The sequence below is a fragment of the Paenibacillus thailandensis genome (genome assembly GCF_042685365.1).
Taxonomy (GTDB): domain Bacteria; phylum Bacillota; class Bacilli; order Paenibacillales; family Paenibacillaceae; genus Paenibacillus_AP; species Paenibacillus_AP thailandensis.
In genome coordinates, this window is record NZ_JBHUMY010000001.1 from 356,920 (window position 1) to 413,387 (window position 56,468).

At 53.0% G+C, this 56,468-nt stretch carries 55 protein-coding genes and 2 pseudogenes (2 of these 57 only partly in view); 17 read left to right on the forward strand and 40 right to left on the reverse strand.

Annotation, left to right across the window (positions count from 1 at the left end; translation table 11 throughout):
• From ilvD to ACFSW5_RS01635, 3 genes are all read right to left on the reverse strand, one after another.
• Positions 1-735 carry the 5' end (the start) of a dihydroxy-acid dehydratase gene (ilvD, locus tag ACFSW5_RS01625; RefSeq protein ID WP_379269012.1) on the reverse strand. 957 nt of this gene lie to the left of the window's left edge, so 735 of the gene's 1,692 nt are visible here — the first part of the coding sequence; the start codon lies at positions 733-735; the stop codon falls past the left edge of the window.
• A gap of 22 nt (positions 736-757) precedes the next feature.
• Positions 758-1,423 (reverse strand): GntR family transcriptional regulator, encoded by a 666-nt coding sequence (locus tag ACFSW5_RS01630; protein ID WP_379269805.1) that lies wholly within the window; start codon positions 1,421-1,423, stop codon positions 758-760.
• 331 nt (positions 1,424-1,754) lie between these two features.
• Positions 1,755-3,011, reverse strand: a complete 1,257-nt coding sequence (locus ACFSW5_RS01635) for an MFS transporter (protein WP_379269807.1) — start codon at positions 3,009-3,011, stop codon at positions 1,755-1,757.
• Positions 3,012-3,190: 179 nt separating this feature from the next.
• Here ACFSW5_RS01635 and ACFSW5_RS01640 point away from each other — a divergent pair, with 179 nt between their 5' ends.
• Positions 3,191-3,769, forward strand: coding sequence for a TetR/AcrR family transcriptional regulator (locus ACFSW5_RS01640; protein WP_379269015.1), 579 nt, complete (start codon positions 3,191-3,193; stop codon positions 3,767-3,769).
• A gap of 70 nt (positions 3,770-3,839) precedes the next feature.
• On the opposite strand, the gene ACFSW5_RS01645 is transcribed toward ACFSW5_RS01640, so the two are convergent.
• Complete coding sequence (locus ACFSW5_RS01645; protein ID WP_379269017.1) at positions 3,840-4,736, reverse strand: RCC1 domain-containing protein; 897 nt, start codon at positions 4,734-4,736, stop codon at positions 3,840-3,842.
• A gap of 12 nt (positions 4,737-4,748) precedes the next feature.
• Positions 4,749-4,967, reverse strand: a pseudogene (locus ACFSW5_RS01650) (hypothetical protein); the annotation flags it as partial.
• Positions 4,968-5,079: 112 nt separating this feature from the next.
• Here ACFSW5_RS01650 and ACFSW5_RS01655 point away from each other — a divergent pair.
• Positions 5,080-6,165: a GerAB/ArcD/ProY family transporter gene (locus ACFSW5_RS01655; protein WP_379269019.1), complete on the forward strand. Its 1,086-nt coding sequence runs from the start codon at positions 5,080-5,082 to the stop codon at positions 6,163-6,165.
• Between the two features lie 117 nt (positions 6,166-6,282).
• Positions 6,283-6,519 carry an SHOCT domain-containing protein gene (locus tag ACFSW5_RS01660; protein WP_379269021.1) on the forward strand — a complete coding sequence of 79 codons (237 nt, stop codon included), beginning with the start codon at positions 6,283-6,285 and terminating at the stop codon, positions 6,517-6,519.
• Between the two features lie 256 nt (positions 6,520-6,775).
• On the opposite strand, the gene ACFSW5_RS01665 is transcribed toward ACFSW5_RS01660, so the two are convergent.
• From ACFSW5_RS01665 to moaA, 12 genes are all read right to left on the reverse strand, one after another.
• A complete protein-coding gene (locus tag ACFSW5_RS01665) occupies positions 6,776-7,909 on the reverse strand; it encodes an NtaA/DmoA family FMN-dependent monooxygenase (protein WP_379269024.1) in 1,134 nt (377 codons plus the stop codon).
• Between the two features lie 176 nt (positions 7,910-8,085).
• Entirely contained in the window at positions 8,086-9,195 is a 1,110-nt protein-coding gene (locus ACFSW5_RS01670) for a Gfo/Idh/MocA family protein (RefSeq protein WP_379269027.1), read from the reverse strand.
• Positions 9,196-9,313: 118 nt separating this feature from the next.
• Positions 9,314-9,739 (reverse strand): MarR family winged helix-turn-helix transcriptional regulator, encoded by a 426-nt coding sequence (locus ACFSW5_RS01675; protein ID WP_379269029.1) that lies wholly within the window; start codon positions 9,737-9,739, stop codon positions 9,314-9,316.
• Positions 9,740-10,054: 315 nt separating this feature from the next.
• Positions 10,055-10,624: a manganese catalase family protein gene (locus ACFSW5_RS01680; RefSeq protein WP_379269031.1), complete on the reverse strand. Its 570-nt coding sequence runs from the start codon at positions 10,622-10,624 to the stop codon at positions 10,055-10,057.
• A gap of 55 nt (positions 10,625-10,679) precedes the next feature.
• Positions 10,680-10,994, reverse strand: coding sequence for a spore coat protein CotJB (locus ACFSW5_RS01685; RefSeq protein ID WP_379269034.1), 315 nt, complete (start codon positions 10,992-10,994; stop codon positions 10,680-10,682).
• The gene (locus ACFSW5_RS01690) at positions 10,987-11,232 is read right to left on the reverse strand and encodes a spore coat associated protein CotJA (protein ID WP_379269036.1); all 246 of its coding nucleotides are present in this window, start codon (positions 11,230-11,232) and stop codon (positions 10,987-10,989) included. Before ACFSW5_RS01690 ends, ACFSW5_RS01685 begins: the two co-directional genes overlap by 8 nt.
• A 149-nt stretch (positions 11,233-11,381) precedes the next feature.
• The gene (ytvI, locus tag ACFSW5_RS01695; protein ID WP_379269039.1) at positions 11,382-12,413 is read right to left on the reverse strand and encodes a sporulation integral membrane protein YtvI; all 1,032 of its coding nucleotides are present in this window, start codon (positions 12,411-12,413) and stop codon (positions 11,382-11,384) included.
• Between the two features lie 71 nt (positions 12,414-12,484).
• On the reverse strand, positions 12,485-13,864 hold the full coding sequence (locus ACFSW5_RS01700; RefSeq protein ID WP_379269041.1) for a hemolysin family protein: 1,380 nt from the start codon (positions 13,862-13,864) through the stop codon (positions 12,485-12,487).
• A gap of 37 nt (positions 13,865-13,901) precedes the next feature.
• Positions 13,902-15,041: a radical SAM/CxCxxxxC motif protein YfkAB gene (gene yfkAB, locus ACFSW5_RS01705; protein ID WP_379269044.1), complete on the reverse strand. Its 1,140-nt coding sequence runs from the start codon at positions 15,039-15,041 to the stop codon at positions 13,902-13,904.
• Positions 15,042-15,259: 218 nt separating this feature from the next.
• Positions 15,260-16,378, reverse strand: coding sequence for an HD-GYP domain-containing protein (locus tag ACFSW5_RS01710; protein ID WP_379269047.1), 1,119 nt, complete (start codon positions 16,376-16,378; stop codon positions 15,260-15,262).
• A 138-nt stretch (positions 16,379-16,516) separates the two neighbouring features.
• Positions 16,517-17,950 carry a bifunctional metallophosphatase/5'-nucleotidase gene (locus tag ACFSW5_RS01715; protein ID WP_379269049.1) on the reverse strand — a complete coding sequence of 478 codons (1,434 nt, stop codon included), beginning with the start codon at positions 17,948-17,950 and terminating at the stop codon, positions 16,517-16,519.
• Between the two features lie 58 nt (positions 17,951-18,008).
• Positions 18,009-19,004, reverse strand: coding sequence for a GTP 3',8-cyclase MoaA (gene moaA, locus ACFSW5_RS01720; protein ID WP_379269051.1), 996 nt, complete (start codon positions 19,002-19,004; stop codon positions 18,009-18,011).
• A gap of 217 nt (positions 19,005-19,221) precedes the next feature.
• On the opposite strand from moaA, the gene ACFSW5_RS01725 reads away from it, so the two are divergent.
• From ACFSW5_RS01725 to ACFSW5_RS01740, 4 genes are all read left to right on the forward strand, one after another.
• The gene (locus tag ACFSW5_RS01725; protein ID WP_379269055.1) at positions 19,222-20,022 is read left to right on the forward strand and encodes a molybdenum cofactor biosynthesis protein; all 801 of its coding nucleotides are present in this window, start codon (positions 19,222-19,224) and stop codon (positions 20,020-20,022) included.
• A gap of 21 nt (positions 20,023-20,043) precedes the next feature.
• Complete coding sequence (locus ACFSW5_RS01730; protein WP_379269057.1) at positions 20,044-21,111, forward strand: ThiF family adenylyltransferase; 1,068 nt, start codon at positions 20,044-20,046, stop codon at positions 21,109-21,111.
• 103 nt (positions 21,112-21,214) lie between these two features.
• A complete protein-coding gene (locus ACFSW5_RS01735) occupies positions 21,215-22,282 on the forward strand; it encodes an HD-GYP domain-containing protein (RefSeq protein ID WP_379269060.1) in 1,068 nt (355 codons plus the stop codon).
• A 223-nt stretch (positions 22,283-22,505) separates the two neighbouring features.
• A complete protein-coding gene (locus ACFSW5_RS01740) occupies positions 22,506-22,985 on the forward strand; it encodes a hypothetical protein (protein ID WP_379269062.1) in 480 nt (159 codons plus the stop codon).
• A 62-nt stretch (positions 22,986-23,047) separates the two neighbouring features.
• On the opposite strand, the gene ACFSW5_RS01745 is transcribed toward ACFSW5_RS01740, so the two are convergent.
• The 4 genes from ACFSW5_RS01745 to ACFSW5_RS01760 all read right to left on the reverse strand — a co-directional run bounded on the left by ACFSW5_RS01745 (position 23,048) and on the right by ACFSW5_RS01760 (position 24,857).
• The gene (locus tag ACFSW5_RS01745) at positions 23,048-23,635 is read right to left on the reverse strand and encodes a DUF3238 domain-containing protein (RefSeq protein WP_379269064.1); all 588 of its coding nucleotides are present in this window, start codon (positions 23,633-23,635) and stop codon (positions 23,048-23,050) included.
• Positions 23,636-23,837: 202 nt separating this feature from the next.
• Complete coding sequence (locus ACFSW5_RS01750) at positions 23,838-24,083, reverse strand: helix-turn-helix domain-containing protein (protein ID WP_379269066.1); 246 nt, start codon at positions 24,081-24,083, stop codon at positions 23,838-23,840.
• The gene (locus tag ACFSW5_RS01755) at positions 24,073-24,255 is read right to left on the reverse strand and encodes a YvrJ family protein (protein ID WP_379269068.1); all 183 of its coding nucleotides are present in this window, start codon (positions 24,253-24,255) and stop codon (positions 24,073-24,075) included. Before ACFSW5_RS01755 ends, ACFSW5_RS01750 begins: the two co-directional genes overlap by 11 nt.
• Positions 24,252-24,857 (reverse strand): hypothetical protein, encoded by a 606-nt coding sequence (locus tag ACFSW5_RS01760; protein WP_379269070.1) that lies wholly within the window; start codon positions 24,855-24,857, stop codon positions 24,252-24,254. The genes ACFSW5_RS01755 and ACFSW5_RS01760 overlap by 4 nt, the downstream gene beginning before the upstream one ends.
• Before the next feature lie 330 nt (positions 24,858-25,187).
• On the opposite strand from ACFSW5_RS01760, the gene ACFSW5_RS01765 reads away from it, so the two are divergent.
• The 3 genes from ACFSW5_RS01765 to ACFSW5_RS01775 all read left to right on the forward strand — a co-directional run bounded on the left by ACFSW5_RS01765 (position 25,188) and on the right by ACFSW5_RS01775 (position 27,003).
• Positions 25,188-25,613 (forward strand): helix-turn-helix domain-containing protein, encoded by a 426-nt coding sequence (locus ACFSW5_RS01765; protein WP_379269072.1) that lies wholly within the window; start codon positions 25,188-25,190, stop codon positions 25,611-25,613.
• A gap of 12 nt (positions 25,614-25,625) precedes the next feature.
• Positions 25,626-26,087 carry an ImmA/IrrE family metallo-endopeptidase gene (locus tag ACFSW5_RS01770; protein ID WP_379269074.1) on the forward strand — a complete coding sequence of 154 codons (462 nt, stop codon included), beginning with the start codon at positions 25,626-25,628 and terminating at the stop codon, positions 26,085-26,087.
• Positions 26,088-26,190: 103 nt separating this feature from the next.
• Positions 26,191-27,003, forward strand: coding sequence for a hypothetical protein (locus tag ACFSW5_RS01775; RefSeq protein WP_379269077.1), 813 nt, complete (start codon positions 26,191-26,193; stop codon positions 27,001-27,003).
• Positions 27,004-27,299: 296 nt separating this feature from the next.
• Here ACFSW5_RS01775 and sufB read toward each other — a convergent pair whose 3' ends face one another.
• The 6 genes from sufB to ACFSW5_RS01805 all read right to left on the reverse strand — a co-directional run bounded on the left by sufB (position 27,300) and on the right by ACFSW5_RS01805 (position 33,154).
• Positions 27,300-28,697 carry a Fe-S cluster assembly protein SufB gene (gene sufB / locus ACFSW5_RS01780; protein ID WP_379269079.1) on the reverse strand — a complete coding sequence of 466 codons (1,398 nt, stop codon included), beginning with the start codon at positions 28,695-28,697 and terminating at the stop codon, positions 27,300-27,302.
• Positions 28,698-28,741: 44 nt separating this feature from the next.
• Complete coding sequence (sufU, locus tag ACFSW5_RS01785; RefSeq protein ID WP_379269083.1) at positions 28,742-29,167, reverse strand: Fe-S cluster assembly sulfur transfer protein SufU; 426 nt, start codon at positions 29,165-29,167, stop codon at positions 28,742-28,744.
• Positions 29,154-30,380: a cysteine desulfurase gene (locus ACFSW5_RS01790; RefSeq protein ID WP_379269085.1), complete on the reverse strand. Its 1,227-nt coding sequence runs from the start codon at positions 30,378-30,380 to the stop codon at positions 29,154-29,156. Before ACFSW5_RS01790 ends, sufU begins: the two co-directional genes overlap by 14 nt.
• Positions 30,380-31,681, reverse strand: coding sequence for a Fe-S cluster assembly protein SufD (gene sufD, locus ACFSW5_RS01795; protein WP_379269088.1), 1,302 nt, complete (start codon positions 31,679-31,681; stop codon positions 30,380-30,382). Before sufD ends, ACFSW5_RS01790 begins: the two co-directional genes overlap by 1 nt.
• Before the next feature lie 19 nt (positions 31,682-31,700).
• On the reverse strand, positions 31,701-32,480 hold the full coding sequence (sufC, locus tag ACFSW5_RS01800; protein ID WP_379269090.1) for a Fe-S cluster assembly ATPase SufC: 780 nt from the start codon (positions 32,478-32,480) through the stop codon (positions 31,701-31,703).
• 164 nt (positions 32,481-32,644) lie between these two features.
• A complete protein-coding gene (locus ACFSW5_RS01805; protein ID WP_379269092.1) occupies positions 32,645-33,154 on the reverse strand; it encodes a DUF1802 family protein in 510 nt (169 codons plus the stop codon).
• Positions 33,155-33,593: 439 nt separating this feature from the next.
• Here ACFSW5_RS01805 and mtnK point away from each other — a divergent pair, with 439 nt between their 5' ends.
• Both mtnK and mtnA read left to right on the forward strand, forming a co-directional pair.
• Positions 33,594-34,808, forward strand: a complete 1,215-nt coding sequence (gene mtnK, locus ACFSW5_RS01810; protein WP_379269095.1) for an S-methyl-5-thioribose kinase — start codon at positions 33,594-33,596, stop codon at positions 34,806-34,808.
• Between the two features lie 41 nt (positions 34,809-34,849).
• Positions 34,850-35,914, forward strand: coding sequence for an S-methyl-5-thioribose-1-phosphate isomerase (gene mtnA / locus ACFSW5_RS01815; protein WP_379269097.1), 1,065 nt, complete (start codon positions 34,850-34,852; stop codon positions 35,912-35,914).
• A gap of 157 nt (positions 35,915-36,071) precedes the next feature.
• Here the strand turns inward: mtnA and ACFSW5_RS01820 are convergent, their stop codons facing one another.
• Positions 36,072-36,401 carry a YunC family protein gene (locus ACFSW5_RS01820; RefSeq protein ID WP_379269099.1) on the reverse strand — a complete coding sequence of 110 codons (330 nt, stop codon included), beginning with the start codon at positions 36,399-36,401 and terminating at the stop codon, positions 36,072-36,074.
• A gap of 157 nt (positions 36,402-36,558) precedes the next feature.
• Between ACFSW5_RS01820 and ACFSW5_RS01825 the strand changes: the two genes are divergently transcribed.
• Positions 36,559-37,020, forward strand: a complete 462-nt coding sequence (locus tag ACFSW5_RS01825; protein ID WP_379269101.1) for a hypothetical protein — start codon at positions 36,559-36,561, stop codon at positions 37,018-37,020.
• A 124-nt stretch (positions 37,021-37,144) separates the two neighbouring features.
• Here the strand turns inward: ACFSW5_RS01825 and ACFSW5_RS01830 are convergent, their stop codons facing one another.
• From ACFSW5_RS01830 to ACFSW5_RS01845, 4 genes are all read right to left on the reverse strand, one after another.
• Positions 37,145-39,028 (reverse strand): putative bifunctional diguanylate cyclase/phosphodiesterase, encoded by a 1,884-nt coding sequence (locus ACFSW5_RS01830; protein ID WP_379269103.1) that lies wholly within the window; start codon positions 39,026-39,028, stop codon positions 37,145-37,147.
• Positions 39,029-39,323: 295 nt separating this feature from the next.
• A complete protein-coding gene (locus tag ACFSW5_RS01835; protein WP_379269809.1) occupies positions 39,324-39,698 on the reverse strand; it encodes a DUF423 domain-containing protein in 375 nt (124 codons plus the stop codon).
• A 95-nt stretch (positions 39,699-39,793) separates the two neighbouring features.
• Positions 39,794-42,886, reverse strand: a complete 3,093-nt coding sequence (locus ACFSW5_RS01840) for an AAA family ATPase (protein WP_379269106.1) — start codon at positions 42,884-42,886, stop codon at positions 39,794-39,796.
• Complete coding sequence (locus ACFSW5_RS01845; RefSeq protein WP_379269109.1) at positions 42,883-44,049, reverse strand: exonuclease SbcCD subunit D; 1,167 nt, start codon at positions 44,047-44,049, stop codon at positions 42,883-42,885. Before ACFSW5_RS01845 ends, ACFSW5_RS01840 begins: the two co-directional genes overlap by 4 nt.
• A gap of 237 nt (positions 44,050-44,286) precedes the next feature.
• On the opposite strand from ACFSW5_RS01845, the gene ACFSW5_RS01850 reads away from it, so the two are divergent.
• The 3 genes from ACFSW5_RS01850 (at position 44,287) to glsA (ending at position 48,009) form a co-directional block, all read left to right on the forward strand.
• Entirely contained in the window at positions 44,287-45,372 is a 1,086-nt protein-coding gene (locus ACFSW5_RS01850) for a GGDEF domain-containing protein (protein WP_379269112.1), read from the forward strand.
• 300 nt (positions 45,373-45,672) lie between these two features.
• Positions 45,673-46,824, forward strand: a complete 1,152-nt coding sequence (gene yhbH / locus ACFSW5_RS01855; RefSeq protein ID WP_379269811.1) for a sporulation protein YhbH — start codon at positions 45,673-45,675, stop codon at positions 46,822-46,824.
• A gap of 243 nt (positions 46,825-47,067) precedes the next feature.
• Complete coding sequence (gene glsA, locus ACFSW5_RS01860) at positions 47,068-48,009, forward strand: glutaminase A (RefSeq protein WP_379269114.1); 942 nt, start codon at positions 47,068-47,070, stop codon at positions 48,007-48,009.
• Positions 48,010-48,066: 57 nt separating this feature from the next.
• Here the strand turns inward: glsA and ACFSW5_RS01865 are convergent, their stop codons facing one another.
• The 8 genes and pseudogenes from ACFSW5_RS01865 to ACFSW5_RS01900 all read right to left on the reverse strand — a co-directional run bounded on the left by ACFSW5_RS01865 (position 48,067) and on the right by ACFSW5_RS01900 (position 55,303).
• Positions 48,067-48,492, reverse strand: a complete 426-nt coding sequence (locus ACFSW5_RS01865) for a GNAT family N-acetyltransferase (protein WP_379269117.1) — start codon at positions 48,490-48,492, stop codon at positions 48,067-48,069.
• Between the two features lie 260 nt (positions 48,493-48,752).
• A complete protein-coding gene (locus tag ACFSW5_RS01870; RefSeq protein ID WP_379269120.1) occupies positions 48,753-49,490 on the reverse strand; it encodes an HNH endonuclease in 738 nt (245 codons plus the stop codon).
• A gap of 113 nt (positions 49,491-49,603) precedes the next feature.
• On the reverse strand, positions 49,604-50,782 hold the full coding sequence (locus tag ACFSW5_RS01875) for a MalY/PatB family protein (RefSeq protein WP_379269124.1): 1,179 nt from the start codon (positions 50,780-50,782) through the stop codon (positions 49,604-49,606).
• Between the two features lie 87 nt (positions 50,783-50,869).
• Positions 50,870-51,385: a CYTH domain-containing protein gene (locus ACFSW5_RS01880; RefSeq protein ID WP_379269126.1), complete on the reverse strand. Its 516-nt coding sequence runs from the start codon at positions 51,383-51,385 to the stop codon at positions 50,870-50,872.
• A gap of 208 nt (positions 51,386-51,593) precedes the next feature.
• Positions 51,594-52,373 (reverse strand): Cof-type HAD-IIB family hydrolase, encoded by a 780-nt coding sequence (locus ACFSW5_RS01885; RefSeq protein WP_379269129.1) that lies wholly within the window; start codon positions 52,371-52,373, stop codon positions 51,594-51,596.
• Between the two features lie 214 nt (positions 52,374-52,587).
• Positions 52,588-53,790 (reverse strand): annotated as a pseudogene (locus ACFSW5_RS01890) (MFS transporter).
• A gap of 74 nt (positions 53,791-53,864) precedes the next feature.
• The gene (locus ACFSW5_RS01895) at positions 53,865-54,146 is read right to left on the reverse strand and encodes an ArsR/SmtB family transcription factor (RefSeq protein ID WP_379269132.1); all 282 of its coding nucleotides are present in this window, start codon (positions 54,144-54,146) and stop codon (positions 53,865-53,867) included.
• Positions 54,147-54,454: 308 nt separating this feature from the next.
• Positions 54,455-55,303, reverse strand: coding sequence for a GNAT family N-acetyltransferase (locus ACFSW5_RS01900; RefSeq protein ID WP_379269135.1), 849 nt, complete (start codon positions 55,301-55,303; stop codon positions 54,455-54,457).
• 688 nt (positions 55,304-55,991) lie between these two features.
• On the opposite strand from ACFSW5_RS01900, the gene ACFSW5_RS01905 reads away from it, so the two are divergent.
• Positions 55,992-56,468, forward strand: the beginning of a protein-coding gene (locus ACFSW5_RS01905; protein WP_379269137.1) for a substrate-binding domain-containing protein. Its footprint extends 531 nt past the window's final position; the window shows 477 of its 1,008 coding nt (coding positions 1-477); its start codon is at positions 55,992-55,994; its stop codon lies beyond the right edge, outside the window.

The following is a 56,468-nucleotide window of genomic DNA, read 5'->3' on the forward strand; positions in this document are numbered from 1 at the left end:
CGATATGACCTGTTTACCGGCCGCAATACATTCTGCCGCTTTATCAGGCGAAATGGCCGGCGTAGAGGAGGAACCGGGAAGGCTCATGCCCATTGCTTCTGCCGCTGCGGCCATTGTATTGGCGGTGTACATGCCGCCGCACGATCCGGGACCCGGGCAGACGCTGCATTCTACCTTATGAAGCTGTTCATCCGTCATTTTTCCGTCATGATATTGGCCGACCGCTTCGAAAGCCGTAACGATATCGACGTCTTTACCGTCGAGATTGCCGGGTTGAATCGTGCCTCCGTAAACGTAAACGGAAGGAATATTCATCCGTCCGATAGCCATCAGACAGGCAGGCGTGTTTTTGTCGCATCCGCCGATTGCCACAAGTCCGTCAAAGCGCTCGGCCCCTGCTACAATTTCAATAGAATCCGCAATGGCTTCCCTGCTTGGCAGCGAGAACAGCATGCCTTCATGCCCCATGGATATACCGTCTGATACTGTAATCGTATTAAAAACTAGCGGAGCGCCGCCATGGTTGCGCACCCCTTCCTTGGCTTGAAAGGCCAATTCATTGATATGCATATTGCACGGGGTTACCTCGCTCCAAGTACTGGCTACGCCAATCATCGGTTTTTTGAAATCCTCATCTGTAAAACCAACGGCCCGAAGCATCGCTCTGTTCGGTACCCGGTTGACACCCTCGCTGATGACCTTGCTGCGAATACGAAGATCTTTTCCGTTCGCCATCGTGTTCCTCACCCCTGTTTGTTTAAAGTAATTCGTGCAACTCCTGCATCGGGCGGATGAAATTTTGCTTCATCATTGCCCGAGCGAGACCGCTGTCGTTCTTCTCGAAAGCTGAAATAATCGAAGCGTGCTCATCGACTGAAGCTTGTGCCGCAGTAATCGGCTGCTTTAAGAACACGTATTTGAAGCGCCGGATATGAATCTGAAGCGATGAGCTGAATGTAGCGATATAAGGATTGTCCGAAAGTTCCACGATAAGGTTATGAAACTGTTCGTCCGCCTCCATCGCTTGATAAGCTTGACCGCTCTTAATGAAACTTGCAAAATCCAGATTAATTGCTCGCAGTTGTTCGATTTGCTCCGGAACAATAATTTTTGCGGTAACTTCAGCCGCTAAAGCCTGAAGAGCCGCCATCGTTGAATACATCTTGAAGATGTCGTCCTTCTCAATTTCCGTTACTTTTGTTTCTTTTCCAGGATGCGTGGAAACGAGCCCTTGTACTTCAAGCAGCTGAAACGCTTCTCGAATAGGCGTGCGGCTTACGCCAAGCGACTCCGCCAATTCAGCGTCAATAAGTTTTTCCCCGGGCTGCAGCGTACCGTCGATAATCCATCGTTGAATTTGCGAGAAGGCTCTTTCTTTTGCGGACATCCGTGCAGGCGAGACAAAATTTTTAGGTACTGGCATTGTTTTCACCCTTTTTTGTTTTCCTATATGCAATATATCGCATACTTATATTGAATGCAAGAAGCATTATCTGATTCAATAATTTGCCCCAAAAAATAAAGCCGCCATATTCTGAAATGATCCCCTCACTGTTAGACACGACTGACAATGGGGCCCATTCCATCCTATTGACCGGCTTGGCTTCTTTATTCAGCTATCGCTCCCCGTTAACTACTTTCTAGGTTGTGTTCCTGTGTAGCCATGCAGATACTGTAGTTCTTAGGCACTTTACGCCACAAAACTAACTCGTAGAACTAAGTATCTACTCTACTTGGTTCGCGATTGTAATTCTTCAACTTGGACGATTCGTGAAGATCCACAGCAACAGCGCTATTGCGCTTACGCCTGCTCCTAGCCAACATACCCCCGCCCAACCGGCATAGTCGTATAGACTTGTAGAAGCAATTGAACCAATGGCACTCCCGATGGAATAGAAAATCATATATGCTGCGGTAAGCCTGCTGCGAGCTTCAGGACGGACTCTCAAAATCATGCTTTGGTTCGTAACGTGTATGGCTTGAACCGCAAGGTCAAGAAGAATTATGCCGGCAACAAGAGCGGCAAGAGATTGCTTGGTATAACTGATCGGCAGCCACGAGACGACTAATAAGACGAGCGCTATTCCCGTTGTTTGTTGTCCCAGGCCACTGTCAGCCAAACGTCCGGCTCTAGTCGCCCCCAGTGCCCCGGCAACCCCAACGAGACCGAAAGCTCCAATCACCGAATGCGAGAGTGATAACGGAGGCATGCTGAGCGGCAAAACTAGCGAGGTCCAAAAAACGCTGAAGGCAGTAAAGATTAACAATCCGAACAAAGAGCGAATACGCAGAACGCGTTCCTCTCTATACAATACAAAGACCGATTGTAGCAGCTGGATATAGGTCAGCGATGCTTTGCGTTGTTCTTGCGGTAAAAACCGAAGAAGCATCAATGAAATAACAAGCAAGCATACTGCGGAGACAAGATAGACCGAACGCCAGCCCGCGAGATCGGTTAATACCCCTGCAGCAAATCTCGCAAGCAAAATGCCGATTATGATGCCGCTGGTTACGAGTCCAATGATCCGCCCCCGATCAGAAGGGGCGGCTAAGGTTGCGGCATAAGCCACGAGTGTTTGCGTAACAACGGCCATCATTCCTACGACCGCCAAGCCCGAGAACAATACACCAACTACCGGGGCGAGAGCGATGATGACGAGGGCGATTACGGACAAGAACATTTGCCCGGGGATCAGCCAGCGCCGATTCATCAAATCTCCGAGAGGGACAAGCAACAAGAGGCCTAACGCATAAAAACCTTGTGTGACTGTAATAACGATTCCCACGGACGAACGCTCAATATCAAATTCGCTTAAAATGGCGTCTAGAAGGGGGTGTGCGTAATACACATTTGCGACAGCCAGCCCGCATGCTATGGCGAACAATAACGCTAAGCCGCGTGATATTACAGCAGGCTGAGGCTGGCGAATGGAATCCGATCGCTGTTTTATTGCATCCACTGCAGCTTCCTTGCTGGATTTAACCTTTACCAACTTCTCATCACACTCCATCCCATCGTTTTGTGTACAGATCAGTATATTATACCGATTGGTAAAATAAAAGTATGAACTAAAAATACCCCTTGATTTTCGTGTAGTCAAGAGGTATTTTAAGTGCATTTGACAACTCAATTGCTTGGTAATATGATTTATATCATACCAATCAGTATAGTAAGGGGGGGGGAGAATCCATGGTTCGACTTCGGGAGTTTGATAAAGAGGAAGCCCTTCATGCCGCGATACGCGTGTTTTGGGAAAAAGGCTTTGAGGCAGCATCATTAAACGATCTGACGTCGGCAATGGGCATTCAGCGGCCTAGCCTTTATTTAGCTTTTGGGGATAAAGAACAACTCTTTGAGCACGCCTTACGCAAGTACACGCAATGGCATGCCTCCAACGTTAGGTCGAAACTTAACAGTAAATCTTCTGTCAGGGATGCTTTCTATTCGTATTTTACAGATTTGGTTGATGAAGCGTACCAAGGGAAAGTCAGCCTGGGATGCTTTTGTATAAATACGATGGTAGAACTTGCGCCAAAGAATGAGAAATTTGCGATCATTACACGAGAACATCAAATGTATCTGGCTGTCTTGTTTCAGGAAACGATTGAACGGGGGATTCAAACTGGAGAACTTAATAACGAAACAAATGCCAAGGCTTTAGCTCAAAGTTTAGTGGTCTCATTAATTGGAATTACTGTTATGTTGAAGGCACGGCCGGATCGATTATTTATCGATAATGCGGTTGCTGCAGCAATAAGGCTGCTCTAAGAGTGGCATAGGTGCAACAAAGCGAAGCGGGTGCATTGTAAGTTGTGGGGATCATCGGTTCAGCGGCATATTAATTGCCGGGCAGTTGGATGCCGCGCCAACCGCTTACATCGCATTGGCCATATTCATTATCGCCCACAGCAACCACCGTTCCGTCCGATTTAAGGCCGAGAGTATGAGCGCAGCCCGCTGCAACCGCCACAATATCGCGCCAATCACTTACATTGCATTGGCCGTACTCATTCCAACCCACAGCCGCCACCGTTCCGTCCGATTTAAGGCCGACGGTATGATGACTACCCGCCGCTATCGCCACAATACCGCGCCAGCCGCTTACATCGCATTGGTCATGTTTATTCAAACCAACAGCCGCTACCGTTCCGTCCGATTTAAGACCGACGGTATGAAGGTAACCCGCCGCTGCCGCCACAATGTCGCGCCAGCCGCTTACATTGCATTGGCCATACCGATTATTGCCCACAGCCGTGACCGTACCGTCCGATTTAAGACCGACGGTATGCCAGTCACCCGCCGCGACCGCCACTATATCGCGCCAGCCGCTTACATTGCATTCACCTTCATTATTTCGGCCAACTGCCACCACCGTGCCATCCGATTTAAGCCCTACGGTACGACACCAACCCGCCGTAACCGCCACAATATCGCGCCAGTCGTATACATCGCATTGGTCATGCTTATTCCAACCCACAGCCGCCACCGTGCCGTCCGTTTTAAGACCGATTGTATGAGCATTACCCGTGTTCGTCGCCATATGAACATTACCCGCAGCGACCGACGCAATATCGCGCCAGCCGCTTACATCACATTGGCCGTATTTATTATCACCCGCAGCCGTCACCGTACCGTCAGATTTAAGCCCAACGGTATGACGACGGCCCGCCGCTATGGTCTCTTTAGGCCACCGTTTCACCTTTAACGCCGCTTCTTTCGGTGAAGTGTAATCCATGTTTTACCTCCTTAGCTTTAAGGAAACCGCTAGTGTTTGGATTCCTGATGCGATAATTCCATTGCATCTTCCCTGCGTCGCTTTTTCTTCCGTCCAAGCGAACACACTCATGTTCAACTTGTCTTTTTTGAGTATATCATTCCTTGAGCTATCGTGCCCTGTTCGTTCAACAAAGAACGGCAGCTTTAGTTTCCGGATAACGTTGTTAATACTACGAATAACACAAGCCATAATCGGTAAACTAAATGGCAGAAATATCCTCAATACGTTACCAGAGTTGATCTTATCCTTGCTTATGTACCAAGTTTGGTTAAATAATAAGTCAAAATTCCGGACGGTAATGATGAATAAAATTTCCAGTTACCAACTATTTGCGGTTACTTTTATTTTCCAAGTGGGCACGACGATTATATTTGGCTTTGGTGGCCAAGCCGGCCGGGATGCCTGGATTGGCGAGCTCGTTTCCTGCTGCTTGGGCTTGCTTGTCATTATGAGCTATATCGCCTTAATGCGGATGAATCCCGGATTAACCTTAGTCCAATGGTTTCCCGCGCAGCTAGGGCTCTGGATCGGAACGCCCGTTGCCTTTCTTTATCCGCTAATGTTTTTGTATATTGTAGGACGGATTATTGGAGATATTAGGGATATGGTTTCAACGGCCATATTGCCGAACACGCCGCTTATCGTCGTAACAACGATATTTACAGTCATCATTGCCTTTTGCGTATATGATGGCATCGAAGGCGTTTCTCGGCTGGGTGAATTGTTCCTTCCCATGGTCTTGATCATTTTTTCTATAGAGGTTGTTCTTCTTGCCAATTCTGGCGTATTGCATTTCCGAAATATGCTGCCTATTTTGGAGAATGGCTGGCAGCCTGTCTGGAAAGTTGTTTATCCTTCGGGGGTTACGCAATCCTTAGGGGAGACGCTTGTGCTTGCCATGTTCTGGTCGGAGACGAAACAGACGGATAAAGTGATGAAGATTACCGTTCTGGCTACCCTGCTGTCCGGAATGATCATAACCTGCTTTGATGTATTGGCCATTTTAGTTTTTGGAGACATGTTTTCGGGCTTTCTGTACCCGCTTTACACCCTGCTGAGCGTGATTAGCATCGGAAAATTCATTGAAAACATACAAATGCTCGGCGTCCTTTATTTTTTGATGACTGCGCTTTTAAAAAGCGTCGTCCTGATGCTTGCGGCGGTAAAAGGGGTTCAGCAATTAACGAAGATGAAGAGTTACCGCGTTCTTGTCATCCCGGCATGCGCCATCGCGCTATTGCTAGGATTAACGATGTCCCGAAACATTGCCGAGCACATTTATCGTCATCACTTCGAAATAATGGTGCCCTATTTGTGGGTACCTTTGCTGTTAATTTTACCTGGGCTTCTTCTCGTTGTTGCGTGGTTTCGGCAGCTGATGAAATGAATCTTCATTTTATGGTCTCGAATCGGAAACGCCCGTCAAATCGTCGCGAACCGGAGTAAGATTGGAGTAAAAATATTTCATTATTTATGAATCTTATAATTGGAAGGTTGTAAAAAAATGATGGATGGCATGATGATGGATCGTTCGATGATGTTCATGATGTGCATCATGATGTTCATCGGGACGATCGTCGTTATATTGATTCTTGGAACAACCGTTTACGTTGTTGTTCGATTACTAATGATGAAGAGCCGTGTCGTGGATCGTCCCTTAATGATATTAAAGGAACGGTACGTCAAAGGCGAAATGAATGATGATGAGTATTTACGAATGAGAAAAGTCATCAACCCATAACAAAGAAGCCTGGCTTATCGCTAGGCTCCTTTTTTTATAAATAAAGTCGAGAGTGCCCGGCGAAGCGACCTTTTAGCCGTTCCTTCGTTATCACCGGTCAATATGACAATCTGGTTCACTTCAGCATGTTGCAGCGCGGCAAGAGCTTTTACCGAAGTATCGTGGACCGCTTAGGCAACACCTATTACACCTAATAGCGCTTCTTTTGTTCCAACAATGACAATCGTCTGCCCTTCCTGCTGCAACGATAAGATCATTATACATTTGCATACCTATTTTCTGGGTAAGGAAGACCTAAATTCCCTCTTAACGTGCGGGATTCATATTCCCTTCGGAATATTCCTTTTTCCTGCAGGATCGGTACGACCAAATCAATAAAATCATCAATTCCCGAAGGATGTTCTTGTCTCAGGAGCAATAAGTCCATTACGCCCGTTTGATGCCAATACGCAATCATATCGGCTACGGTCTTTGCAGATCCAAAAAATGGGGGCTTAGGAATACGATACCCTGAAGGGGATAACCTTTGCAACTCCTGAAACTTTTCATCTGCCTCAGCTTCTGTACTTCCAACGATGATGTGTTGTGTCGGCATGATCAACAGGTCTTCCGGCGAGCGTCCCGCAAGGACTACCCTTCTTCTTAGCTCCTCACTAAATCGCTTGGCATAATTGTAATCATCCCCATTGACAAGTACGCCTTCAGCATGTTTGGATGCGATATTCATAAACGTTTCAGATGTACCCGCTTGAAAGATGACGGGTCTTCCTTGCGGAGAACGACTAATATTTAGTGGACCGTCTACAGAAAAGTACTTTCCTCTATAGTTCAAGGGGTGCATCTTTCTAGGATTGAAGAAGATACCGCTCTCTTTATCACGTATAAAAGCATCATCTTCATACGAATCCCATAAACCTTCTACAATTTCCAGAAACTCTTTATTCATGGGATATAAATCATCTTTTGACAAATGCCTTCTGCTGTAGTTAGCCAAGCCTCCAGGATTCGAAGTAATCGCGTTCCATGCCGCTCGCCCGTTGCTAATTTTATCGAGAGAGGCCATCTGTCTAGCCACTGTAAATGGATCGGCGTAAGATGTGGCGATCGTTGCAGCAAGCCCTATATGGCTGGTTACCATACTGAGTGCGGATAGTATCGTTACACCTTCAAACATACTTAGATAATGCGGAATATTTCCTGGCCCTATATGGCTTACATCCGCTAAAAAAACCATATCGAATTTGCCTTCTTCAGCTCGTATTGCCTTCTTCACATAAAAATCCACACTTTCGCTTGCATTGGCAGGCATGTTAGGATGGCGCCATGACGTATAACTCCAACCGACTCCATCGACAATAACGCCGATCTTTAGTTGTTTATTCTTTTGCATTTTACCTCTCCTTTCTGTTAAGGCCAAATTCTTTAGCCAATAACTCAAGGGCTTTTAACCTTGCAATCTGTTCGGGGTAAAAATCGGCGATCATAATTTCGTCAATCCATGCTTCTTTTGCCTTTTCCCGTGCCAGTTTCGGGGCCAAGTGTGCAGCGAATGCGAATCCGAACTATTCAGCTTAAATGTTGCCTTATTCCTGTAAATGCGGCAGTTTCAATAGCGCTAAGAAGTTTATGCTGACGTAAGGCATGTGCAAAATCCGTGATCGTATATGTCCCTTCACGCAAGTCCTTGGCGAACTGTTCATAAATTCGCGCCGTATTACCAGGCATACCCGTCGGTAGATGATTACCGAAGTAAGATTCGGGAATCGTTAAATCTTGTACATGGTTCTCTTGATTACGCCCGCCTTGCAACTTTAATTCCGCTAATTGGGTATGGCCAGTTGGAGCAATTAAGACCAGATCACCTTTTGTACCGTTAATTTCCCAGCGCATATTTTCACCACGGGATACTCCGCCGCGATAAAAGACGGAGACAGCCGTGCCATCCGTCAACGTCCCCATAATCGATACATGGTTGGGTGAAGTGAAGGGAATAACGCTATTCGTGTCTCCAATTACGGCTTCGGTTTGATTGGATACCAATTCCGCCGACAGGGTCGAGAAATCGCCCAGCAAGTATTGTAGAGCGTCAAGAGTATGCATGACCGGAACCGAGAGAAGCGTTACTCCGTTTGCCTTATCATAGACGTATGAATTCAAACGATCGGTAACTCCCGTCCAGCCGATGCCTGAACCAACAAGCGTCGTACCAAGAACATCGCCAATGTAACCCTCTGAGATGAGGTCTCTTGCATAGCGAATGACGGGACTATAACGTGCTTGTAAGCCCACAATTGTGCGCACTCCTGACGCTTCTACGCGTTTTGTCAATTCTTCTGCTTCCTTTAAGCCATTGGCGAGCGGCCATTCCGAGAAAACCATCTTTCCCGCATCAAGCGCAGCTGAAATAATTTCATGATGATAGGGAACCTTTACCGTAACAACAACCAAGTCAACGCCGGGATGGTTAATTAAGTCCAGATGATTGTCGAATCCGGGAACGCCAAACTTCTTCTCAGCTTCTTTTGCAGTCGTTAAACGGCTTGTGCTAACAGCTCTCAATTCGTAATCACCCGATAGCGCTTTAATCGAAGGGATGTGTGCATTAACCGCCCAGCTGTACGGATTTGAGGGGCTTGCACCAATAATGCCAACACCAATTTTTTGTTTATTCATCATAACGAATTGTCTCCTCCTTTATGGTTTGCAAATGATTAGTTTGCTAAACAATTATTTAAATTTTTTTCTGAACCAATTAATTAGTATGCTAAACAAAATCAAAGAAAAGGAGAGATTATTAAAACAAATTACTCTCCATTTGCTTCATAAGTCTCCGTAAAAGCAGCCGTTCTTCCGTTGAAATCGATTTTAGCAACTTATCTTGATGCTGCTGCCATATCCTTCGAACCGGCTCTTCAAGTTCTTTGCCTTTGTCGGTTAGATAAATACGCATTACTCGTGCATCTTTCTCATCGCGCTTACGATAAATAAATCCGTTTTGCTCAAGGGATTTAACCATATTGGTTATGGTCGGCGGTTCACAATTCAAATGTTGGCTAAGCTGCATTTGTGTAATGCCGTCACCTGACCATAATCGGTAGAGTAAATTATCTTGTCCGACATATAGGTTTAGTTCTCTTAGACTTTCGCTGTAATCTCGTCTCATTCTTGCCGAAAGTTTATCGAACAACTCACGAATCTCACAATCAACCTTTGTCTCCATTGCTATTCTCAGCCTTTATCATCGATTTTATTTAGCAGGCTAAATATATCACGTTTGTATCCGGCTGTCAAACTTACACTCGCCCCAGAAAAAGTCATGCCTTGCCCATTAATCATATTGTTTTTCGTTATATTTCCGAATATTCGTCTGCTGCAGTTCATTCAACTATACATCTTCTGTATCGTGACTCTTTTAGATCGATTTTATCCACCTGTTTACAAATTGACAATTATCGGTTTCGTTATCCTGTCCGTTAGCTTAACGCCATCTGCAAAAAAAATCCTCAGAGCCCTGGGCTCTAAGGAATTTTTCTTCTTAAAATATCCGCTTCGTCGCCTGATAATCCTTAATGATCTCCACCGCTTCGCGGAAGCGCATCGAATGGACGACCTCGCGCTCGCGCAGAAACTTCAAGCTGTCTTGCAGGTCCACGTCGTCGGTCATGTCGATCAGCCACTGATACGTCGCTCTCGCCTTCTCCTCGGCCGCGATATCCTCGTACAGATCGGCCAGCGGATCGCCTTTCGCCTGTATGTACGAAGCCGTCCACGGCACGCCGCCCGCGTTCTCGTAATACAGCGCGTTGTCGTGGTTCGCGTAATGCGGACCGAGACCTGCCTCGATCATCATTTGCGGCGTCGCGTCCTTCGTCAGCTTGAACACCATCGTGGCGATCATCTCGAGATGGGCGAATTCCTCCGTCCCGATATCCGTAAGCAAGCCGATGACTTTGTCCGGGATCGAATAACGCTGGTTCAAGTAGCGAAGCGCAGCGGACAATTCGCCGTCCGCGCCGCCGTATTGCTCGATCAGATAACGGGCCATTCGCGGATCGCATTTACTGACCCTAACAGGGTATTGCAATTTCTTTTCATATACCCACATGCGCCGAACCCCTCCATCCCATCAAGAAGATAGTCGTCTCCCCAGCCTTTTGCGGCTATACTTGCCACGGCCATGGCGCTTCGGACCATTGCCACGGGTAGCGGGAGAAGCTGCGAAATTGAAGCAACGGCCCATACTGCAGCTCAAATTGATGCGCGATCGTTTGCCGTTGCTGCGCCAAATAGTTGTATTGCTGCAAAGCCTTCAAGTCTTGCGGATGCGTATCCAGATACAGCGTCAGCTCCACGAGTGCGAAGTCGACTTGCTGGAGCTCCAACAGCTTGGCGTAATATTGTTCGTCCAGGACAACCTTGTGCTCATGGTCGGGATAATCGTACCCATCCTTCTTCTCCTGCTTCAGATCATTCATCTCGCGGCACCCCCATTCCGAATTTGGACTGGTACGGACTGTACAAAGCCGGCCACAACGTGCCAAGCTTGAGCGCCTCCGGAAGCGAGAACTGCGGCAAATCGGGCGGTTGAAAATCCATATATTGGTTAGGCGGAACGACGTATGATTTTACTTTAATAGGAGGGCATGGATCAAACGGCCCGATAATCGGCTTCCAGAAGCGCAACTGGCTGTCGTCATACTTGTACTGATTCATCCCAGGTACCTCCCCGTACATGCAAGTCGCGAACCGCGCAAGAAACGCGATTCCGTACGTTCTACCATATGCCGGTCATCGCGAACAAATGATACAAAAAAAGAACGATTGCCCAAAAAGGACAAACCGTTCTTGTACGAATCGGATGGCTACAGTTTGATTTTGAATTGGAACAGCCCCGCTTTGCGGGCCGCGTTATAAATAATGACAACAAGAGGACCGAGAAAGACGCCGATGACGCCGACAAGCTTGAGCCCCACGTATAAGCTGATTAACGCGGGCAGCGCGCCGATCCCGACCGCATCGCCAAGTATTTTCGGTTCGACGATTCGCCGGAACACCGTAATGAACAGAAAGAGCGCAAACAACCCGAAGCCCGTAAAATAATCGCCGGTGACCAGCAAATAGACGCCCCACGGCACAAGAACGGTGCCCGTGCCGAGAATCGGCAGGATGTCGACGATTACGATCAGCAGGGCAATGGCCATCGCGTATTTCACGTCCAGAATGAGGAGCCCCAGCAGCGAAATGACATAGGTAAGAGAGCTGATAATAATTTGCGACCGCAAAAAACCGAATATCGATTTGCGCAAGTTGTTCATCACGTCTTCGACTTGAGGGCGCGATGCCGGATCGAACAGCGACAGAATGGAGTGCTTCATCGTATCCAGACTAAAGCTGAACATATAAACGGCGACCAGAAACACGATGAAAAAAATAAACATGTTCGGAATGCCCGACGCAAAAGCGAACAACGAATTGGACAACGTACCGACAAGCCCCGTTACCCAATCCGTTAAGCTGGTCAGCCAGTCGTCGATCTGGGCGACCGTTTCGGGCGGCAGCGTCCGGTACATCGTTTCCGCTTGGTCCATCAGCGATTTGACGAAATTGCTCGCGTTCTCGAAATATTGGGGAGCTCTCTTGGCGTATGCGATCAACTCCCCGATGATTTTGACGCCGAGCAGCGCGATAAGCCCGATTAACACGATAAGAAACAACGTGCAGGACACCGTAGCGGATACGATCCGGTTCCACTTAAACCTCTTGATGAAAAACAGGGTGAGCGGTTCAAGAAAAATGGCCACGATAAGCGCGAGCAGAAACGGCGCCCCGACCGTAAACAGCAGGTAGAGCAGAAACAGCCCTACCGCTGTCCACACCAATGGTTTAAGCGACATGTAGCATCTCCTTTACCCGTTAAATCTGAATGGGGACGAAAGGATAAGCGTGCGCTTATACTTTCTTAATTTCAATGCAATTCCTTGGGGCCGTCTGTTTCCGGATTAGGTTCCTTCTCCGGGGTGTCTTTGTAAATATGTACGCGCATGACGCGCAGCCGCTGCGTCTCGGCGACTTCAAACGTATAGCCGCCGTGGCTGATTTTTTTCCCTTTAACCGGATTGCCTTCGAGCCGTGAGAACAACCAGCCGCCGATCGTATCCACGTCCTCGTCTTCGATATCAAGCTGGAGAAGGCTGTTGACGTCCTCGATCAGCATCCGTCCTTCCACGGATGTAATGTCTCCCTTTACTACAATACTCGGAAGCTCGTCATCAAATTCATCGTGAATTTCGCCGACGATTTCCTCCAGGATCATTTCCGTCGTCAGCAGCCCGGCCGTACCGCCATATTCGTCGACCACGATCGCCAGCTGCGAAGCTTTGCGCTGCATCAGCTTCAGCACGTCGCTTATTTCCATCGATTCCGGAACGCTAAGAATCGGCCTCAGAAACTTCTCCAAGCTCTGCTCTTCGTCCGGATCGGCGGTCAGCAGATCGGTAATGTGGACGAAGCCGATGATTTGATCCTTGTCCTCCACACCGACCGGGTACCGGGTATGCTTCGTTGCATACACATGCTTCATACTCTCGGCAAAAGGCTGGCTGGTCAGCAAACAGTCCATATCGGTCCGGGGCAGCATCACCTCGCGCGCCAGCCGGTCCGAAAATTCGAATATATTATCGAACAGCTTCATTTCGTCGCTGTCGATAATGCCGCTTTGCGCGCTTTGGTTCATCAGAATCCGGATCTCTTCCTCCGTATGCGCGCCTTCGGCCTCGCCTGCCGGCTTCACGCCAAATAGGCGAATGAACCGGTTTGCCGCGCCGTTCAGCAGCCAGATCGCGGGGTAAAAAACTTTGTGGAAGACGAGAAGCGGCGCCGACAGCCAAAGCGACGCTTGCTCCGATTTTTGGATGGCGAGCGATTTTGGAGCCAGCTCGCCAAGCACGATATGCAGAAACGTGATCACGATGAATCCGACCGCAACCGAGATGGCGGAGGAAGCTACCTCGTCGTGGAAGCCGAACTGATGCAGCAGCGGCTCTACGATCAGATGCGAGATGGCCGGCTCGCCTACCCAGCCGAGACCAAGCGAAGCAAGCGTGATGCCAAGCTGCGTCGCCGACAGATACGCGTCCAGCTTCCGGTTGACCTTAAGCGCGTAGCGGGCGCGCTTATTGCCTTCGTTGACAAGCTGGGTCAGCCGGCTTTCCCTTACTTTGACCAAGCTGAATTCCGCCGCGACAAAAAAGCCGTTGGCGAGCACCAATAAAATAACGACAAAGATATTCCAAGCGATTTTCCCAGGCAGAAACTCGGTATACGCGATAGCGAGTGGATAACCCAAAGCAAGCTCTCTCCTTCAATGGCCGCTGCCGCCGGTTTTAGACAATGGCGCGGCGTTGATGAAAATCGACGTCTTTATAGTACATATCCTTGACAAGCAAATTCGGGCCGCAGCACGATACGGCCGGGCAATGGCAGCCTACGCTGCCGGCAAGCGGCAGACCGAGCCAGCGGTCGAACAGATCGTCCAGCTTATCTTCTTTTATGTTGCCGAAAGCGGGAACGTCGGAGAAATCGGTGACGAACACCTCTCCCGTAAACAAATTCACGTTAAGCCGATTCCGGCCGTCCGGATCGTTCCGGACCGTCACGTTCGGCTCCTTCGCCAGCCTGCCGAGCAATTCGCGTTCCTCGGCATTGTCGCTGCAATGGTAGAACGGCAGCGTGCCGAACAGCATCCATACCGACCGGTCGCGCGCATCCAGCAGACGCTTGATCGCATCGAGCATTTGCTTTCGGCTGATGACCGGAAGATTTTTGGCGAACGAGCTCGGATACATCGGATGGACTTCGTGCCGGGCACAACCCATCTCGACGATCAGCTTGTGGATCTCTTCGATTTTATGATGCGTCCGGTAATTGATCATCGATTCGGCCGACACGAGCACGCCCGCGTCCGCAAGACGCCTCGCGTTGTCGATCATCCGCTCGTACAGCTTCTCCGCCGCCTCGCGCGAAACCGGATGGCCTGCTCTCGCGAAGCCGACCTCGTGGAAATCGTCTGCCGTTGTATAGTTAAAGGAAATATGCATCACGTCCAAATATGGCGCGAGCTGCTCGTAACGGCTGTACGGAAGCGTCACGTTCGAATTGATCTGCGAACGGATGCCTCTGCTTCTTGCATATTGAAGAAGCGGCAGCATATATTCGCGAACCGTCCGCTCGGAGAATGAAGGCTCTCCGCCCGTAATACTGATCGTTTCCAGGTGCTCCACTTCATCCAGCCTGCGAAGCATCAGGTCGAGCGGCAGCTTCTCGGGTTCCTTCATGACGAGCGTATCGCCAACGGCGCAGTGCTCGCAGCGCATATTGCATAAATTGGACACCGTCATCTCCACGCTGGTCAACTTGTGTCTTCCGTATTTCTGGAGCGACCGGATCGGATCCCAAGGATCGTAGGACGGGGATAACGGCGTCAGCCTTTCCGTATTGATTGGTTGTACGTTTAAACTATTCATCACATCAGCACCTGACTTACTTTTAATAAAGATCTTCTTTATTGTAATGTCCGCAACGCGAAGAAGCAAACAAGCAAGCCGAAACAACTTCGTCGTTCTTGTCTTTAAGGACGATGAAATCGTTTCGGCGAGAAAGCTGGATCGTTTCAATTAGAGAATTAATGTTTATATTTCAAAAAACCAAACGGCGCATGAACGTCCGTTTGGCATCTGCATCCTTAAATTCCCGATACGAGCGGTTTATTCGGATTCTCGTCGTTGACGCTCACGATCATCGCGGTAAGCCGTTTGGACAAGTCGATCTCGTACGGATTTTTTAACTCCTCGCCGGCTTCGTTATACAAAATTCGGACGATCGGGCGATGCGGATAAGAAGTATTGAAATCGACGACGACTCCGGTCTCGCCGGATTGCAGCTTGACGGAGATGCCGAGCGGATAGATTGCGACTTTGTCTCTAAACGTCTGAACCATATGTTGTTCATACAGCGTCCCGGTCCCCGCATACAAAATTTCGATCGCCTGATGAGGCAATATCGGGTCGCGATAGACGCGAGTCGTCGTCATGGCGTCATAGGAATCGACAAGTCCGATCCACTTGGCGTATTCGTGTATTTCCGGTCCTTTAAGCCCGCGCGGATAACCGCTTCCGTCCAGCCGTTCATGGTGCTGCAGAGCGCAATGCGCAACGATTAGCGGTATATTGGGCTCGTCCTTCAAGAGCTCGAAGCCGATCTTCGCATGAAGCTTCATCTGCTCGAATTCGCTGTCCGTCAGCTTCCCCGGCTTCATCAACACATTCGTCGATATTTGCGTTTTGCCCACGTCGTGCAGAAGCGCTCCCATGCCCAGCGTCATCAGCTCGTCATGCGAGTATCCGTGAGCCATGCCCAGCAGCGTCGTATATACGCATACGTTAAGCGAATGCTGGTACAAATAATGATCGACCGATCCCATATTCATCAACATGATCATGGCGTCCCGCTGCCCGGATAAATCGTCGATGATTCTATTCATCATTTTTTTGAAAGGCTTTGCCACATAAGGATGAACCGTTCCTTTTCGCTTCTTCGGACGGTCCATCAGTTCCCGGAAGCTTTGCTTGATTTCATGAAGCGCATAGCGGACCGTATCCTCGCTAATAATTTCGGGAATTACGATATCATCCGTCTTCGGATCGCCAATATATACATATTGAATTCCGGTCTGCTCCAATCGGGTCAAAAGCCTGCTTGTCAGTTCGACATTTTCCGCCAAAAGCACTAATCCGTCATGCGAATAAATTTTTTTGGCCAGTTTCATTCCGGGACGGCAGCTCTGAATTGGCAATAATCGCATTTTCTCGATCCTTCCCCAAATGGTCTCCTTCTTATATACATCGGATAATACCATTCGTTCTGTTAATCGTATAGGAAATGCGACGCAATTACAACCAAATTTATACAACAATTCGACAAAAACGGCCAAAATTCATCCCTATGCCTGCTTCACCCATCTTTTGCGGCGGCAGTCGCCAAGCGCCTGCTTGTCCTGCAGCTCTTCGGCCAGCACATGCCGAATAAACTCGGGCAAATAATAGATAATTTGCTCGGAACGGGCCAAGCTTTCGTAACCGATCTTAAACGTAAACATGTCGATCGTCCCGACTTCGTACAGCTTCTCCGATTCAAGCGGCTCTCCGCCGACGGTAACCGATACGATCCCGCCATCCTTCCCGCCGTAAACGACCTCCATGCCGTCGACGGCCAGCGAGCCGAGGACGCGTCCGCGGAAGCCAAATCCTTTGATCGCTTTCTCCGTGTATTCGGGCCGCAACGATTCCTCCAGCGCCTCCAGCAGATCGCTCCCCTTCAGCAGCAGCTTGCACGGATTGATCGGGGACGGGCATAAAGCGTGCAGCATGCCTTCCGTCACGTCGCCTGCCGGCAATCCTTCCAGCAGCTGCCCGGTGTTGACGAGTCCGATCTTCGTGCCGGTCCAGCGCCGCAAACCTGCCGCAAGCAAATTGCCGAGAGGCGATTCCCCTTCCGTGGAAGCCTGCAGCGGCTCCTCCAGCCGGGCGACGACCCGGCTAAGACGGATGGAGGCGGACCGCCGGAAGCGCTCGATCAGGTCAGCCGCTTTCGGAGACTCCGCCCACCCTTCCGAAGCAACGCACGAAGCCCGCATGACGGGCCGTCCCGCTTCGTCGACGCTTATTTCGACGCGTCCCGCGTATTCGCCGTGTTTGCCGGCGGCGCATATCGTCGTCCCGCCGATCACAAGCGGCTCTTCGAGCAGATGATGCGTATGGCCGCCCATAATCAGATCGATGCCGGGCACCGTTTCGGCCAGCTTCCGGTCAAAATTCAGGCCCACATGGGACATGACCGCAATGATGTCGACATTCGCCCGCAGCCTCCCGACTTGTTCCGCTACGGCGGTTAGCGGATCGCCGGACTTCCATCCGATCAGCGTATAAAAATCATGAAAATTCGCCGTGACGCCGATCAACCCGACGTTCAAGCCGCCCCTGCGGATGACGACGTTCGGCAGCAGCCAGTCCGGCGAAGCATCTCCCGGCAGCCGATGCAAGTTGGCGCACACGACGGGAAATTTCGCCCGTTCCCTATACACGTTTCCTATTATATCCGGGGTATAAGTGAGTCCCTCGTTATTGCCAAGCGTAACGGCGTCATAACCGGCCTCGTTCAGCAGCTCGACGTTGACCGCGCCGTCGCTCCCCTCCGTTTCGGGACGCATCCGGTCGATATGATCCCCGATATCTAAAGCAAGCACATGCTCGGCGCCGTGCTTGTTCCGTTCCTCGGCTATGAAGGAAGCGATTCTGGCCGCGTTCTCGAGACGGCTGTGAATATCGTTGCTATGAATAATAATGAGTTTGGCGGGCACATGTCGCGCGTCCTCCATCGTCAATCTCCTCCTTGCCCCGGCCTTGCCCCGGCCTTGCGCCGGCCATGCGGCGCGGCTACCCGCCGATCTGGGACATCCTCCGCTCCGTCGGCATATGGGATTGCGCCTCGCCCGCAAGCTTGGCGGCCATTTCATGGCTGACCGGCTTTACGTTCATGGCGCGCTCGAACAAAGCGCGCATCGCTTCGCGATTGCCGATAGCCGGCTTCACGTTCAATTCGTCCATCCAGTACAAGCACGGCTTAATCGATCCGTCGGCCGTCAGCCGAAGGCGATTGCAGCTGGCGCAGAAATGATCGCTTACCGGATGGATAAGCCCAAAGGAACCGACGCCGCCTTCCATCTGCCAATCGTCCGACGGCCCGTTTCCTTTCACCCGCTCCCGGCGCTTGATCGCGTATCCTTGCTCTTCGGCGATTTCAAGCACGCGGGAGAGCGGCAAGTAATGGCTTCGCCAGCCTTCGTCGGCATGGCCGATCGGCATATATTCAATAAAGCGGACATGCAGCGGCTGCTCGTAGGCCAGCTTCAGGAAAGAGGCGATTTCGTCTTCGTTGACCCCTTTCAGCAGCACGCAGTTCAGCTTAATCGGCGAAAAACCGGCGGCCGCCGCCGCTTCGATTCCTTCCATTACCCGTTTCAATTCGCCGCGGCGGGCAATGAACCGGAATCTTGCCGGATCCAGCGTATCGAGGCTTATGTTTACCCTGGTCAGGCCGGCTTCTTTCAGCGCTTCCGCTTGTTTTGCCAGAAATATTCCGTTTGTCGTAAGCGCAATATCCCGTATGCCGGGTATGGCGGCAAGACGTTGGACGAGGCCCGGTAACCCCGGCCGGACAAGAGGCTCCCCGCCGGTAATCCGGAGCTTCGATATCCCCATCTCCGCGGCCGTCTCCACAACTTCGACGATCTGATCGTAACTAAGAAGCTCGGAAGACTCCATAAATTCGACGCCTTCTTCCGGCATGCAATACAGGCAACGCAAATTACACCGGTCTGTAACCGAAATACGCAAATAGTCGTGCACTCGTCCAAAACGATCCGTCAGCATGGCTCGCACTCCCTTTCTACCCCATCGGAAAAGCACAAATTCTAGAACACGGAAAACGAGCTTTCCGATTGGCGGTAAAACCTGCCTCAATACGCGGTCATTCATCTTGGAAACGCCGCGATATAAGGTTTTCTTTATACACCTAGAATAACATTTTTAAAAGGATTATGGTATGCTAATAACAGTTCAACACTATCCGAATACGAGGTATTTGCTTATGTCATATCAATGGTCCGTTCACTTGTTTGCCGGACTTGCGGAACGCTTCGGAACGAGCCGGCTTACGGTGGAGACGGCGGAGCCGGAACTGACCGCGGGAGCGCTGAAGCGGCTGCTCGCCGGCAAGCATCCCGAACACGCCGGCCTGCTGCAAGCCTCTTACGTCGCTTGCAATCAAGCTTACGCGTCGGACGAGTCGGCCGTTCGTCCCGAGGACGAGCTTGCCATTCTGCCGCCCGTCTCTGGCGGAGAACCGCTGCCGGAACAAACGGATAAAGAAAACAAGTCGGGGCAAGCCCCTCTTTATGTTTTGACAAGAGACCCGATCGACGTGAACGAGGTGCTGTCCAAAGTGATCGTACCCGAACACGGCGCTTCGATTGCATTCGCAGGAACGACAAGAGAGTGGACGGAAGGGCAACGCACCGTTCTGCTTTCTTATGAAGCCTACGAGCCGATGGCGGTACAAACGATGAAGCAGATCGGCGACGAAATCGCGGAGCGGTGGCCGGGCGCCCTATGCGCGATTACGCACCGGCTAGGGGAAGTCGCGGTGGCGGAGACCAGCGTCGTCATTGCCGTGTCTTCGCCGCATCGGGACAGTTGCTACGAAGCGAGCCGCTACGCCATCGAAAGGCTGAAGCAGATCGTGCCGATTTGGAAGAAGGAAATTTGGGAGGACGGCTCCGAATGGAAAGGTCACCAGCTGGGGCCATGGAACCCGACGGCCCCCCTCGAAGGCTTCCGGACGGGTACGGCATCGCCGGCTGCGAAAGGCAACGATGAAAGTCCGCAATGATCCGGAAAGGAGTCGCGCAGCATGAATGAGCCTGAACTGAAGACAACGTCTTTGCCGCCGGCCGACCAGCGTTATGCCCGGCAAATCCGGTATTCCGGCATCGGCAAAGACGGACAAGCCGCCATTATGGGCAGCCGCGCCGCCGTCGCCGGCGTCGGAGCGCTCGGCACCGTAATCGCGCAGCATCTCGTTCGTTCGGGCGTCGGCTTCGTCCGCGTCATCGACCGCGATATCGTGGACTGGAGCAATCTCCAGCGTCAAGTGCTTTATGACGAGAGCGACGCCAGAGCCGTTTTGCCGAAGGCGGAAGCCGCCGCTGCCCGATTGCGAAGCATTAACGGCTCCGTCGCCGTCGAAGCGGTTATGGCCGATATTACCGCCGCGAATGCGGAAAGCCTGCTCGGCGACGTGGATGTGATTTTGGACGGGACCGACAACTTTTCCGTCCGATATTTAATAAACGATGTCAGCGTCAAGCACGGCATCCCGTGGATTTACGGCGGCGCGGTCGGGGGCGCTGGCGTGACGATGACGATCCGCCCCGGAATATCGCCCTGCTACCGCTGCCTGTTTCCCGAGCCGCCTCCGGCAGGAAGCGCCGATACTTGCGAAACGGCGGGCATTCTTTCGCCCGTCTCGGACATCATCGGCTCTTGGCAGGCGCTCGAGGCGCTGAAGCTGCTTGCCGGCCGCGAGGAAGCGCTGCACGGCAAGCTGATGCAGGTGGATGCGTGGAACGGCAGCTTGATGCCGCTCGGCATTGCCGGCTCGCGGCGCTCGGACTGCCCGGCTTGCGGATTGCGGCGTTTCGACTATTTGGACAACGTCTCCGAGCTGCCGGCCAGCGCGGCGTTATGCGGCCGCAATACGATTCAAATATCGCCGGGCAGCCCCGTCGAGCTGGCTTTGCCCGAGCTCGCGGCAAGGCTTCGCGCAGTCTATCCGGTAGAGACTAGCCCTTATCTTATACGGATTGCCGTCTCGGACGAATTGACGCTGGTGCTGTTCCCGGACGGCCGCGCCCTTGTCCAAGGGACCGACAATCCAGTAAAAGCAAGGGCGATTTATGCTGAAATTTTAGGTTTCTAGCACTATTTATTTTTAAAAACCTCACCCTCTTATTGCCTTTGTTTAGTTACCTTGATACTATTAAGCTTAATATGATCTCATTATAATGGGCCGAGGTGCGTGCATGAGGATTCATGTAACTGAGTTGATCGACGGGGATCGCTTGAGCGGAGACGCTTTTAACGATTACGGGCTCCATGTTCTATCCAAAGGAACTGTGCTGCAGCACGACGATATAGCGAAGCTTCTGCAGCATAAAATAGAGTTCGTGGATATCGAGCAGAGACAATCCCCCGGGAAGAGCAAATCGCAGGCAAGAACGCTTGAATCAACCGTTAGTCCCAAATGGCTGCCGATCGTACAGCCGTTGTACGAGATCGCGGTGTCTTCCTTTAAAGATTTGTACAAGAATACCATGAACGAAGGAATCATCGATCCGGATCAAATTTCGGATGTTTTGCAGCCGCTTCTGAACAATTTTCAACTGGAGCGCGATGTCGTATCTTTGCTTCTGTTATTGAACACCGAGGACGATTATACATATCAGCATTCCATCCAGGTTGGCATGTTATCGTATTATCTGGCATCCTGGTTAGGCTATTCCAAGGAAGAAGCCGTTCAAATTTCCAAAGCGGGTTATCTTCACGACATCGGAAAGTCCAGAATCGATCCGGCGGTGCTGAACAAGCCCGGAAAGCTGACGGAAGCCGAGTTTGAAGAAGTGAAGAAGCATACCTTGTACGGCTATGAAATCATTAAAGAATCGTTTGGCGAAGAGCCTTATTTGGCCGTCAGCGCGCTGCAGCATCACGAGCGAATAAACGGCAGCGGCTACCCTCACGGCGTTAGAGGCGAGGATATCCATCCCGTAGCGAAAATCATTAGCGTCGTGGACATTTACAGCGCCATGATCTCGGAGCGAGTCTACCAGAAGAAACGCGATATGCTGTTTGTTCTGAAAGAGCTATACCGCCTCAGCTTTATCGAACTGGATCCTCATATTACGCAAACGTTCATTAAACATATGATTCCGAATTTCATCGGCAAAAAAGCCGAGCTCGAGTCCGGAGAAATCGGCACGATCATCATGACCCACCCGATTGATTTCTTCCGTCCGCTCATTCAGATCGGCGACCGTTTCATCGATCTGGCGGTCGAGCGCGATTATGTGATCAAAGAGATTTATTTATAGCCCCATGGTATCCCCCGGACTCCGCCGTTGTCAAAAGTCGGATCGGGGGATATTTTTGTTTAAACGGTTCAACTAATTGTCACAGCTACAGTAGTTGTTATCGTTATCATTATTTAGTAGCAATGGTATAATTACCTCAAGCCGTTACATCGGAGATTAGATGCGAACGCCCGGATAGGGCGAACCGCATTCGTCTGAACCCGTTTCTCCAGGAGGTAATTTGATGAGAAGATCGCTGTATTATTTGTGGACCGCTTTATCGAGTTATACCGTAGGGATATTCGTTTATACGTTGATTTTAAAATTTATGGGCGAAGCGCTGGGAAGCGACGATGTGAGTCGGCTTCTATTTTGGACCTTCCCTACGTTTATGTGTGTTATGATGGGTCTCTATTTGTTGGCGGTTCTAATTCTTAAAAGATTTAATCGTTACACCTTCTGGCTGCAAACCTTGCTTTTTTTTATCATTAGCCTGATTCCGGCAAGCATTGTACCGATCATCTCCGGCTTCGGAGTTTTCTTCGGCTCCTCTTTTCTTATATCCGTCGAAGGATTGCTCTTTGTAGCGATGTTTGCTTCCACTTCTTTGTTGTTTTCTTATGGCGTATGGGTCGGTCAAGAAAAGCGGAACCGGGGAAAAAAAATCTATTTGATTGTTTCTATCGTAATCCTCTTGATACTGATAGCCTTATTCATGGTTTAACTGACAGACGGCCATCCGGGAAATCCGGATGGCCGTTTGTTCAAGCTACATTTACTTATGCCTTACGCCGACTTGTTTACCGAGTGCTCCATCGGCGGGAACAAAGAGGCGACGGTTTCGCCCGTTGTACGCGGATCGTGTTTATAGATTAAAACCGGCGTGCCGCTGTCTACCCTTTTATAAATTTCGTGCGCCGGGTACCCGTCGTGTTGACCTACAACCGTGACTTTGCCGGAGCTTGTCACGGTAACCGTGTACTCCCAATCAATAGCCGGTGCGTCCGTATTGAGAGGGTTGGCGACGCTGGCCCGAATTTTAAAAGAAGCTTGCGTGCTTGAAATGCTTGTATCCGAAATGGTCAACCCTTCTGTTCCTGCATGGTCATAAAACTCGCGAAGAACTTCGCCGGTGTCGATATCGATCGTTCTCTCGATTGTGGGACCTGTAGATTTATAATGTTTGATTGCTTTTTGGCTAAAATCGCAAACGATATGTTGAACCATTTTCGATTTTTCCGGCTGGTTTTCCGTGTAATACGTAAATTCACGGTTATTGCCGTTGTACTGAATGATGACTTCCGTCGTCCGCATAAACTCGATCCATGCTTGGGGAATGAATGCCGCAAAACGAACTTCTACTATGTTTGCCATGATATAACCTCCTTTTATTTGAGGCATCGATAATGATCACTTCCCGGGATTCGAGATCATCTCGGCTGCCTGTACCTGTAAAGTGAGATGTAACGAACGAATAACAACCTTTAAAGCAAATTTATTTAGATGAGAAGTGTGACGAGGATGTGCGATTCTTACCTCAAAGTTATAAAAAAAAGGCGCCAGTCAATAAAACCGGCTACCCGTTCCATTTACATAATTGCTTGCAAAACTCGGAAAAATCCGGAGTGCTGGTCAAATCGTAGGCCATGATTTTCTTAATCATGGTTTCGACAATGCTCTGCTCAAGATCGTCACGCCGGTCCGACTTTATTTTGTACTTTGCACTTCGAACAGCCGGCATGAACATGGATATAATTTCCTGCAGAGCAGCTCTATCGCCGCTTTGCGCTTTCTGAACTAAATCAAAAAGATCATTTTCCATTACTATCCTCACTCATTTTTTTATGGATGACTTCTGTCAGGTTTAGAATGCTCTCGGTAAGCGTTTCGAGTTTCTTCTCAAAACGAATAAGCAAATAACCGGTTAAAACAATCGGAAATCCAACCTGGCTGACTGCGGTAAGCAAATACGAAAGAGACGGATCGTCCATCATTCTCCCCTCCTCTCAAGCAAAGCAAGGCGAAGCTTCTGTAAAGCTATGTTTCTCGTTTTTCCAACGGCTTGCGGGGATACTCCGATGAGGCGGGCAATTTCTTTATCCTGATAGCAGAATGCATAACAAAGGGTTGTAATGAGCTGCTGTTTTTGCGAGAGAACGGAAAACGCTTGCGACAAATACTCATTGGAAAAAGAAGCTTGAAACTGTGACGGTTCCAAAATAATCGTTTCCGATTCAATTTGCTCTTTTTTGCCTAACAATAACTCTCCCAGCGTAACATCCCCTTCTTCCGAAGCGGGGCGATCAAATATAAGCTGATTTCGCCAATCATTTTTTTGATTGAGACGCATCTGATCGATCGTACAGAATTTAATGGTGGAAGAAAGATACTTAATAAAACGGATACGAAAAAAATGTTTGCGAAAACGATCCTCTAATTCTTTTTTAAAGTCTTCCCCCCCATCAAGAGCTTTTAGAAGAAGTTCAATGTTCTCTTCAATTTCGAAAAAACTTCGTACTGCGCGGTTTGAAAAAATGAGGCGATTCTCCTTGCAGTAGCACAAAAATCGTTCTCTTTGCTCATCGGTTAATGCCAATCTGATCCCTCCCAATAGATTTATTCGCTCCCGTTCATAAAGTGGGATTTAAGGAAAAAATATCTACCTATGAGAACAAATGTTCTTGATTTAGATAAAAAAATCCCCCTTCTGCGAAGGGGCTTCTCATGTTTGGATATTTTAAATGTACTGTATTTCCGTCATTTTTGTAAAAGCCTTCTCGCACCGATTTTTCTCCGTTTTCGGACGAATAAGCAGGCTAAACCTCCGTTTTCTAGCTTTTTCCTTAAAATCACTTGTATATCCGTCATTTTAACCTTATAATAAAGGAAATTGTCGTTATAACCGACACTAAGGAGTGTAGTCAACGTGACCATAGGCGAAAACATTCGGAAATTTCGCAAGCTGAACCGTCTCACCCAAGCCGAGCTTGCCGAACAGGCGAATATGTCCCGTTCGTACCTTGCGGACGTCGAACGCGACCGCTATAATCCAAGCGTAGAAACGTTAACCCACTTAGCGCGGGTGCTTCGCGTCAGCCCTAACGATTTGATCGGCTCGGAAGGGGACGGCCGAAGCGGCAGCTCCCAGGCTCTATCGGCCAAGGAAGAACGCGACATCGCGCTTGACCTCGAAAGAATGATCAGCGAACTCGAATCAAACGAAGCGCTCGCTTTTCACGGAGAGCCCATGGATGAAGAAACGAAGGAGCTTATGCGCATTTCGCTTGAAAATTCTTTAAGACTTGCGAAAAGTATGGCCAAAGCCAAATTCAATCCCAATAAACAGAAATAAAGGGGCAGATTCATGGGGATTAAAAAAACGGTTAAGCAGCTTATACGCAAGCACGGCACGAACAACCCCTTTGTGATTGCTTCCCAGAAAAATATCGTCGTGCTCTTTGAGCCTCTCGGCAGCATCATGGGCTATTTCAATACGTATAAGCGGATCAAGATGATCCACATTAACAATGCTTTAAGCGAAGAAGAGCAGCGGTTCACGTGTTCCCATGAGCTCGGACACGCGATCCTGCACCCGAAGGTGAACACGCCTTTCCTCAAAAGAAACACGTATTTTTCCATCGAGCGTATTGAACGCGAAGCGAACGAATTCGCCGCCGAGCTTCTCATACCGGACGAGCTGCTGCTGGAGCATTCCATTCGTCACATCGCCGCTTTATGCGGCGTCCCGGAGGAAGTGTCCCGGCTGAAACGAATGCCCGCGGAAAAAAGCTTTTGGCGCGACGAAAGATCGTTTTTTACGTTTTAGTTTAACGCTTCTCAGCGTATCTAATTTTATAATGATGCAACCGATATTAAAATTAGGAAGTATATAGTAAAATGTTACTAAATTATTTAAAGGAGAGATAGTCTTGGCTTTTATTGGGGTTATTGTATTCTTAGCGTTCATCGTATTTCTGATTATGGGGATAGTAGCAGCAATACGGAAAGACGGAAAGGCAAAAAGGTGGTTCGCAATATCCGGCTCTGCATTTGTAATTTCAATAATTTTAATTAGTGTCTCCCCTGATACAACTTCCGAACCTGCTAATAGTGCTTCAAACCAAACTGCTGATGCTAAGGCTGAAAAAGAGAAACAAGCCAAGCTGAATGCCGAGGAGGAAACGAAGGCAAAGGAGGCTGCTGCAGCTGAAGAAGCTAAAAAGGCCGAAGAGGCTAAAGCTGCTGCCGAAGAAGCTAAGAAGGCCGAAGAGGAAGCGATTCCTGGAACGATCGGGATGACACCAGAAGAATTCAAAGAAGCGTTTAATTCTGCGGCAAAGGAGTTTGATGCGTCGTTTAACATTAACAAACTAACCGTGGAGGAAGGACAAGTTCAAAATACATTCCAAGTTATGTTTACGGATAATTTGGGTCTAACCGGAACTGTAAATAAAAAGGACGGTAGCGTTAGAGATGTGATGATTATGGGAGCTGGTGACGGTACAGTTGAATCTGGTACCGATATTATATTAGCGATTGGAACACTTATTGCAAGCACCAACCCAACGTTAACTGCAGACGAAAGAGGTGATGTTCTTGGAGATCTCGGGCTTTTAGATGAAAACATGAACATCAATGATCTTGATAAGTCTACTATTCGGAACGGAATCAAGTACCACATTATGGGGTCCGATGTGATCGGAATCATGTTCTCTGCAGGCGATGCAAACGAAAAAGAATAAGAAGATGCAGAAATGCTCCGGCGACTATTAGCCGGAGCATTTCTTTGTCGAGCCATTTCATTGCAACTATCACCGCACGCGCTGCGCCACAGTTATGCCTTTCATTTACTTGAGGCTGGCGCAACATTAGATATGTACGTCTTGGACATTCATCAACCAAAACGACTGAGAAATACCTATATGTAACCAATAAAATGGAAAAGGACGCGCTCGACCTATTTGCCCAGTACGTTAAATAATGTGGGCAAATGTGGGCAAGCGCGTCCGCTACTTCAAAAAACCCTGGTTCTAAAAGCTTATCCGATACTTCCTTCCATCTCGAACTTGATGAGACGGTTCATTTCGACCGCGTACTCCATCGGCAGCTCTTTCGTGAACGGCTCGATGAAGCCCATTACGATCATTTGCGTCGCTTCGGCTTCGGACAGGCCGCGGCTCATCAGATAGAAGAGCTGGTCTTCCGATACTTTCGATACCGTCGCTTCATGCTCGAGCGTAATATTGTCGTTCATGATTTCGTTGTACGGAATCGTATCCGACGTCGACTCGTTATCGAGAATGAGCGTATCGCACTTGATATTCGATTTCGCGCCTTCCGCGCCGCGGCGGAACGATGCGAGACCGCGGTACGTTACTTTGCCGCCGTGCTTGCTGATCGATTTCGATACGATCGTCGAAGTCGTATCCGGAGCAAGGTGGATCATTTTTGCGCCGGCATCTTGGTGCTGGTTTTTGCCCGCAACCGCGATGGAAAGAACGGAGCCTTTCGCGCCGCGGCCTTTCAGCACGACAGCCGGATATTTCATCGTCAGCTTGGAACCGATGTTGCCGTCGACCCATTCCATATTGGCGTTTTCTTCCGCAACCGCGCGTTTCGTCACGAGATTGTAAATGTTCGGCGCCCAGTTCTGGATCGTCGTGTAACGGACGCGCGCGTCTTTCTTGACGATAATTTCCACGACGGCGCTGTGCAGCGAGTTCGTGCTGTATACCGGAGCGGTACAGCCTTCGACGTAATGGACGAAGCTGCCTTCGTCGGCGATAATGAGCGTTCTTTCGAATTGGCCCATGTTCTCGGAGTTGATGCGGAAGTACGCTTGAAGCGGAATTTCGCATTTCACGCCTTTCGGCACGTAGATAAAGCTGCCGCCGGACCATACCGCGCTGTTCAAAGCCGCGAATTTATTGTCGCTGGACGGAATGACCGTACCGAAATATTCTTTGAAAATTTCCGGATGCTCGCGAAGCGCCGAATCGGTATCCATGAAAATAACGCCTTGCTTCTCGAGATCCTCTTGCATGCTGTGGTAAACGACCTCGGACTCGTATTGAGCCGATACGCCGGCGAGGAATTTTTGCTCCGCTTCCGGAATACCCAGCTTGTCGAACGTTTCTTTAATTTCTTGCGGAACTTCTTCCCACGTTTTGCCTTGCTTTTCGGAAGGCTTTACGTAGTATTGGATGTCGTTGAAATCAAGCTCTTCCAGGTCGCCGCCCCAACGCGGCAGCGGCATCTTGTTGAATTGCTCCAGCGATTTGAGTCGGAAGTCCAGCATCCATTCCGGTTCGCCCTTCATCTCCGAAATCGTGCGCACGATTTCCGGAGTGAGGCCTTTGCCGGATTGGAATACCGCTTTGTGCTCGTCGCGGAAGCCGTACTTGTATTCATCAAGTTCAGGCATTTCTTTGGCCATTGTTTTCACTCTCCTAAAAAATTTTTGAAGCAATCGCTTCGTGTTTATTGCTGCTGCTGTTCGATCCCTTTGCGCAGCGCGTTCCACGCCAGCGTCGCGCATTTGATGCGGGCAGGGAATTTGTTCACGCCGGACAGCGCTTCTATATCTTCGTTCTCTTCAAAATCGACCTCTTCGCCTTTCATCAGCGACGAGAACTTTTCGGCCAGATTATAAGCTTCGTCGAACGTTTTGCCTTTGACCGCTTCCGTCATCATGGATGCCGAGCTCATCGAGATCGAGCAGCCTTCCCCGGTGAACTTCGCGTCGGTGACGATGCCGCCCTCCACTTGCAGCTGAAGCTGAATCCGGTCGCCGCAAGTCGGATTGTTCAGGTTGACCGTTACGGCTTCGGCCTCCATGGTGCCTCGGTTGCGCGGGTTTTTATAGTGATCCATGATCACTCTGCGGTACAAATCATCCAATTGCATGACCGAAGAACTCCTTTGTTTTTAGTAGGGCATCCGCCAAGCGGTCAATGTCCTCTTCGGTATTGTATAAATAAAAGCTTGCTCTTGCCGTCGCCGATACATTCAGCCAGCGCATCAACGGCTGGCAGCAGTGGTGGCCGGCGCGGATCGCGACGCCTTCCGAATCCAACACGGTAGCGACGTCGTGCGGATGAATGTCGCCCAGATTGAACGTCACGAGACCGACTCTGTTCGCGCTCGGACCGTAAACCGTAATGCCGTCGATCCTCGTCAGCTTGTCGTAAGCATATGCGGCAAGCTTGCGATCATGCTTGTCGATTTCATCCATCCCGATTTCCTGCAGGAAGTCGATTGCAGCCGCAAGCCCTACCGCTCCGGCAATGATCGGCGTGCCGCCTTCAAACCGGTAAGGGACGTCCTTCCACGTCGATTCGTAAAGGTCGACGAAATCGATCATTTCGCCGCCGTACTCGATCGGCTCCATCGTCTCAAGCAGCTTCTTTTTGCCGTACAACGCGCCGATACCGGTAGGCCCGCACATTTTATGGCCGGAGAAGGCGTAAAAATCGCAGTCGAGATCCTGCACGTCGACCTTCATATGCGCCGTGCTTTGCGCGCCGTCTACGACCATGACCGCGCCGTTCTTATGGGCGATCTTCGCGATTTCCTTGACCGGATTGACGACGCCAAGCACGTTGGATACATACGTAACCGAAACGAGCTTCGTATTGGGGGTAATCGTCTTCTCTACGTCTTCGAGCGACAAGGAGCCGTCCGGCTGAAGCGGAATGTACTTCAGCGTCGCGCCGGTCGCTTTAGCCGCTTGCTGCCAAGGAATCAGGTTGGCGTGATGCTCCATCGGCGTGATGACGATTTCGTCGCCTTCCTTGCATACCGTGCGGGCATAAGAGCTGGCGACAAGGTTCAGCGCCGTCGTCGTGCCGCGCGTAAAGACGATTTCCTCCGGCTGCGCCGCGTTCAGGAAAGCCGCAACCTTCTCGCGGGCGCCTTCGTAAGCTTCGGTCGCCCGGGAGCCGAGCGTATGCACGCCGCGGTGAACGTTGGAATGGTCGTGCTCATAATAACGGGCAATGGCCTGAATAACGGAGCGCGGCTTCTGGGAAGACGCCGCGCTATCCAAGTAAACGAGCGGATGCCCGTTTACCTCCTGCTTCAAGATCGGGAACTGCTCCTTAATCGCTTGAATATTCATTATCCCAGCTTCCTTTCGAGCACGCGCTCGAGCTGCTCGCGAACGGCGTCAATCGGAATTTCCGTCACGACCGGAATCAAAAATCCGTAAATGATCAGACGTTCCGCTTCCGCCTTGGAAATACCGCGGGACATCAAGTAATAAACTTGTTCCGGGTTCACTTGGCCGACGCTTGCGGCATGGCCGGCTTTCACGTCGTCCTCGTCGATAAGAAGGATCGGGTTCGCGTCCCCGCGCGCTTTCGGGCTCAGCATCAGCACGCGCTCCGTTTGCTGGCCGTTCGCCTTCGTGGCGCCCTTCTCGATTTTCGTGATGCCGTTAATGATCGCCGTTGCGGAATCCTTCATGACCGCACGCGTAATCATGTCGCTCTCGGAGCTGAGACCGAAGTGAACCGCGCGGGTCGTGATGCTCATCTGCTGGCTGTTTTTGCCGATGCTGATCACTTTCGCGTCCGAAGACGAGCCGTTGCCTTTCAGCAGCGAAGACGTGTCGGACAGCGTAGCTCCGTCGTTCAGGTCGCTGATAATCCATTCGATGCGGCCGTCGTTGTCGATCACCGCGCGGCGAAGCGTCAAATCGACGCCGCCCTCCGACAGCTGGTGGATCGAACCGAAACGCACGACCGCGCCGGGTCCGACGAACACTTCCACGCCGGCATGATGAACATACGCGTTCGCGTCGTTATGTGCGGCAACCACGTTGTCGACGTACGTTACGCGGCTATGGCTGTCGGCCACGATCAGAATATGCGGCGCGAACGAAGCTTCCGCTTTCGTCGTCGCCAGAATCGCCTGAAGCGGAACTTCGACTTCGACGTTTTTCGGTACGTACAGGAATACGCCGCCGTTCCAGAGCGCCGCATGAAGCGCCGTCAGCTTGTCTTCTTCTTTCTTCAGCGCTTGGAACAAATATTTTTGAACGAGCTCGCCATGCTCTTTGCATGCCGTCTCGAGATCGGTGAAAATTACGCCTTTGGCCGCAAGTTCAGCCGAAAGCTTGCCGTACACGGCGCCGGAATTTTGCTGGACGAGAATGTTCTCCGTTCCGTCCGTCACAAGCTCGCGCACGACTTCCGGAAGCTCGCTTGCCGAACCGACGGCAACGGCTTGCTCGTAAGCGCCGACTGCGGTCAAATTCCATTTCTCGATATTCATTTTCTCCGGTTTCGGCCAACCAAGCGTTGCCGCAAGCTCAGCCGCTTCCCCGCGCAAAGCGACAAGCCATTCCGGCTCCCCTTTGCTGCGCGCAAGCGCCTCAGCCGACTGGCGGTCGGTAGGCGTCGAAAGTTGAATGCTCATTCGTTATGCCCCCTCCGTATTAAGCTTGGCCAACCGTTTCGTCTACGATGCCCAGTTCCTCTTTAACCCAATCATAGCCTTCCGCTTCCAGACGGGCCGCCAGCTCGGGACCGCCGGATTTCACGATGCGGCCTTGCATCATGACGTGAACGAAATCAGGCGTGATGTAGTTCAGCAAACGCTGATAGTGGGTGATGATCAGGAAGCCGCGATCTTCCGAACGCATCGCGTTGACGCCGTTCGCCACGACTTTCAGCGCGTCGATGTCAAGACCGGAGTCGATTTCGTCAAGCACGACGATTTTAGGCTCCAGCATCATCATTTGCAAAATTTCGTTCCGTTTCTTCTCGCCGCCGGAGAAGCCTTCGTTCAAGTAGCGGTGCGCGAATTCCGGATTCATCTCCAGCTCTTTCATCTTGCTTTCCATTTGGCGGATAAACTTGATAAGCGAAATCTCGTTGCCTTCCTCGCGGCGGGCGTTAATGGCGCTGCGGAGGAAGTCCGAGTTCGTAACGCCAGGAATTTCGCTCGGATATTGCATCGCCAGGAACAGGCCTGCGCGCGCGCGCTCGTCTACGCCCATCTCCAGCAAATCTTCGCCGTCGAGCTCGACTTTGCCTTCCGTCACTTCATATTTGGGATGTCCCATAAGCGCGGACGCCAGCGTACTTTTACCCGTGCCGTTAGGACCCATGATGGCATGGATTTCCCCGCCTTTGATCTCCAGGTTGATCCCTTTCAATATTTCTTTTTCTTCGATGGACGCCTTCAGGCCGTCAATGACAAAATGCGTTGCCATAATATGCTTATCCCTCCAAGGTTGGTTGTTCAGTGAAGTTGAACCGTCGTTCAACAAGCACATTGATTCTCATTCGATTCTCAATAATTATTTTATTATAAGTGTTGTTATAAATCAACGTGAACGAGCCTTCTTCACGGCTTCTTCATCCGATCTTCAAGTTTCTAGCCTTGAAGGGCCGCGGTAATCCTATGAACTTCCCCCGCGAATTGCTCGTCCGTCAGCACCGGCTTCATCGCGCCTTGAGGCGGCTCGTCCTGCAGCTTCACCCACGATTTGCAGCCGATATAAGCGTCGCGCAGGGGCATATCCCGCGGCTCTTCCAGCTTGTAAACCCGAAGCAGAAGGACGTGCAGCGGTTTTGTTTTTTTCCAGCGCAGCCGTTCCTCCGCGAAATCCTCCGTCCAAATATGAAAATCGCGAAGCTTGCTCAACGTTTCCTTATCGGTGATTTCGATGTCTTGGACGACCTCGGCGTATGCCCGCAGCGGTACGGCCGGAGCGCCTGCGCCCTCCGCCGGCCACTCGCGCAGCGTCTCGTCAAGCGCCTCGCGAAATTCTTCCTTTAATAATTCTCTCCTCTGATGCTCATAAGTCGGGAACAGATAAAAGGAATCGCTGATGAGCTGAAAATCCCTCGTTTCCTCCCGGATGCCTCCCTTCCGCATCAGCATTATTTGCTTCCCTTCCAGGAGCGCCTTGATAATAACGGCCCATTCCTTCAGTAGATCGGCTGTCTATCTATCGTTATTCCCATTTTTAACCCCTCCCATTATGCGAATCGTTTTTTTCCTCCGAACGACGGCTGCCTTCAACACGCTTTAACATGGCTGTATTATATCAAATGCGCAGGGCGCAAGATATGAAATAAAGTATTCCACCCCGAAAAAATATGCTTTATACTTAACGTTGGAGTAACGGGCAGGGCACGCGCCTTCATTCCTTCAATGAGACGGGACGTTTGGCCCTTATTTCCCGCAATAGAATCGGCACTATCCCGATACAGTCGGAATAACCATTTCGATTTGAGACCCGGAGGGCTTTGCGGTCCGGCCTCCACCCGGTCCGGCGAATTGCCCCAATCATATTAAATCATCGGAGGCGAACAAGTTCATGTCCAAGTACCATCCCCTCTCTGAGCAGGAAGCGATCGAAATCGCCCGCGGCATCGAAGGCTTTTTCCCGGCGGACGCAGCGCTATCCTCCAAAGAAATCGGAGACGGCAACTTAAACCTGGTATTCCATATCACCGATTCCGCAAGCGGCAAAAGCCTCATCATGAAGCAAGCTTTGCCGTATGCCAAAGTCGTCGGCGAATCGTGGCCGCTTTCGCTTGACCGTTCGCGGATCGAAAGCGAAGCGCTTATTCTACAGAACAAGCTGGCTCCCGGTCTCGTGCCGAAGGTCTATAAATACGACCCGGAGCTTGCGCTTACCGTCATGGAGGATTTGAGCGACCATGTCATCATGCGCCGCGGCCTTATCGACGGAACCGTGTACCCGAAGGCTGCCGAGCATATTTCGACCTTCCTGGCGAATACGCTCTTCTTCACCTCCGATCTTGGCATGAACCAACAGGACAAAAAAGTTCAGCTGGGCAAATTTATTAACCCGGATCTGTGCAAAATTACGGAAGATTTAATTTTCGACGATCCGTATACCGTCTCTTCCAACAATAATTACGAGCCTTCGATCGAGGACGCGGCCGAAGCTCTCCGGACGGATGCGAGCCTGCATCTGGAAGTCGCCATCCTACGCGACAAGTTTCTGACGAAGGGCGAAGCGCTTCTGCACGGCGATCTGCACACGGGCAGCATATTCGCGACGCCGGAATCGACGAAGGTTATCGATCCCGAGTTCGCCTATTACGGGCCGATGGGCTTCGATGTCGGGGCCTTTATCGCCAACCTGTTCCTGAATTACGCCGGCCAGGAGCATTGGATCGCCGACGAAGCGAAACGGCGCGAATTCCGCGCTTACTTAACGAATACGGTCCGCGACGTATGGACCAAGTTCGAAGCGAAGTTCCGCGCATTATGGAACGAGCATAACGTGGATCGTATCTCCAGGGACACGCCGGCGTATCAGGATTTTTACATGAACCGCCTGCTGCAGGACGCGGTCGGCTTCGCCGGCTGCAAGGTCGTTCGCCGCATCGTGGGCTTGTCCCACGTCGCCGACATCGACACGATTCCGGATGCGGCTGCCCGCGAGCGGGCGCAGCGGATGGCGCTCCGCATCGGAACCGCCTTGATTAAAGCGAATCGCGGCGTCCGCTCGATCGAAGAAGCGATTGATGCGGCGGTTACGGCAGCGGAGCAACGCTAAGCCGTGCGATTGATCTAGAATAGGAAGGAATTAAAACAGACATGGCTAACGAATATGTTGGATTGCAGTCCGTCATCTGGGCGGGCGACAAGCTCGATCTGCTCGATCAGCGGCTGCTTCCCGAGGAAATCGTATATTTGCCGCTGACCACGACGCAAGACGTATGGGAAGCGATCAGACATTTGAAAGTGCGCGGCGCTCCCGCCATCGGCATCTCGGCCGCTTACGGCGTTGTTCTCGGCAGCCGGGACGTTCAAGGCGGCATCTCGGAATGGCTGGAGTCCGTCCGCAAGGAAGCGGAGTATCTTGCCACTTCCCGTCCGACGGCGGTCAACCTGTTCTGGGCCCTCGACCGGATGAAGGCTAAAGCGGCGGCAATCGCGGAAAGCGGCGTATCGCTCGAAGCGGCCAAGCAGGCGCTCCTGGACGAGGCGATCGCGATCCAAAGCGAAGACGAGGAAACGAACCGCCTCATTGGCGAGCACGCGCTGTCGCTGTTTGAGGACGGGATGGGCGTATTGACGCACTGCAACGCGGGCGGCCTCGCAACGGCCAAATACGGAACGGCGCTTGCTCCGTTCTACCTGGCGCAAGAACGCGGCGTAAGCTTGCGCGTATTCGCCGACGAAACCCGTCCGGTGCTGCAAGGAGCGCGGCTGACGGCGTTTGAGCTGCAGCAGGCGGGCGTCGACGTTACGCTGATCTGCGACAATATGGCCGGCATGGTCATGTCCAAAGGCTGGGTCAACGCCGTTATCGTCGGAACCGACCGCGTGGCGGCCAACGGCGACGTCGCCAACAAAATCGGCACCTACAGCGTAGCCGTTCTGGCGAAAGCGCACGGCATCCCTTTTTATGTCGCTTGCCCGCTTTCGACGATCGATCTCAATACGCCGACCGGCGCGGAAATTCCGATCGAGGAGCGGAGCCCGGAAGAAGTGACGGAAGGCTTCGGCAAACGGACCGCTCCGCAAGGGGTAAAGGTGTACAACCCCGCCTTCGATATTACGCCGAACGAATACGTAACGGCCATCATTACCGAAAAAGGCATCGTCAAAGCGCCGTTTGACGTCAATTTGAAGAAGCTTTTCGAGGATATGGAATAAGCTGCTGCAGTTCAAAAAATAAACCCTAAGCGGATCTCCGTCCCATCGGGCTGAAGGAGAAGCGCTTAGGGTTTCTTCATCAATAATAGAATTGCTCGTTTCAAAACGGCCTGTATAGAGCTGTTCTCACAACCGGTCAATTGCGGTTATCCTTCGTTCAGGAGGGGGAAGCCTTTTCCGCTTGTACCATCAGCTTCAGCGCGTCGGCGCCTTTCATCCCCGTCGTTATGCCAAGCGTTTCGGCCATATGCGTGACCGATTCCAGCGGGGCTTCCAGCAGTTCGGTAATCGTGCGCACGCCTACCGCTCTCCCGGCAATAATGCCGCGGTCTTTCAGTCTTTCGTTCAAGAGCCCGACATCCAACGCGCCGCACATAATATACCCGCTGCTGGAGGCAAGAACGACCAGAGTCGTCTTGGGAAGCTTCACTTCGATGCCCAACACAACAGCGCCGTTATCCAGCGTGACCGGGACCATCTGCATCATTTGGTTCCACCCCCTTCATCTCACCGTATCGGGCGAAGCCGCTCGCAAATCATTATATGCAGGGAGCCTTCGACGTGTTGACGCTTTCGATTGGGACTTCTTCTGCGTGCATTTTGATGATATAGTAGAGATATCACCTTGGTAGTTCGGAGGATCTATGGACAATAATCGAACATCTGCTAAAAACAGCTATATCTATCAAGTCGAGCTGCTTCTTGACGAACCTGATCATAAGAAAGCGCTTCAAAAATTAATAACCGAGCTGAACCGGTGCGATTTTCAAGATTACCGCATTTTATCGGGAATCCAGCTCGGCCAAGAAATAACAAGCCGGAAGGAGAAGCTTCCGGTTTCCACGCCGGTCCCTACAGGCGACGATAGCGGGAAAGCCGGCGGCCACGGCGAAGGCGAAGGCTTTAACGGCTGGAGCACGCTTCGCTCCCTTCAGTCGGATAACAGTCTTGTCCGGATGACCGTTAACAAAGGGCTGGGCGTCAAGCTGAGCATTCCGTGCCGCATCCTCCGTCTGGACGAGCAAGACAACCTCGTGACGATATATCATGTCGACGAAAAAGCGGTGTACACCTTCCGTTTAACCGAAATCGAAGATATCGGTTAGATGCGGCTAATGTCTCTTATCCCGGACGGGAGTCTCGATATTCGAAAAAAAATCCGCCGAACCTTATAAAGGCTCGGCGGATTTATTATTTGGCGCGTTTGTCGGCTCGATGACGACCGTCCGCTCAAGCGCTGAGCAATTGCTCGATGCTTTGGCTGGATACCGGCGGACTTCGGTAGTAGCCTTGCATTTCGTCGCATTGATGCTTGCGCAGAAACTCCATCTGTTCTTCCGTTTCGACGCCTTCCGCTATGACCTGAATGTTCAGGTTGTGCGCCATGGCGATAATCGCCGCAACGATTTCCGCGTCGCTTGGGTCCTGCTGAATATCCCGCACGAACGAACGGTCGATCTTCAGCCGGTCGATCGGAAAGCTTTTTAAGTAGTGGAAAGAGCTATAGCCCGTCCCGAAATCGTCAATGCTGATCCCTACGCCAAGCTTGGTCAACTCGGCCAGGCATCTCGCGACATGCGCAACGTCCATCGTCATCGACTCTGTAATCTCGAGATCCAAATATTTCGGCTCAAGCCCGGTCGATTCCAGAATGGCTGCTATGCGCTCGGTCAAATCCTGCTGCAGGAACTGCCGGATGGATAAATTGACGGAGACGGGCATCGGCGGAAGCCCTCGATCCTGCCACTCCTTGTTCTGACGGCAAGCTTCTTGCAGCACCCACTCGCCGATCTCGACGATCATGCCGCTTTCTTCCGCAAGCGAAATAAATTCTCCCGGAGGGATAAGGCCCCTCTCCGGATGCATCCAGCGGAGCAAAGCCTCCACCCCGATAATCGTTCCGGTCATGAGGTCGTATTGCGGCTGGTACATCAGAAAAAACTCTTTCCGCTCGATCGCTCTGTACATTTCGTGCTGCAGCGTCAGGCGGGCAAGCGAAGCGTCGCTCCAATCCTCCCGGTAAAGCAGGCAATCGTTGCTTCCGCTTTCCTTCGCTTTGACCAGGGCGACATCCGCTTTCTTCAGAAGCGAATAGCTGTCGTCACCGGCCGCGCAGCTCATGGCCATGCCGATGCTGGCGGTAATTTGAACCGGCAGGCCCCGAAGCTCGAACGGTTCCCCGATCGTCTTCAGAATAGCCCGGGCTTTCAGTTCCAGCGTCGCCTCCGAGTTTACGCCCATAAACGCGACGACAAACTCTTCGCCCTCCAGCCTTGCGGCAAAATCGTATCCGCCGAGAAGACGCGTCAGCCGTTCGGCCACTTGAAGAAGCAGCATGTCGCCGACTTCGCGCCCGAACGAAGCGTTAACCAGCTTAAAACGGTCCAGATCCAAATAGCATAAGCCGACCATCGTATCTTCGCTGCGGGCCCGTTCCAGGGAATCCGCAAGCTTCATATAAAAATGAGTGCGATTCGGCAGTCCCGTCAGATCGTCATAATAAGCCATGTACCGGATCCGTTCGATATTGCGCTTGCGATCGCTCAAATCCTGAAGAAACAATACCGTTCCGATCACGGCCGGCCCTTCGGCCATCGGAGAGCAGACGGCTTGAAGATCAAGGGGAAATCCCGACCGCTGAGTCAATTGAATCGTTCTTTGCTCCACCGTTCCGGAGAGCGAACGCGCCAGTCCGTCCCGCAAAGCGGTGCGGCTGCCCGCCTCCGCGATCGGCTCCAAGGATGCGCCGAGAAGCTCGTGTCTGGAATAACCGAGCAGGCTCGCCAACGCTTCGTTCGCTTCCAAGATAACGCCTTTGCGGTCGAGAACCGCAATCGGGAAGACGTCAGCTTTCAGAATACATTCCATGACAGGCGTATGATAGGCAGAAAAGCCGGCAATCTCTTGCTTTCCTCGCAGGTGCAGCCAAAATAGCGCGAACGCCGCAACGATGGCTGCAGATGAAATCCAGCGGAGCGCGGGGGCGGAGAACAACATCAATGAAACGACGATTAAAGCGGCGGCTGCGGCCGCCAGCCCTGCAAACCCGATCCATCCGGCGCCGGCGAGGAGCTGCATTCGTCTTTCAAACGTACTACGATTCCGTTTCGTCACGCACCAACTTCCTTCCTATGTACAAGTTAAGCAAGTGCCATGTAGCTCTATTATAAACGATGAACGGAATTCGGCATAGCAATATTTGTTAACGGCCCGACACCCTAATTTCGGCGGACCCGCGCCTGACGCAAGGCCATCCCATCGTCTGCGGGCGGTTGCCTTCTCGTCAAAAATATAAGCCGTACCGATTCGGAACACCCATTATCGGCACGGCTTATATAGACCGACTCTATTGACTTCTGCCGGCAGGCGGCGCCCGGTGGACGCCCGATGTTTACGTTCGGCAACCGAATTAAGCCTTGCCCCTCAAAGCGGCAACGGCTACGCAAATCCAGCCCGCGATAAACGCGACGCCTCCGATCGGCGTAATGGCGCCGAGAATGCCTTTCCCGGTTAAGGCAAGCGCATAAAGGCTGCCGCTAAACACGATAACGCCTGCGATAAGCAGGTTGGCTCCGGTGCGCAGCAGCTTCGAAGAGCCGATGCGCTCCGCCAGCAGGGCGACGATCATCAAACCGATGGCATGATACATATGGTAGCGAACGCCGGTTTCGAACACGTCCAAGTAATGCTCCGTTACTTTCCCTTCCAATCCGTGGGCGCCGAACGCGCCGAGGGCGACGCCAAGCGCCGTGCCTATTGCGCCGATTGCCATATATCTGGACAACATGCTCTTATTCATCCCTTTGCTCTCCTATTTTCCGCCTTCCATGCGCGGCAATCGTTTGGAACCTCCGACGGCCGCGCTTGAGGACGGCAGTTTCATTTCAATACAAAATTCGTACGGCTGTAGCCTTCTTTTGTTTTGGTCACTTCGAGGCAGGCGGGGAACGCTTGCTTCAGCTCCTGAACGTGGGAGATAACGCCGATCATCCGGCCGGACCGCTGCAAATCGACCAGCGCGGCGATCGCCTTATGCAGCGCTTCCTCGTCAAGCGAGCCGAACCCTTCGTCGATGAACATCATCTCGATGGAAACGCCGCCCCGGCTCGCCTGGATGACGTCGGTCATGCCCAGCGCCAAGCATAACGAAGCGCCGAACTTCTCGCCGCCGGAGAGAGACTTGACGTCGCGGTTCTGGCCGGTGTACGCGTCGTAAACGTCTAGGCCAAGGCCGCTTTGCTTGCCCCTCGCTTCCAGCCGGTCGCTGCGCTGCAGCACGAATTGGCCGTTCGACAGCTCGCGCAGCCGTAGATTGGCGGCATGCAAAATTTGCTCCAAATATTCGATCAAGATGTACCGTTCGAACGATATTTTTAGCGCGTTATCGCCCTTAAGCATCTGATAGACGTCCAGTACCTGCTCGAGCCGGCTTTCGAGCTCTTTGATCGTCCGCTGCGCCTCGATCAGCGCCCGCTCGAGCCGTCTCGCCTCTTGCGCGTATCGGATTGCCGTCTGCAGCCGGTCCGCGAGCTGCTCCTGCTCCCGCTTCAGCTCCGCCAGCTCGGCCTGCATCCGCTCGAGATCGGCCGGCTGCCGGCCGGTAAGCTCCTGCTCCAGCTCGGCGATACGCTCCTTCGCCGACTGCTTGGCCGCGCGGTAAGCTTCGATCCGCTCCCGCAGCGCGGCGCGCTCGGCCGGCGCGATAACCGCGCCGCGGTACGCCTCCGCCGTCGCAAAGCCGGCGGCTTGCAGCTCGCTTTGCAGGCGCGCGGCGGCGGCCCGCGCCTGCTCTTCCGCTTCGGCGAGCTGGCGCGCCGCCTGCTCGGCATGGACGGCGCGCTCCGCTTGCGCCAGCTTCGCCCGCTGCAGCTCCTCCTGGGCCGCTTTCCACGCGGCGGCCAGCTTGTCCGCCTGCGCCTTGCGCGCGGCCAGTTCCGCCTGCAGCTTGTCGCCCGACCGGTATTCCTCCGGAATCCGTTCAAGCTCCTTGGCGAGCAGCGATTTCTTCGTCTCGTGCTCCAGATCGGCGCGCTGACACTGCCGCTGCAGCTCGTCCCGCGCCGCCTGGCGGCGGATAAGCTGCTCGTCCAGCAGCTCCAGCTCGTCCCGCCGCTGCCGCAGAAGACGCTGCACCTCCTGCAGCCGGTCGGTTTCCTCCTTCAGCGTCTTCCATTGCTGGCGGAACGACGCTTGCCGTGCCGGCAAATCGACCGGCTCGACGCCTTGCTCCGCCAGCTCGGCCACGCCCCCTTCCCAGCCGGCGCGAGCGGCTGCCGCATGAGCCCTTGCTTCAAGCAGCTCGCGCTCGACATGGCTGAGCGTCGTCTTGGCTTCCTGCAGCTCCTCCCGCGAAGGAAGCTGCCCGGAAGCGGACGCCTTGCGTGGATGCTGCTCGCTGCCGCATACCGGGCAAGCAGCGCCGTCGTGCAGATGGGCGGCCAGAAGGCTTGCCTGCCCTTCGATCCAGAGCCGCTCCAGCTCGTCATGCCGCTCCCGGATGCGGCGAAGCCCTTCCTCGCGCTCCTGCTCAAGCGCGGTGAATCCGGCCAGCTGCTTCTCCACCTCCAGCAGCTTGGACACCTGCTTGCCGAGCAGCTCCGTCCGGCGCAGCTGCTCCAGCTTGTCCGGCAGCGGAGCCGCTTCTTCCTCCAGCGCCTTGATCTCGGCGCCGAGGCTTTGCCGCTTCGCGCGGTCCGCCGCAAGCGCGGCCTCCGCTTCGCGGAGCCTTGCGGCGAGCGCCGCCGCCTCGCGGCCGAGCCGCTCCGCCTCCGCCCGCTGCCCGGCGAGCGCGGCCACCGCCGGCTCGAGCTCCGCGAGCCGCTGCAGCTCGCGCTCCGCCTCGCTCCGCTCCGGCTCCCGCCGCTCCTCGCCCTGGTACCGCGCCTCCGCGCGCTCGAGCGCCGCCGCCGCTTGCTCCGCCTCGCGCTGCCGCTCGGCCGCGGCCTCCCGCTTCGCCCGGGCGGCGTCCGCCAGCATCCGCGCCTGCTCGTCGTACGGCGCCAGCAGCGCCGCACGCTCCGCCAGCGCCAGCCGCTTCTCGCCTTCGGCATATTCGCCGCTTTGCCGCTCCAGCTCCGCCAGCCTCGTCCGCCCGCGTTCCAGCTCGGCGAAACGCGCGTTAAGCGCCGCCGCGAGCCGCAGCTGCTCTTCCTTCGCTTCCAGCCGGTTCGCAAGCTCCGACTTGCCTTCCGCAAGCCGCCCGGCTTCGCCCTCGTAGTGCAGCGCCTCCTGCCCCAGCGCCTCGGCGACCTGGGACGGGCTGTACGCCTCGCGGCCGAGCGTCTCCGCCAGCGCGCCTTCCGCTCTGCGCGGCAGCCCGTCCTCCGCCTGCTTCGCCAGCATGTCCGCCCGCAGCCGGGCGTCCTTCACCTGATCGTTCAGCTCCCGGCTTCGCTTCTGGAAGCGTTCCTCCAGCTTCTGATACAGCTCCGTGCGGAATATGCGGCGCAATATTTCCTCCTTATTGTCGGTATCCGACGTCAGCAGCTTCCGGAACTCGCCTTGAGGGAGCATGACGATCTGAATGAACTGCTCCTTCGTCAGCCCGATGATCGTCTCCAGCTTGGCGTTGACGTCGCTGACCGTAAACCGGTCGACGAGCGGCACCTCCTCGCCGGAGGTCGTTTCGTACAGCTCCGCCTTTCCCCCGGTCTCGCTTTTGTTCGATCCCTTCCGGTGCGGAAGCTGGCGAAACAGCCGGAACGTGCGCTTGCCTACGGCAAATTCGAAGTCGACCGACGTATGCGTCTCGTCGTCGGCGAAATGGCTGCGCAGCATTCGCGGCTCCGCGCGGTCCTCGCCGCTTGCGGAACCGTACAAAGCAAAACAGATCGCGTCGAAAATGGACGTCTTGCCCGCGCCCGTATTGCCCGATATGACAAACAGCCGGTTTCCGGCAAGCTCCGCGAAGTCGACCGTTTCCGTATCGCGATACGGCCCGAACGCCTTCATCGTCAATTTGAGCGGTCTCATACGGCCCCTCCTTCCTCGCGTACAAGCGCCGCGTACGCTTCGGCGAACAGCGTCCTTTTCTCGTCGGAGAGCGGCATGCCTTTCACTTCTTCATAGAACGATCCGAACAACGCGACCGGGTCGGCTTCCTTGCGGTTTACCTGCGCCTCTCCGCCGGCCTCCGGCCCGCTTTCGCCGCGGCGGCCCATCCTTCGCTCCACATGCAGGGCGTTCGGATAGACGGCGCGCACCTTCTCCATCGGGAACAGCACCGGATTTTCGTTCAGCAGCGTCACGAATACGTAATCGTCCGAGAGCGGGTGCCTCTCGATTTCTTCCATTGTTCCTTCGACGCGCCGCATATCGCGCAGCGGCTTCAGCTCCCGCTTCTCGATCCGCGCTTCGCCGGCTTGATCCAATTCGACGACGTAGAAGCCTTTAATATGTTTTTCCTCCGAAACGGAATATTTCAGCGGCGATCCCGCATAACGAATGCGCTCGGATTGGACATAATGCGCCTGATGCAAATGGCCGAGCGCCGTATAATGAAAAGGAGCGAAATGGTCCGCGCTGACATGCTCCGCCCCGCCGATCGCAAGCGGACGCTCCGAATCGCTCGTATTCGGCTGCGCGACCCCTCCCGGCGTCACGAAGGCGTGTCCGACGAACACATGCCTCGCCCCCGGGTCCATCCGCTCTGCGATCCGTTCCACGACCGCCTTCATCGCCTCGTCGTGCGTGCGAATCCGCTCGTCGCCGAACGCATGGCGCACTTGCGCGGGATCGGCGTACGGCACGAGGTGGAAGTGCACCTCGCCGTATTCGTCGGCAAGCACGACCGGCTTCGGCAGCGCCGGGAACCGACCGGTCAAATAAAGCCCTCTGCTTTCCATCAGCTTCGTGCCGAAATCAAGCCGGTCGGGGCTGTCATGGTTCCCCGAGATCGCCAGCACCGGCGTCGATAGCCCGATCACGATTTCCTCCAGCACCCTGTCGAGCAGCTCTACCGCCTCCGTCGGAGGAACGGCCCGATCGTATAAATCGCCCGCGATAACGACCGCATCCGGCTTCTCCTCCCGAACGGCCGCGATCAGTTGATCCAGCACGAACCGCTGGTCCTCCGTCATATAAACGCCCTGAACGAGCTTGCCCAAATGCCAATCTGCCGTATGTATAAATTTCATAGCAACCCTTCTTTCCGCCATGCTACTCTCTCTATTTATCATAACGAAAGAAAAGGGATAGTTCTATACAGGTCAACAAATTGCCTTTATTTGCGAAAGCCGCGGCGAGGCGGCCCGCCGCAGAAGTAATTTTTACATAGGAAACTGTCGAAAGATAGGGTATTCCCCGTTGTTAATTGTTATAGTAAATTTATTCGTTTTTACATTTAAATGATAACGGAGCGATTTTTTTACCCCATGTTCATTCATGCCGCTTACGAGAAAAAATGGAACCGTACCATTTTGTCGATTTTATGGCTTGTCACCTTCATCGCTTTCATATGCCATGCGTTGATTACAGAACTATTGTCGGACCCTTTTAGCCATCCGTTCCAAAATCATATGCTGAAGGACGGCACCCCCGCCTATTTCATGGCGATCGCGATGCTGCTCCTTCTTGAGCTCGTCATCCGGAAGTTCAGCTCTTGGGCGCACCTGGCCCTCATTGCGGCTTCCCATATTTTGTCCTGCATGCTCGTGCTGTACCTTTACCGGGATATTCATGTCGCGCCGGTCACGTTCGTATTTCCGCTGCTCGTCACGTGCATTTTTTTCAGGCCGCTTTATTTGGCCGTTTCGGTGCCGGTCAGCATCGCCGAGCTTATGTGGGTGTTCTGGGAGACGCCGCCCTTCGATATTCCCGCCGTCATCGCCATTATCATCGTTAGCAGCATTATTGCAGGTTCCTATTTGGCCGGATTCGGCGTAATCGCGAGAGGCAAGATGCTCGTCCAATCGCTGCAGCGGTCCATCGAGTCCGAGCAGGAGCTGCTTATTCAAAATATCATTATGGACCGGATGTCCAAAATGGACCCGCTGACCGGCCTTTATAACCACAAATCGTTTCAGGAATACTTCGATAAATTGACGTCGCCGGAACAATCGAAAGCTTTTCCTTTTCAGCTTGCCGTCATCGATATCGACAACTTTAAGCGGGTAAACGACACGTACGGGCATGCCGTCGGGGATATCGCGCTCAAGCAAGTCGCAAGCTCCATTCAGGAGCATATGGAGCCCAACGACTTCGCCGCCCGTTATGGCGGAGAAGAATTCGTCGTGCTGCTGCACGAGCCGTCGGTCGAAGCCGCTTATTCGAAGCTGGAACGCATCCGCAAGCAGATCGCCCGGACGCCGATCGACGAGATGAACCGCCTGCCGGTTACGGTCAGCATCGGCCTTCACGCCTATACCGGCCAAGAATCGAAGGTCGATTGCTTCGCGAAAGCGGACGGCGCTTTATACGCCTCCAAAAACGAGGGCAAAAACAGAATCACCGTTTTATGAGCGCTGCCGATTCCGAGTCTCTATCCCGCAGCGTCGGATGCCAGAAAGGCGGTACGGAAACCTTCTTCTGTACCGCTTTTTTCATCGCTTATCTGCCGCATACGCCCGGTTTGCCGTCTCTCCTTTTGGTTATATGATTTAGGAAGTTTAATAGATACGGGCCGGTATTGCTTCACATAACCCGGTGAGACTTGAATATATTGATTAACAAGCGGTAAAGGCTTAGGTGGCGGATCGTAATTGCAGCGAAAGAACAAGACGCACATGACCGATTTTCAGAAAAAAGGCGAGGTGGATATCATGACGGAACCGTTGTTTATCGTGTCGCGCGAGGACTGGTCTCTCCACCGCAAAGGGTACGAGGATCAAGCGCGGCACCTCGATAAGGTGCGCGAAGCCATTAAACAGAATCTTCCGGATATCGTAACCGACGAAAGCATCGTGTTGTCGGATGGCAAGCAGACGGTCAAAATTCCGATCAAAAGCATCGATGAAACACACTTCGTCTATAACTACAACAAAAAGCAGCACGTCGGACAAGGCGACGGCGATTCCCAAGTCGGAGACGTCCTCGGCGTCGACCCCGGAGCCGCCAAAGGCCCCGGCAAAGGCCAAGGCGCCGGCGATCAGCCCGGCGAAGATTACGTCGAAGCCGAGATCACCATCGACCAGCTGGAAGATATGCTGTTCGACGAGCTGGAGCTGCCTCATCTCGAACAGAAGCAGCGCGATCAGGTGGAGACGACCGAAGTCGTGTTCCAGGACGTCCGCAAGAAAGGCATTATGTCCAACGTCGACAAAAAAAGAACGCTGATCGAAAATTTGAAACGGAACGCCAACGCGGGCAAATCCGGCATCGGCGGCATTTCCCCCGACGATCTCCGCTTCAAGACGTGGAACGAAATCGTCAAGCCGCAATCGAATGCGGTTGTTCTCGCCTTGATGGATACGAGCGGCAGCATGGGATCGTTCGAAAAATATTGCGCCCGCAGCTTTTTTTTCTGGATGACGAGATTTCTGCGGCGAAAATACGAGCATGTCGAAATTGTGTTCATCGCTCATCATACCGAAGCGAAGGAAGTAACCGAGGAGGAATTTTTCAATCGGGGCGAAAGCGGAGGCACGATTTGCTCTTCCGCGTATTTGAAGGCGCTGGAAGTGATCGAAAGCCGGTATCCGACGGCGAACTGGAACATCTATCCGTTCCATTTTTCGGACGGAGACAACTTGACAAGCGACAACGAGCGCTGCGTCAAGCTGATCGACAGGCTGCTGGAGCGGGCCAATATTTTCGGCTACGGCGAAGTGAACCAGTATAACCGGAGCAGCACGCTGATGTCCGCCTACAAGAACATTACCAACAAAAGATTTATGTATTCGATTATCCGGGACAAAGGCGAAGTGTATAAAGCGCTCAAAACGTTCTTCTCCAAACCGGCGGCCGGCGCTTAAACCGAAGCGCTGCCTTCCGTACTTCAAGCAGATGCGATACGAATCGGGCTAACTCCAATACCGCGATCACGCGGCTGGAGTTAGCTTTTTTTGCATGTCTTTTTTGCGAGCCGACCGCTATAGACCGGCTTTCCAACACCGGAAAAATAGGATACACTTGCTGCAAGAACAAGCGGTGACGGCTTTATCGTCCTGGTCCAAGGACGGACCGTTTCGACGCACAATCGCAAGGAGGACTCCCGTATGACGAACCCCGAAATCGAACGAATCAAAACCGCGCTGCCCGGCTGGGTTGAAGCAGGCAAGCCGTTTGCCTCGGAAGGGAAAGTCGCATCCTATATTCCGGAGCTGTCCAAAGCGCCCAAGGAGGCCTTGGGTATTGCGCTGATAAGCAAGGACGGGGAAACGATCGCCGCGGGAGACGCGGACTTAAGCTTCACGATGCAAAGCATATCCAAAGTGTTTACGCTAATCTTGGCTTTAATGGACAACGGCGAAGAGCTTGTATTCAGCAAAGTCGGCATGGAGCCGACCGGCGACAATTTCAACTCCATGCTTAAGCTGGAGCTGGTGCGGCCGGGCATCCCGTTCAATCCGCTTATCAACGCGGGCGCCATCACCGTCTCTTCGTTAATCGAAGGCGCGGACGCCGCGGACAAGTCGGCCCGAATATTGCATTTTTTCAAGGAGCTTGCGGCGAACGACTGTCTGGATTACGATATGGCCGTCTACCGTTCCGAATCGGAGACGGGCGACTTGAACCGGTCGATGGCCTATCTGCTCAAAGACAACGGCGTGCTGAACGGAAGCGTCGACGACGTGCTCGACGTCTACTTCCGCCACTGCTCGATCAACGTACGCTGCGCGGATTTGGCGCGAATGGCCTTAGTGCTCGCTTGCGACGGCACGGATCCGCTGACGGGCCAGACGCTTATCCCGAGACGTTATGTCCAGATCGCCAAAACGTTCATGACGACATGCGGCATGTACAACGCCTCGGGCGAGTTCGCCATCCAAGTCGGCCTGCCGGCCAAAAGCGGCGTCTCCGGCGGGATATTGACGCTTGTTCCCGGCCGCTTCGGCATCGGGATTGTCGGTCCCGCTTTGAACGCAAAAGGGAACAGCCGGGCCGGCGTGCGGCTGCTGGAAACGATGTCGCAGGAGCTGGATTGGAGCATGTTCTAGATCCGCTCCCAAAATAACGGAAGCCTTCGCGCTATGAGCGTCGAAGGCTTCCGCTTGTTATGGCTCCAATACTTTAAACATTCCCGTCATGTCGAGCGAATGATCTTGAAAGCCGAACCTTTCGTAAAACGTATCGTTTCCTCGCGACGCGAACAGCCCTACAAAGGCATTTCCGTCGTTTCGTTTATTCGATGTGATGAAATCAAGCAAGCGGCGTACGATCATATCGCCTATACCGCGCTTTTGATGCTCGGGCAATACGGCCACGTCTTGAATATAAAAATACATCGCTCCGTCGCCGACGATCCGGCCCATGCCCACGACGTCCCCTCCAAAAAGAACAATAACGCCGTAAATCGATCGCGCAAGCGATTGCTCCGCCATCTCCCGATCGACCGTTCCCCATCCGACGGATTCCCATAACGTCAAGTGCTCTTCCGCCGTCGGCAGACGTTCAATGATTTCATATGATTGATTTCTCATCTGTGCCACCTCTCCATTCAAGTCAGGCGGCCGTTAACAATTGCAGCCGCCCCGGATTAATCCAGGCTTCCTTTCCTAAACTCCATTTCGCTCGCTCCCCTTTCAAATCGGTTGCTCCAAGAGAATCGCGGCAAACCGCTGACTCTCCCCTTCATCATACTCTATTTGTTAAAATTACACATCGGCAGAAACAATCCGAACCGATTTCCCGGGAATGCCAAAAACCCCGTCTCTATAGACGGGGTCTCTTCGCTCATCCTTTAAATCTCGCGCATAAATTGCTCCAAATCTTTGTCGGCCTTGGACTGGTTGCATACGTTGCACGCGCAGACGCAATTGTCCGGCGTCGTATGGCCCCCTTTGGCCCGCGGAAGCAAATGATCGATCGTATCGCCGTATTCTCCGCAAAAATAACAAGTATAATGATCTCTTGTCAAAATATATTTACGGAAATCTTTGTTGCTGAACAGCCTTTTGATCGTATGCCGGTTTACGACGACAGCCGCTTTTTCCTTCACAAGCGTAACGGCAAGCTCCTTGGTGATCTCCTGATACCATCGCCTGCCTTTGTCCGTCTTCCCCCGCATCCGGATCGTCCCCTGACGCGTTTCCTTCAAATAGCCGGGATCGGAAGGGGAAAAGGCGGGCGGATTCGAATGTTTGGGTCTTGCAGCCCGAGCCGGAGAACTTTCTTTTCGCCGCGCGCCTCGGGAACGGCCGCTTGAATGGGCGGCGCGGTCCCGCGCCCCGGAGCTTGCGGCTTGCTTCGCCGGCTCCGGTCCGGCGGCCGTTACCGGCGCAATCGGCTCGCTGGCCTCGCCGGGCTCGAGAGGCCGCGGCTTCCGCTTCGCGGCCGTCGTTTTGCGGCAGCTCCGGCATGTGCCGCGGCGCGACTGCGGGCCGGACCTTTTGCCCGTCCGGCGCAAAAAATCGGACAACGGCTTCCATTCATGGCATTGCACGCATCGTTTGGTTGTCGGTTGCTCGGTTTGTGCCATGGTTTTATCCGGACAGCCTTCTGGGCGGCCCGCGTTTGTCACCTCAACGTTCGGTTATGATTGCAGCATGCGGGAGAATATCGGACCGTATCCGGCGCAAAGCGGATGACCGGTTAAGGCTTGAACGTCCGGGCTATGCGCTCAAGCGCTTCTTCCAGCACGGATCTGGGGCAGCCGAAGTTCAGGCGCATGAAGCCGTCTCCGCCTTCCCCGAAGCCGTAGCCGGGATTAAGAAGCACTTTCGCTTCTTTCTTGACCGTACGTTCGAGCTGCTTGCCGTTCGGAATAAGCGCGCTGAAATCAAGCCATGCCAAATACGTCGCTTCCGGCTTGCGGTATTTGACGCCCGGCAGCCGCCCGGCCAGAAATTGCCCGATAAAGTCGGCGTTCGCATCCAAATAGACAAGAAGCTGTTCCAGCCATTCCTCGCCCTCCGGCGAGTAAGCGGCGGCAGCCGCCGTCAAGCCAAGCACGTTGGAGCCGCCGACGTGAAACAGGTTCAGCTCCTTGTCGAACTTCTTCTTCATTTCCGGATTCGGAATAATAATATTGGAGTTTTGCAGCCCGGCAATATTAAACGTTTTGCTTGGCGCCGTGCAGATAATCGCCTGTTCCGCGTATTCCGCTCCCAGTGCCGCATACGTCGTATGACGGTGCCCGGGCAGGACGAGATCGTGGTGAATTTCGTCCGCGACGACGATGACGCCGTGCTTGAGGCAAATGTCGCCGACCCGGCGAAGCTCCTCCTCCGTCCACACCCGGCCTATCGGATTATGCGGGCTGCACATAATAAGCAGCTTCGCCTCCGGCAGGCTCGCTTTGCGCTCCAAATCGTCGAAGTCCATCCGGTAATAGCCGTCCGTCTGAACAAGCCGGTTGTTCAGCAGCGTCCGCCCGTGTCCTTCGACCGTTTGCCGGAACGGCGCGTAAACCGGCTCCTGAATGATGACGCCGTCTCCCGGCTCCGTCAGCGCGCGGACGATAAAGCTTAAAGCCGGCACGATGCCCGGCGTAACCGATATCCATTCCGGCTTGACGGCCCAGCCGTGTCTCTTGCTCAGCCAGCCTGTTACGGCATCGTAATAATCGCCGTCGGCAAACGGGTAACCGAACACGCGATGGCCGACCCTCTCTCGCAACGCGTCCACAACGCAATTCGGCGATACGAAATCCATGTCCGCGACCCAAAGCGGAAGCGTATCGGCGGCATCCAGCTTTTCCAGGAAGGCCGGCTCCCATTTAATCGAACGCGTTCCCATGCGGTTGACCGCCAGGTTAAAATCGTATTTCATTCCTATGCTCCTCCACCCGTTAATTCAAGCATACTTTCGAAAGTCCTGTTCTTCTATTGTAGCACAGTCCCGCCTTTAACCGGGAACCTAGCGGATTTGCAGGTCGAGCCACAATTTTTTGTTCCGGAATTCTTCCTCGTTGCCGAGCTCGCGGCCGAACCATGCCGGCGCCTTAAAAGCAAGCGCGCTCTCCTCCGATTCGAATTCGGTCTCTACCGTCAACAGCCCAAGTCCGGTATAATCGTCGATCTCGAAGACGGCGCCTTCCTTGTCCCGCACGATCGTTCTCGTTTTTTGCAGCGGCACGAGCTTGCCTAATCCAAGCAGCTGATCGTAAACCGCCTTGGATATCGGGTATTCGATTTCTTCCCGGGACAAGCCGACGCCTCGTTTGAACGTATGGGTATAATATTGCTCTCCGGCTCCTTCGCCCGCTTCGACGGCAAGCTTGCGGATCCGAACCTCCTCGTCGCCGCTGAACGCAAGATACGTCTGATCGATACGCAAGCGGTTCACCAGCTTAAGCTCGCCTGACGCGAGTTCCGTCTCCGGGTACCTCCCCAGCAAAAACTTCCGTTCGATTTCCCGGGTTGCTCCATTCATTCCTTTACTTCCTCCTGTAAAAAAATCGCTTTTCCCCATTATAGACGATATTTGCGCCAAAAGGCGACGCAGTTATCGTTTATCAATTGTCGTGATGTTGAATAAGGTCTGGATAAAAAATAATTAAAGCCTTTGGAAGTGCGATCACGCTTCCAAAGGCTTTTTTTGAACCGTTGCCTTGATATACGGATAACGAAGTAAAGCCGCATCAGCCTTTCAGCAAGCCCGCCTTGATCAGTCCGTTGCGAATGCCGCCTTCGTTAACGTCCGTCGTCACATAATCGGCGTACGGCAGCAAGTCCGGGTGGGAATTGCCCATCGCAACGCCGAACCCGACCGCCTCCAGCATCTCTTTGTCGTTGAGCCCGTCGCCGAACGCGACGGCTTCTTCTTTGGTCAAGCCAAGCTTGTCGAGCAGCGCTTCGATGCCTTGCGCCTTGGACCCGCCGGCCGGCAGCACGTCCATCGCTTGCGGATGCCAGCGGATCAGCTTCAGCTCGTTCAGCAGGCTTTCGTACAGATGCTCGTCCTTGCTTTCGCAATGCAGGAACACTTGATAAATATCGTCCGTGCGCCAGAAATCCGGATTGTAGCCGGGCATATCCACTTTAAGCGACATAACCGATTCCGTAATAAAAGGATGATCCTCCGTATCGGCAAAAAACGCGTGCTCCCCTTCGAAAACAAGGCTGTGCTTATGCTCGGCGGCCAGCTTAACCAGCGCCTCCAGGCTTGATTTCGGGATAATGCGGGAATAAAGCGGCTCCCCTTTATAAACGACGTAACCGCCGTTTAAGCTGACGAACGAAGAGATGCCCGCTTCTTCGGCAAGCGACTTGATGAAATACGGCGCGCGTCCCGTCGCGATAACCGGCTCGACGCCGGTTTCCTTCAGCTCCGCGATGGCCTTGACCGTATCGGCCGGAATTTGCTTCTCCTCGTTAACGAGCGTTCCGTCAATGTCGAAAAATACGATTTTATAAGTCATGATTCCTTCTCCCTCTATCCCATCCGCCGCCATCGGACGGCTGTCTATTTTTGTTTAGTATACGGATAGTTGGACGGTTATGTCTACCGTTATCCTGCAAATGGGAAACATGGCTTAACCGGATTGTTCTGCAGGCTCGGGCGCCGGGTGCCGGTTAAGCAAAACAAACGCGCAGTAGATTTCGACGCGCGTTTGTTAGCTTCCCGATCCTCATTTATGCGCCCGTCTCCGCGATGCTCTTGCTCTGTTCCGCCGATGGGCCGAGGGAACGGACGCGCGCCAACCGGAAGGAAGCGGCCGCCGTGGCCGCGGCGACGATGACGCCTGCCGCTCCGATCCAGCTGATGGAGGCGAGCGAAGCTTGCTTGACGATAATACCGCCGAGTCCCGCGCCCGCCGCCATGCCGAACTGCAGCACCGAAGTATTCAGGCTCAGCATAATGCCGGACGCTCCCGGCGCGAGCGACAGCAAATGGTATTGCTGCGTGGGGCCCGACGACCAGGCGGAGAACGCCCATAACATCAGCACAGGGAGCGCGACCGCCGCGGATTAGCCCGCCAGCGACAACAGGATGAGCGCAACCGTATGAAGCAGCATGCCGCCGATCAGGGTGCGGGGGGCGCCCCATTTGTCCGTGCCGAACCCTCCGAGCTTGGAGCCGATCTGGCTGGCGATGCCGAATGCGAACAGGCCGGCGCTTACGCCTTGCTCGCTTAACCCCGTAATTTCCAGCAGATACGGCGAGATATACGTATAAGCGATGGAATAGCCGCCGATCCAGAAGAAGGTAACGAATAAAGCGACGACGATTCGCGGGTTCCTCAGCAGCGCAAGCTGATCCCGCAGCGGTACCGGCTCCTCCCCTTCCGACCTTGGAATCGAAGCGAGAATAAGAAGGATGGCGGCAATGCCGAGCAGCCCGATTCCCCCGAACGTCAGCTTCCAATCGTAAGCCGAGGCGATAACCCTGCCGATAGGCACCCCTACGATCAGCGCCGTGCTGAAGCCCATTACGAGGGTCGCGATGGCGCTGCCCTGCTTGTCGGGAGGAGCCAGCCTGGAGGCGACGGTTAGCGCCGTCACGACGAACACCCCGGTGCTAAGCGCCAACACAATTCTAGACGCGACGAGGAAGCCGAATCCCGGCAGCGCGACGGCTATTCCGTTGCCGATGACGAAGGCAATCAATGAGTAAATCAGCAGCTCTCGTCTTTCCATGCGCGCGGTTACAGCCATCAGAATCGGCGTGCCGAATGCGTAAGCGATCGAGAAGACGGTGATGAGCTGTCCGGCAGCGGATACGGATACGCCGATGTCCTCCGCGACTTTATCCAAAATGCCGGCGATAATAAATTCGGACGTACCGACCAAAAAACTGATAACGGCCAGCAAATAAATTTTCCAAGCGGCAGACATAAAAATAATGCTCCTCTCCGATCCCATTTTGTATTTCTATATTTCTAAATATATAGAAATAAAGACAAAAAAAATTACTGCAGCAAATACGGCGCATATTTCAGCGCCACCTCGCGGTTTACGCTGTAGTAGATATAGGTGCCGTCCTTGCGGAGGTTCAGAAGTCCGCATTCCGTCAATTGCTTCAGGTGATGGGACAGCGTCGATCCGGCCACGGATTCCAGCTTGCTGCCGATATCCGAGCAGCAGAGATTCCTCTCCTCGGAAAGAAGCAGAGCGATCTTGAGCCGGGTCGGTTCCCCAAGGGCTTTATATACTTTAACAGCCTGCAGCACTTCTGCGTTATCTTCTACCATCGTAACTCACCTTCGCCTGATGTCTTTATTTCTATATCCGTGGAAATAAAGGTATCATATCGCTTCTCGAATGTAAACAGGGAAGACGGGGGGAAGCAAATTTTTTTTCGGGCGCTAAGCCAGGCTCCTGTGCCGCACGAGCTCCCGACCACTCCGGGGCAGCGGAAACATGCGCGGGACGCCTTGTCCGTGACGGATCAGAACAAGCTCCACCGGCTATCCCTCCCCTCTCTTGCGTCTGTCCGCATCCCGTTCTGTCGCTTCCTTGACGTAATCTTTCCCCGGAGCCGCTCCATTCCGGTTTCCTCCTATTTATTGCCGGGTACGCTTGCCTCATGACGGTCTCCCCGGGTCGTCGGACTGGACACAACAAGAAACGAAACATTGTCAGCCGATTCGTTTCGAGCCTGATGAAGCACTCCGGGTTCGACTTCGATGCCTTGTCCCTTGCTTGCCGTAACGCTCCCGTTCTCAAACGTGATCGTCAATTTCCCTTCCAGCACATAAAAAAATTGACGGGCCCGCTTATGGTAGTGGCGGATCTCCTCCGTCCCCGCGGGCATCCGTTCTTGCTTCACGCTAAGATCTTGCCGTTCCACGAGCGGCCACCCGTCGCATCGGGCGCCCCATATGTAATGATTGGCCGTTTCGATGCTTACCGGCAAAGGAACAGCTTCGCCGCGATTCCCTTTAAGCGGAAATTCCTCAAGCTCCATGCTTAATAGAATACGGTCCCGGCAAAGTAGACCGTTCTCATAGATCGGATTGTCGTAGTTTCTCGTAAAATAATCGGGCTCCACGCCAACGATGCGAAAACCCGCTTTCTGATACAAATAAAGCTGGCCGACGCTGGAATTGCCGGTTGCGATGCTGATCCGCGCGCATCCAAGCTCTCGAGCGCGCGAGACGGCATGACGCAGCAGCTTAAGACCGAAGCCTTTGCGCTGAAGCTCTTCTTGGACGGCGATATTCATCACTTCGGCAGCCGCCTGGTCCTTTTTGTGCAGCACGCAGACGCCTGCGATTTCGCCTTCATGTTCGAGCACATAACATTCGCTGTCCGAAAGATACGCTTGAACCGCCCTTTCCTCCGGGTCGGCCAACAGGAGAAGATCCATCGGATAACGTTCTCCCGGCCCTATTGTTCGTATCGTCATATTCCATACACTCCTATCGTCGGAAACGTTATTCGGTTAGTCCGGAAGCTTCTCCCCGCAGTTCGGACAATAAACGAACCAATATTCCGTCCCCCCTCTGATTTGTTGTCATTATACCAAATTTTCCAAAAGCAAAATGAAGATCTTCAAGTAAAATGCGGATCTTCCCAAAATCGTTCTGCAGCGCTCACTGCCCTTGTTTGCCTCCGGCTTGGAACGCTTACTTGCCGCCAGCCTTCAACGCCTGCTTGCGGCACTTCGCTCTAACGAACCGTATAACGCTTATTCCTGCCGAATTATTTGGTTTCATTTAGGCAGCGAACCGTACCGACGCTATGGAGTCCGATAGGTGCAGACAACGTCTAAATAATCGCAAATAACGTCGCTGGAGTTCGTTAAAAACCAAAAACATCATTTGTTTGCGCAATAACGATTATCGAATTCGTTACCAAAGCCTGCAATTCGCTGGAACTCGCCTCCCCTCGGCTGCCCCGCCAACGAAACGGGGCTATTGGCGGCAACCCCCGATGTGTATTATACTTGGCTACTGACATATCCGATTAGGAACGGGCACGAAAGGAAAAACTACCCAAGCGGAAACGGCACTGCCTTCCTCTAACGGCGGCTGGACGTTCTCGCAGTCGGAGCGGATGCCCTGAGCAAATATAGGTAGAGCAAAGGAGTACGCATGAACACCAGACATAAATGGCTCGCCGCCATGACCGTCATGCTGGCCGCACTTCTATTCGTGCTGTACGAATTCGTAACGGCGGCGGCTCAGAACGTGAAGCTGGTCCGGGAGATGGAGAACGGGGCCGGCCATCCTTCGGACAAGCGCGTCATTCTCATCTCGCAGGAACAGAACACGCCCTACTGGCAGATGCTCGAACAAGGCGTCGCCGAAGCGGCCGACGAGCTTGGCATCGGGGTCGAATATTGGGCGCCGTACCGGACGAATCCTGAGGAGCAGATTAACCTGCTGGCCAAAGCCATTGCGGCGAAACCCGACGCCGTTCTGATTCAAGGCATTAAAGGCGATCCATACGACCGTTTGATCGACCAAGCGGAAGAAGCCGGCATCGCCGTCGTGACCGTCGATTCAGATGCGCCGGAAAGCAAGCGTCTTGCTTACGTCGGGACGGATAACCTGGCGGCGGGGAGGCTG

What these genes read in the sequence shown, in the direction of transcription:
- ACFSW5_RS01710 (WP_379269047.1), bottom strand. Translation starts at nt 16,378, where the DNA reads ATGCGATTATTGCCAATTCAGAGCTGCCGTCCCGGAATGAAACTGGCC.
- ACFSW5_RS01660 (WP_379269021.1), top strand. Translation starts at nt 6,283, where the DNA reads ATGATGGATGGCATGATGATGGATCGTTCGATGATGTTCATGATGTGC.
- ACFSW5_RS01635 (WP_379269807.1), bottom strand. Translation starts at nt 3,011, where the DNA reads ATGGAGTGTGATGAGAAGTTGGTAAAGGTTAAATCCAGCAAGGAAGCT.
- yfkAB (WP_379269044.1), bottom strand. Translation starts at nt 15,041, where the DNA reads ATGAATAGTTTAAACGTACAACCAATCAATACGGAAAGGCTGACGCCG.
- yhbH (WP_379269811.1), top strand. Translation starts at nt 45,673, where the DNA reads ATGACGGAACCGTTGTTTATCGTGTCGCGCGAGGACTGGTCTCTCCAC.
- ACFSW5_RS01865 (WP_379269117.1), bottom strand. Translation starts at nt 48,492, where the DNA reads ATGAGAAATCAATCATATGAAATCATTGAACGTCTGCCGACGGCGGAA.
- mtnA (WP_379269097.1), top strand. Translation starts at nt 34,850, where the DNA reads ATGGCTAACGAATATGTTGGATTGCAGTCCGTCATCTGGGCGGGCGAC.
- sufB (WP_379269079.1), bottom strand. Translation starts at nt 28,697, where the DNA reads ATGGCCAAAGAAATGCCTGAACTTGATGAATACAAGTACGGCTTCCGC.
- ACFSW5_RS01630 (WP_379269805.1), bottom strand. Translation starts at nt 1,423, where the DNA reads ATGCCAGTACCTAAAAATTTTGTCTCGCCTGCACGGATGTCCGCAAAA.
- ACFSW5_RS01895 (WP_379269132.1), bottom strand. Translation starts at nt 54,146, where the DNA reads ATGGTAGAAGATAACGCAGAAGTGCTGCAGGCTGTTAAAGTATATAAA.
- ACFSW5_RS01900 (WP_379269135.1), bottom strand. Translation starts at nt 55,303, where the DNA reads ATGACGATACGAACAATAGGGCCGGGAGAACGTTATCCGATGGATCTT.
- ACFSW5_RS01880 (WP_379269126.1), bottom strand. Translation starts at nt 51,385, where the DNA reads ATGAATGGAGCAACCCGGGAAATCGAACGGAAGTTTTTGCTGGGGAGG.
- ACFSW5_RS01680 (WP_379269031.1), bottom strand. Translation starts at nt 10,624, where the DNA reads ATGTGGGTATATGAAAAGAAATTGCAATACCCTGTTAGGGTCAGTAAA.
- ACFSW5_RS01840 (WP_379269106.1), bottom strand. Translation starts at nt 42,886, where the DNA reads ATGAGACCGCTCAAATTGACGATGAAGGCGTTCGGGCCGTATCGCGAT.
- ACFSW5_RS01740 (WP_379269062.1), top strand. Translation starts at nt 22,506, where the DNA reads ATGAGAAGATCGCTGTATTATTTGTGGACCGCTTTATCGAGTTATACC.
- ACFSW5_RS01655 (WP_379269019.1), top strand. Translation starts at nt 5,080, where the DNA reads ATGAATAAAATTTCCAGTTACCAACTATTTGCGGTTACTTTTATTTTC.
- ACFSW5_RS01675 (WP_379269029.1), bottom strand. Translation starts at nt 9,739, where the DNA reads ATGGAGACAAAGGTTGATTGTGAGATTCGTGAGTTGTTCGATAAACTT.
- ACFSW5_RS01665 (WP_379269024.1), bottom strand. Translation starts at nt 7,909, where the DNA reads ATGCAAAAGAATAAACAACTAAAGATCGGCGTTATTGTCGATGGAGTC.
- ACFSW5_RS01845 (WP_379269109.1), bottom strand. Translation starts at nt 44,049, where the DNA reads ATGAAATTTATACATACGGCAGATTGGCATTTGGGCAAGCTCGTTCAG.
- ACFSW5_RS01805 (WP_379269092.1), bottom strand. Translation starts at nt 33,154, where the DNA reads ATGCTGATGCGGAAGGGAGGCATCCGGGAGGAAACGAGGGATTTTCAG.
- ACFSW5_RS01645 (WP_379269017.1), bottom strand. Translation starts at nt 4,736, where the DNA reads ATGGATTACACTTCACCGAAAGAAGCGGCGTTAAAGGTGAAACGGTGG.
- ACFSW5_RS01685 (WP_379269034.1), bottom strand. Translation starts at nt 10,994, where the DNA reads ATGAATGATCTGAAGCAGGAGAAGAAGGATGGGTACGATTATCCCGAC.
- ACFSW5_RS01670 (WP_379269027.1), bottom strand. Translation starts at nt 9,195, where the DNA reads ATGATGAATAAACAAAAAATTGGTGTTGGCATTATTGGTGCAAGCCCC.
- ACFSW5_RS01690 (WP_379269036.1), bottom strand. Translation starts at nt 11,232, where the DNA reads ATGAATCAGTACAAGTATGACGACAGCCAGTTGCGCTTCTGGAAGCCG.
- ACFSW5_RS01885 (WP_379269129.1), bottom strand. Translation starts at nt 52,373, where the DNA reads ATGACTTATAAAATCGTATTTTTCGACATTGACGGAACGCTCGTTAAC.
- mtnK (WP_379269095.1), top strand. Translation starts at nt 33,594, where the DNA reads ATGTCCAAGTACCATCCCCTCTCTGAGCAGGAAGCGATCGAAATCGCC.
- ACFSW5_RS01870 (WP_379269120.1), bottom strand. Translation starts at nt 49,490, where the DNA reads ATGGCACAAACCGAGCAACCGACAACCAAACGATGCGTGCAATGCCAT.
- ACFSW5_RS01640 (WP_379269015.1), top strand. Translation starts at nt 3,191, where the DNA reads ATGGTTCGACTTCGGGAGTTTGATAAAGAGGAAGCCCTTCATGCCGCG.
- ACFSW5_RS01850 (WP_379269112.1), top strand. Translation starts at nt 44,287, where the DNA reads ATGTTCATTCATGCCGCTTACGAGAAAAAATGGAACCGTACCATTTTG.
- ACFSW5_RS01875 (WP_379269124.1), bottom strand. Translation starts at nt 50,782, where the DNA reads ATGAAATACGATTTTAACCTGGCGGTCAACCGCATGGGAACGCGTTCG.
- ACFSW5_RS01750 (WP_379269066.1), bottom strand. Translation starts at nt 24,083, where the DNA reads ATGGAAAATGATCTTTTTGATTTAGTTCAGAAAGCGCAAAGCGGCGAT.
- ACFSW5_RS01755 (WP_379269068.1), bottom strand. Translation starts at nt 24,255, where the DNA reads ATGATGGACGATCCGTCTCTTTCGTATTTGCTTACCGCAGTCAGCCAG.
- ACFSW5_RS01825 (WP_379269101.1), top strand. Translation starts at nt 36,559, where the DNA reads ATGGACAATAATCGAACATCTGCTAAAAACAGCTATATCTATCAAGTC.
- ytvI (WP_379269039.1), bottom strand. Translation starts at nt 12,413, where the DNA reads ATGTCGCTTAAACCATTGGTGTGGACAGCGGTAGGGCTGTTTCTGCTC.
- sufD (WP_379269088.1), bottom strand. Translation starts at nt 31,681, where the DNA reads ATGAGCATTCAACTTTCGACGCCTACCGACCGCCAGTCGGCTGAGGCG.
- ACFSW5_RS01745 (WP_379269064.1), bottom strand. Translation starts at nt 23,635, where the DNA reads ATGGCAAACATAGTAGAAGTTCGTTTTGCGGCATTCATTCCCCAAGCA.
- glsA (WP_379269114.1), top strand. Translation starts at nt 47,068, where the DNA reads ATGACGAACCCCGAAATCGAACGAATCAAAACCGCGCTGCCCGGCTGG.
- moaA (WP_379269051.1), bottom strand. Translation starts at nt 19,004, where the DNA reads ATGCTGACGGATCGTTTTGGACGAGTGCACGACTATTTGCGTATTTCG.
- ACFSW5_RS01820 (WP_379269099.1), bottom strand. Translation starts at nt 36,401, where the DNA reads ATGATGCAGATGGTCCCGGTCACGCTGGATAACGGCGCTGTTGTGTTG.
- ACFSW5_RS01730 (WP_379269057.1), top strand. Translation starts at nt 20,044, where the DNA reads ATGAATGAGCCTGAACTGAAGACAACGTCTTTGCCGCCGGCCGACCAG.
- ACFSW5_RS01770 (WP_379269074.1), top strand. Translation starts at nt 25,626, where the DNA reads ATGGGGATTAAAAAAACGGTTAAGCAGCTTATACGCAAGCACGGCACG.
- sufC (WP_379269090.1), bottom strand. Translation starts at nt 32,480, where the DNA reads ATGGCAACGCATTTTGTCATTGACGGCCTGAAGGCGTCCATCGAAGAA.
- ACFSW5_RS01715 (WP_379269049.1), bottom strand. Translation starts at nt 17,950, where the DNA reads ATGGAGGACGCGCGACATGTGCCCGCCAAACTCATTATTATTCATAGC.
- sufU (WP_379269083.1), bottom strand. Translation starts at nt 29,167, where the DNA reads ATGCAATTGGATGATTTGTACCGCAGAGTGATCATGGATCACTATAAA.
- ACFSW5_RS01735 (WP_379269060.1), top strand. Translation starts at nt 21,215, where the DNA reads ATGAGGATTCATGTAACTGAGTTGATCGACGGGGATCGCTTGAGCGGA.
- ACFSW5_RS01725 (WP_379269055.1), top strand. Translation starts at nt 19,222, where the DNA reads ATGTCATATCAATGGTCCGTTCACTTGTTTGCCGGACTTGCGGAACGC.
- ACFSW5_RS01790 (WP_379269085.1), bottom strand. Translation starts at nt 30,380, where the DNA reads ATGAATATTCAAGCGATTAAGGAGCAGTTCCCGATCTTGAAGCAGGAG.